Raw genomic sequence first — 46,524 nt, forward strand, 5'->3', positions numbered from 1 at the left:
TCCGCTTTTCCCCTTACTGGCTTCGGCTGGCGTTCGCGGCCCCCCCCCCCCCCCCACCCCCCCCCCCCCCCCCCCGACTCTACAACAGCCGGTTATTCCGGCTTCGTTTCCAGGAAATACACCTCGACCTTGCCCTTGACCTTGATGGTCATCGGGTTGCCGCGGCGGTCGCGGGCCTTGCCGGCCTGCACGCGGATCCAGCCTTCGCTGACCGAGTATTCCTCGACGTTGTCGCGCTCGACGTCGTTGAAACGCACGCCAACGCCGCGCTCCAGCGCCTGCGCATCATGGAAGGGGCTGGCCGGGTTGATCGCCAGGTGGTCGGGAGGGGTATCGCTCATCGCTTCATTCACAGTGACGGCCACCAAGGCCGGCTTCAGCGGCACAGGATAAACCGTAGAATGCCGGCCTGCCCCAGAGGAAGTTCCGCCATGCCCGACAACAGCGACTATTTCGACTTCGAGGAAGACATCCACGACTTCGACGAGGAGGGCTTCGAGGCGCGGGTCTGGAACCTGCTGGTGCTGATCAACCCGGGCGACGAGGAACTGGCCCTGCAGCAGTTCAACCGCTGGCGCGAGCACCTGGCCGAGGACGGGCAGCCGCTGGAAGCGGACAGCGACTGGCTGCCGGCGCTGTTCACGGCCATTGCCTGGCAGTCAGGCTTCGAGGTGGAGCGTGATGACCTGGAATCGCTGCAGTCGGCGGTGAACGAGCTGTCGGCGCGCTTCAACCTGCAGCTGGACTGGGGCGGCGACCTGGATGACGAGGACTTCGCCGAAGACCTGGACGGCGTGCAGCTGATGTCCACCGCCTTCGACCGCCTGCGCGAGCACAACTACACGCTGTGGAGCGTGGATGCCGGCAGCGACGGTTTCACCGGCGTGATGGCGCTGACCCGCGACGACGACGCGATGCTGGCGCTGTGCTCGCTGCTGAACGTGGAAATCCGGCTGGGCAGCGACCCGTTCTGAGATTGATCGGTAGCGCCGGGCCATGCCCGGCGCTCCCATCTACGGCCGGTATTGCGCCCTGGCGTTGGCGATCACCGCTTTGACCAGCGCGCGGTCGGTGTGCCTTGAGATCGCTTGCGCGCCGAGCGCGATTGCCTGCGTACGCAGCTCGGCGGTGACGTCGTAGTGGGCGCCGCTGGCCTTGTTCTGGAAGGCCCGCGGGGGAATGCCGAGCTGCGCCGCCATCGCGTGCAGCTCGGCCAGGGTGTCGGCCATCAGGTGCGCCCAGCGCTGTCCGCGCCAGGGATGCACCGCGTCATCGACGTAGACCGTCACCGCCGCGGCCGGTTCAGGCCTGCGGCTTGCTGTCGCTGTCAGCGGCCGGAGCGGCCTCGGCAGCGGCGTCTTCGGCCACCTCGCCCTCGGCGGCTTCGCCTTCCTCGCCCTCAGCAGCGTCGACGCCTTCGAACTCGGCGACCAGCTTGTCCAGGTACTCGTCAGCGGTCTGCTCGGATTCGGCGGCCAGGGTGTCCAGCAGCTTCTGCAGCAGTTCGGAGTACTCCAGGTTGACCTTTCGGCCTTCCTTCTCCTGCACGTTGGCCAGGTGCTTGAGCATGGCCAGCATCGGCACCGGGTTCTCGGCGTTGCCCATGGTCTGGCCGCCGATGGCCAGCAGCCACTCACGGCCCTGCAGGCCGATGGCCGCAACCACCTGGCCGTCTTCGTTGGTCAGCACGGCATGGTTCTGCACCTGCTGCTGGGCGTTCAGGCGGAGGAACGGGCGCTTGGCCTGCTGCTTCTTGCGCTTGTCGCGCTTGGCCTTGGAGTTCTGGGACATGGGGTGGAGTCACCTGGAAACGGAAAGACCGCCATTGTAGCGGGTGCGCCGGGTCATGCCCCTGGTGGGTGCGGACCAAGGTCCGCACCTACCGTTTAGTTTGCCGGACCCTGCGCGGCCTGCACGTCCGGGTCGGCGGCGGGGGCCGACAGCCCCACCTGCGGGCCGGCACCGGCCAGGGCGGCTGCTTCGGCGGCCTGGGTCATCACCACGATGCTGATGCGGCGGTTGATCGGATTCTGCGGGTCGGCCTTGTCGAACAGCACCGACGAAGACAGGCCGACCACGCGGGTGATCTTGCTGTCCTCCAGGCCGCCGTCCACCAGTGCGCGCCGTGCGGCGTTGGCACGATCGGCGCTCAGTTCCCAGTTGCCGTAGCCGCGCGCGGCCGAATAGGCGGTGATGTCGGTGTGGCCGGTCAGGCTGATCCGGTTCGGCACGTGGTTCAGGTAATTGGCCAGCTCGTGCAGGATCTGCTGCGTGTACGGCTTCAGCGTGGCGCTGCCGAGGTCGAACATCGGCCGGTTCTGCTTGTCCACGATCTGGATGCGCAGGCCTTCCGGGGTCAGGTCCAGCAGCAGCTGGTCCTTGAACGGCTCCAGTGCCTGGCTCTTGCTGATCGCTTCCTGCAGTTCCTTCATCAGCGCTTCCAGCTGCTGCTTGTCGCGCTGCTGCTGGTCCACCGGCTGCGGCACGGCTTCCTTCTGGTTCTGGAAGGGATCGTTGCTGCTGCCCCGCGAGATGTCGGTGGCACCACCCAGCTTGATCATCGAGGTGCTGGCGCCACCCGGGCCGGCCATGCCGGGCGCCGGCGTGGCGTTCTGCCCGCTCAGCGGGCTGGGGTTGCGGAAGTACTCGGAAATGGCCGCACGGTCGTTCTTGTTGGTGGTGGCCATCAGCCACAGCACCAGGAAGAACGCCATCATCGCGGTCACGAAGTCGGCATAGGCCACCTTCCACGAACCGCCATGATGGGCGGCGTGGCCGGCCTTCCTGACCCGGCGGACGATGACGGTGGGCTTGGTCTCGGCCATGGCTTACTTGACCGTCTTCAGGTGCTGCTCGAAATCGGAGAAGGCCGGCCGCACGTTCGACGGCAGCGTCTTGCGGGCGAATTCCAGCGCGATCTTCGGGTTGTAGCCACGCAGGCAGGCCAGCAGGGCGGTCTTCACCGATTCGTAGATGCGGCTGTCCTGCTCGGCGCGGGCCTCCATCGCTGCCGCCATCGGGCCGACGAAACCGTAGCCCAGCAGGATGCCCAGGAAGGTACCGACCAGCGCGCCGGCCACATGGCCGCCGACCTCGACGATATCCCCGCCGATCGAGCCCATGGTGATGACGATGCCGAGCACCGCCGCGACGATGCCGAAACCGGGCAGTCCGTCGGCGACCTTGGTCAGCACCTGCGACGGTGCCATGGCCTCGGCGTGGTGCTTTTCCAGCTCCAGTTCCAGCAGCGGCTCCAGCTCGTGCGGCTCGATGTTGCTGCCGATCATCAGGCGCAGGCAGTCGGTGATGAAGTCGATCAGGTGGTGGTCGGCCTGCACCTTGGGGTAGTTGCCGAACAGCGCGCTCTCGGCCGGCCGCTCGACGTGGTCTTCCAGCGCCATGAAGCCTTCGCGGCGGGCCTTGTTGAGCAGTTCATAGAGCAGGCTGAGCACGTCGATGTAGTCCTGCTGCTTGTAGCGCGGGCCCTTGAACACGCCGACCATGGCCTGCAGAGTCTGCTTGACCGTCTTGGCCGGGGTGCCGACCAGGAAGGCGCCGAGCGCGGCGCCGCCGATGATGACCAGTTCGTAGGGCTGCCAGAGGGCACCCAGGCGGCCGTGGGCACCGAGGTAGCCCCCGATCACGCTGACGATGACGACCAGGAATCCAACGATGATGAGCATGGGGCGACGCAAGGAGAGGGGATATCTCCTTGTCGGCCCGTCGCCCGGTTTTCTGAAGAGGGAATTCTGTGAAATCGGTCAGCGGGGTGTTTCAGCCCGCCACGCCGCTTTCGGCGCCGCCACGCTGCAACGGGTCGGGCCAGGGCTCGCCATTGCCGGTGAACGAAAGTGAGACGGAGTTCAGGCAGTGGCGCTCGTAGGTGGGCGGCGGACCGTCCGGGAACACGTGGCCCAGGTGGCTGCCGCAGCGCGCACAGGTGATCTCGGTGCGGACCATGCCGTGGCTGGTATCGCGGATCTCGCGCACGTGCGCCGGGTCGAATGGGGCGAAGAAGCTGGGCCAACCGGTGCCGGAATCGAACTTGGTGCTGGAGCGGAACAGCGGCAGCGCGCACAGCCGGCAGCAGTAGACGCCCTCGCGCTTGTTGTCGAGGAACACGCCGCAGAACGGCGCCTCGGTGCCGTGCTGCAGCAGCACGCGGCGCTCCTCGCTGCTGAGGCCGGCAACCAGCGCCTCGGTCTGGGTGGCAGTGGGGGGCGTCAGGTCGAAGGCGGTCATGGCGGCGCTCCGTGGGGTCGATGGCCTGGGGGTGCCGATAAACGTGGGGCTGCGGTCGCAGCCTTGCAAGTGTGATGGCCGTTCATGGGCGGCACACAGGTGCGGGCGCAAGGTGAATGCGATCCACGCCGGAGCGTGACATGAAACCGACCCTTTCCCTGTTGTTGATGGCCCTGTTGCCCCTGGTCGCGCAGGCCCAGGTACCGACGTCGTCGAGCCCGACGGCCACCCGCAGTGCCACCACCGTGGCACCGCAGCCGGTGATGCCGCCGCCGCAGGCCGCTCGCCCGCAGCCGCAGGTCCTGCCGTCGCCGCAGCCGGCGCAGCCGATCAAGTCCACCGGCCCCGCCCGGATCGCGCCCACCCCGACGCCGAAGCCGGCCGACAAGGTGTACGACCGCAATGGCCGCATCGTCCCCGGTGTGCGTCCGGCCGGTCCGAACCGCGTGTTCGATTCGCGCACCGGCCGCTATTACGACAGCGTGCCGGCCGGTGACGGCCAGCAGATCAAGCGCTGATCTCGGGTGCCAGCAAAGGTTGGCAGCTAGCGCACGCTGTCCGGCCTGAACGCACGAAAACAACCCGCTGCAGATCACTGCTTTTTCGCCTGCGATTAACCGTTACGGGACCAACGTGACCGTGCGCCGGCATTGCGCCGCCGCATGTCCTTCGTCCACTGGATCGCGATCATGAAAAACCAGCAGAACCGTCATCCCGGCAAGGAACCGCAGGGCCGCAACCCGCAGCAACAGCAACAGCAGCAACAGATGGACCCGCAGCAGCCGCACAAGGGCGGCAAGCAGCAGGAACAGCGCTCGCAGAAGCATCCGCAGCAGCGCTGACGGACCCGGGGGTCAGAGCCCGCTGCACGGGATCTGGCCCCACTACCGTTCCGGACTCAATCCGGAATCGGCAGGCTCAGCGTTTCCTTCACCTCTTCCATCACGATGTAGCTCTTCGACTCTCGTACATGCGGCAGTGTCAGCAACGTGCTGCCGAGCAGCTTGCGGTAGGAGGCCATCTCGCTGATCCGCGCCTTCAGCAGGTAATCGAAGTCGCCCGAGACCAGATGGCACTCCAGCACGTTGGGCAGCTTCAGGGCCGCGCGCCGGAACTCCTCGAAGATGTCGCCGGACTTGTAGGCCAGGCTGATCTCCACGAACACCAGCAGGCTGGCTTTCACCGCCGCCGGGTCGAGGTGGGCGTGGTAGCCGGTGATCACCCCTTCGCGCTCGAGCCGGCGCACGCGTTCGGTGCACGGGGTGGTCGACAGGCCGACCCGCTCGCCCAGTTCGGTGAAGGAGATACGGCCCTCGGCCTGCAGGATGCGCAGGATCTTGCGGTCGATCTTGTCCAGTTCGCGGGTACGGGTGGCCATGGCCGTCAACCTTGGGGAATGAATTGCAGGAGAACATCCTGCCGGTTGATTACAAATCAGGCAAATCAACTGGGAATGGCTGTCTATACTTCCCCAATTATGGTCCCGGCACGCTCCAGTGCAGGGAATGATCGGGTTGGAGAAGTCCCATGCGAGTCCTAGTTCTCGGCAGCGGCGTGATCGGCACCACCAGTGCCTGGTACCTGCGACAGGCCGGGTTTGAAGTCACGGTCATCGACCGTCAGCCCGGCCCGGCGCTGGAAACCAGCTTCGCCAATGCCGGCCAGCTGTCGTTCGGTTACACCTCGCCGTGGGCCGCCCCGGGCGTGCCGAAGAAGGCCATCGGCTGGCTGTTCGAGAAACACGCACCGCTGGCGATCAAGCCGGGCATGGACCTGGCCCAGTACCGCTGGCTGTGGCAGATGCTGCGCAACTGCACCCACGAGCGCTACGCGATCAACAAGGCGCGCATGGTGCGCATGTCCGAGTACAGCCGCGACTGCCTGAACGAGCTGCGCGCACAGATCGGCATCGAGTTCGAAGGCCGCGACCTGGGCACCACCCAGCTGTTCCGTACCCAGCAGCAGCTGGATGCCTCGGCGCAGGACATCGAGATCCTGGCCCAGTACGGCGTGCCGTACGAAGTGCTGGACCGCGCCGGCATCATCCAGGCCGAACCGGCCCTGGCCCATGTCGACGGCCTGGTCGGCGCGCTGCGCCTGCCGCGTGACCAGACCGGTGACTGCCAGCTGTTCACCCGCCGCCTGGCGCAGATGTGCGTGGATGCCGGTGTCGAGTTCCGCTTCGACCAGGACATTACCGGCCTGGAGTTCGATGGCGATCGCATCACCGGCGTACGCATCGACGGCAAGCTGGAAACCGCCGACCGCTTCGTGGTTGCGCTCGGCAGCTATTCGCCGGCGCTGGTCGCATCGCTGGGCATGCGCCTGCCGGTGTATCCGCTGAAGGGCTACTCGCTGACCCTGCCGATCACCGACCCTGCGATGGCGCCGACCTCGACCATCCTCGACGAGAGCTACAAGGTGGCGGTCACCCGTTTCGACGACCGCATCCGTGTCGGTGGCATGGCCGAAGTGGCCGGCTTCGACCTGTCGCTGTCGCAGCGCCGCCGCGAGACCCTGGAGCTGGTGGTCAGCGATCTCTACCCGAAGGGCGGTGACCTGTCGCGCGCGCAGTTCTGGACCGGCCTGCGCCCGGCCACGCCGGACGGTACGCCGGTGATCGGCGCCACGCCATTCCGCAACCTGTACCTCAACACCGGCCACGGCACCCTGGGCTGGACCATGGCCTGCGGCTCGGGCCGCTACCTGGCCGACCTGATGAGCGCGCGCCAGCCGCAGATCAGCACCGAAGGCCTGGATATTTTCCGCTACGGCCAGTACGGTCACGCGCCGCAACAAGAGAACCGCACATGCGTCCTGCCCGCGCGCTGATCGATCTGGGCGCCCTGCGCAGCAACTACCGGCTCGCCCGTGAACTGGGTGGTGGCAAGGCCCTGGCGATCATCAAGGCCGATGCCTATGGCCATGGCGCGGTGCGCTGTGCACAGGCGCTGGAAGGCGAGGCCGATGGTTTCGGCGTGGCCACCATCGAAGAGGCGCTGGAACTGCGCCAGGCCGGCATCCGTGCGCCGATCCTGCTGCTGGAAGGCATCTTCGAGCCCAGCGACATGGCGCTGGTGGCCGAGCATGATTTCTGGTTCGCCGTCGGTTCGCCGTGGCAACTGGAGGCCGTGGTTGCCTTCGACAGCCCGCGCCCGCTGACGGTTTGGCTGAAGCTGGACAGCGGCATGCATCGCCTCGGCCTGGACGTGGAAAGCTTCCGTGCCGCGCACGCACGCCTGTCGGCGCTGCCGCAGGTCGAGCGCATCGTGCTGATGACCCACCTTGCGCGCGCCGATGAGCTGGACAGCGAACGCACCCACAAACAGGCGGCGACCTTCGCTCGCGCCATCGACGGCCTGGAAGGCGAGACCAGTGTATGCAACTCGCCGGCGCTGCTGGGCTGGCCGGACGTGCGCAGTGACTGGGTGCGCCCGGGCCTGATGCTGTACGGTGCCAACCCGCTTCCGGACAACACCGCGCTGACCGAGCGCCTGCGCCCGGTGATGACGATGCAGTCGAAGGTGATCGCCGAACGCTGGATCGAGGCGGGTGAGCCGGTGGGTTATGGCGCACGCTTCGTGGCCAAGACGCGCACGCATGTGGGCGTGGTCGCGCTGGGCTATGCGGACGGGTATCCGCAGTTCGCGCCCAATGGCACGCCGGTGCTGATCGATGGGCAGCCCGGCGCGCTGATCGGCCGGGTGTCGATGGACATGCTGACCGTGGACCTGACCGCGCATGCGCAGGCTGGCATCGGCAGCGTGGTGGAACTGTGGGGCAGTGCACCGACGCTGTCCGAACTGGCGCCGCGCTGCGGCGTGAGTGCGTACCAGCTGCCCTGCGCGGTCAAGCGCGTGGCGAAGGTCTATCAGGACTGACCGAACGCTGGCCGTGCGCGGCGCTGGTAGCGGCCGACCTTGGTCGACGCTTTGAATGCGTGTCGACCAAGGTCGACACCTACCGATGGGCCTAACACGCAGCGGTCGCCGCACGCGGCTCTGGTAGCGGCCGACCTTGGTCGGCGCCGTGAATGCGTGTCGACCAAGGTCGACACCTACCGATGGGTCTAACGCGCAGTGGCCGCTCGGTACGGGTCGCCGCACGCGGCTCTGGTAGCGGCCGACCTTGGTCGGCGCTTTGAATGCGTGTCGACCAAGGTCGACACCTACCGGTGGGTCGCGCCGCCCGGGATCATCGCGCGGCGGTGGCCTGGCTGGCCAGCTGCCGCTTCACCCAGTCATCGATCAGACGCTTCTCGTAGCGCAGCGGGTCACTGTCGCTCTTCAGCCCCAGGTTGTGCAGGTAGCCGGTATCGCTGAGGCGCGCATCGCCCTCGCTGACGATACGGCCGCTGGCGTCCTTCAACGTGTACTGCAGGCTGATCCGCGGCGGGTAGATGTCGCGCATGATCCGGATGTCGCGGCCGCGCGGGCCGTGCCACGGCTCGTAGTCACCGGCGCGCTTGATGTCGACCAGGGTCACATCGAGGGTCTGCCCAGGCTGCAGCGGCTTGGCGGCAGTGGTCTGCAGGTAGCGTGCCAGCTGCTGTACCCAGTCGCCACGCTCGGCCTCGAAGCGGTTGGTGCTCTGGCGGATTTCGGTGAATTTGGCCGGGTCCTCCCATTTCACACTGACCGGGCCATCGGCCTGCAACGCACGTGGCGCGTGCGCATCGGTCACGGTGCGCGGTGCAGCGTTGGCGCCGCCCGCCACCAGGGCGCCTGCCAGCAGGGCAATCGCGAGTGAGCGTTTCATGACGGTCTCCTGCGTCCCCGCGCTGGGGACGATGTTGATCACAGATCGAGTGTGATCCTGCGGCCGGGCCGCCGCAATGGCCGATTGCGTCATTCGCAAGGGTGGTTGCCGCCAATTCATTGACGTCAACCATGACTGACGGCGCTTGACGCTGTGAATACGCGCTTTGGAAGATGCTGTGCTTCCAATCCGGCCTGCACAGACGCCCTTGTCCACACTGCCGCCCCTCGTGGAGCGCCCACCGATGATGGTGCCGGCGCCCGAACCCGACCTGCATCATGGCGTGCTTGAGCGCATCAACGCCGGTTTCTGCGTGATCCAGGTGCTGTTCGAGGGCGATCGCGCCGTGGACTACCGTTTCATCGAGGTCAACGATGCGTTCGAGCGCCACACCGGCCTGAAGGACGCGCGTGGCCAGCGCATGACGGCGCTGGAGCCGGGCCACGAGCAGGACTGGTTCCGCATCTACGGCGAGGTCGCACGTAGTGGCCGCCCCGCCCAGTTCGAGATGGAAGCGCGTGCGCTGGGCCGCTCGTTCGCGGTTGACGCGGTGCGCGTGGGCCGTCCAGGCGAAGACAAGGTCGGCATCCTGTTCTTCGACATCACCGCACGCAAGCAGATGGAAGTGGAACTGGGCGAAAGCGAAGCCCGCTTCAGCGCGCTGGCCGACGGCCTGCCGATGCCGGTGTGGGTGCTCGACGAGCGCGGCCATGCCCGTTTCGTCAACAGCGCTTTCAGTGAATTCTTCGGCGGTGACGAAACACGCGTGCCGGAAGATGTCTGGCGCGGTCTGGTGCATCCGGATGATGCATCGGTGTTCGAGTACGAGCTGCAGGAAGCACTGAAGGCGCAGCGCTCGATGCATGCGCTGGTGCGGGCCCGACGCGCCGATGGCGAGTGGCGTTGGCTGGAGATGAACGCACGCCCGCGTTTCTCGCGGATGGGCCGCTTCATCGGCCTGGCCGGCAGCAGTCCGGACGTGACCGAACGACGTGAGATCGAGCTGGCGCGCGAGGAACTGCTGCAGTCCGAGCGTGCCGCGCGCAGCGCTGCGGAAAACATGGCGCGGCTCAAGGATGAATTCCTGGCCACGCTGTCGCACGAACTGCGCACGCCGCTGACCACCATCCTCGGCTGGAGCGAACTGCTGCTGCAGCGCGTGGACAACACCAGTCCGCTGTACAAGGGCCTGAACGTAATCGCCAACAGCGCCGGTGCGCAGAAGCGGCTGATCTCGGACATGCTCGACCTCAGCAGCATGCTGCTGGGCAAGGTGCAGCTGGAGGTGGAGATACTGGACCTGCGCGACCTGCTGGGCGAAGCCATCGGTGCGCAGGAGCTGGTGGCCGAAGGCAAGGCGCTGGACGTGAGCCTGCTGCTGCCGGAGCAGCCCAGCCTGGTGCTGGGCGATGCCACCCGCCTGCAGCAGGTGTTGTGGAACCTGCTGTCGAATGCGATCAAGTTCACCCCGGCCGAAGGCCGCATCGATCTGCAGCTGCAGGCCGACGGCAACCACTGGGTGATCACCGTGCGTGACACCGGCGACGGTATCGCGCCCGAATTCCTCAATCACCTGTTCAGCCGCTTCCGCCAGGCCGATGGCACCACCACCCGACGCCATGGCGGCCTTGGCCTGGGACTGGCGATCGTGCAGCAGCTGGTCGAACTGCATGGCGGTACCGTCACCGCTGCCAGCGAGGGCCATGGCCACGGCGCCACCTTCACCGTGCGCCTGCCGCAGCACATTCCCGATGCCGAACGGCGGCCGCTGCGCGAAGTGATCAGCGGACCGATCCTGGAGCCGGTGATCGTCGAGCCGTATCCGCTGCGTGGCATGCACGTGCTGGCGGTGGAAGACCAGCCGGAAGTGCTGGAGTACCTGCGGCGCATGCTGGAAGAGCAGGGCGCCAGCGTGTCGGCAGCCAGCTCGGCCGGTGAAGCGCTGGCGCTGCTGGCCGATACCGGGCACCTGCAGTACCACGTGATGCTGACCGACATCGGCATGCCGGGCATGGATGGCTATGGCCTGGTGCGCACCCTGCGCGAGGACATGGGCGTGGATGCGATGACCCTGCCGGCGGTTGCCGTGACCGCGCTGGCACGTGCTGATGACCGGCGCCGAGCGCTGGCGTCGGGCTTCCAGGAACACGTGGCCAAGCCGTACTCGGTGGCGCAGCTGGTGGCTGCGGTGCGCAAAGTGCAGGTGCCACGCGCGGACAGCGCGCTGCACTGAGCATTCACGGCCGATCGGCGACCCTGCATGCAGGAGGTCGCCGATGTCCCGTACAGCTCCCCGCATCCATACCGATCCGGCGCAGATCGCGCGCCTGGAAGCCCTGCTGCCGCAGCTGGAAGGCGAAACGCAGGTGGAACTGACCCTGCAGGATGGTCGCCGACTGCTCGGCACTGTCGCCGTGAAACCGACGGTGCAGCAGTACCGCAACGAAGCTGGCGACGAAGGCAGCAACGGCCAGTTGCGGCTGGATGACTACGACACGCCGGTGCAGCAGCACCATGTGTGGCTGGATGAAATCGCCAGCATCCGCAGGTTGCCGCCGAGGGTTTGACGGCAACCTGCCGCGCCCATCCACGCATGGCGTGGATCTACCACAGGTTGCAGTAGAGCCACGCCATGCGTGGCTGCCGCGCTCAGTGCTCGAACAAGGTCGGCGTCGCCTCGAACCGGCGTGCATAGGCGCGTTCTTCCGCGACCCTCGCCACCTCGTCATCGGCCAGGTCCGGTGCGCCGTACACTGCATAGGCCACGCTGCCGTCGGCGCCATGACCGACCTGGTGCAGCCGGTAGCGCGAGTGGCCGCCGCCGGTGTCCTCGGGGTAATGCACGGGCGGATGGCTGCCTTCCAGGTCCATTTCACTGTTGTCGACCACGCCACCGACGAACAAGGCTCGCATGCAGGTTCTCCTGGGTTTCCGGGGGAGCCTCTACCCTGAACGTTTCAATGTTGCTGGCAGATCAAGGCCCCGTTCGGGTTTCGCAAAGCGGCCTGCCGGGGCCTGCCCGGCCAAGCCGGTACAATGGACGGCCCTCACGCTTGAAGTACCCGCGCCGATGGCCTCCAGCGACGACGCCCCCCTGCAGACCCTGTTCCTGCCGTTCTCCCAAGGCGCCCTGCGCTGGCCGGAGGGCCCGGTGGCCTTCCTGCGTGCCCGCGACGGCTGGCCGCTGCGCGAAGCGGCCGGCAACCGCGAGGTGCACTGCGAGCAGAGCTTCGCCCCGTTCGCGCAGCCGCTGCAGCAGGCCGCCGGCTGGACCGTCAGCGGCCAGCTGGATGATGTGGCCGGCAAGGGCCGCTACCCGCTGGTGCTGGTGCTGCCGCCGCGCCAGCGTGAAGAAGCCCGTGCGCTGTTCGCCCGCGCGCTGGCGCTGGTCGCCGACGGCGGCCGCATCGTTGCCTGCCAGTCCAACAACGAAGGAGCGCGCTCGGGTGAGGGCGATCTGAAGCAGCTGACCGGCCTGGGTGGCAGCCTGACCAAGAACCATTGCCGCGTGTACTGGACCGCCCCGATGCAGGGCCAGCACGACGCCGACCTGGCCAAGCGCTGGTCGGCACTGGATGCGGTGCGGCCGATCGTCGGCGGCCGTTTCCTCAGCCGCCCGGGCGTGTTCGCCTGGGATCGCATCGACCCGGCGTCGGCGCTGTTGGCCGAGCACCTGCCGGCCGACCTGGCCGGGCGTGCCGCCGATCTCGGTGCCGGATATGGCTACCTGTCGCGCGAGCTGCTGGAGCGTTGCCCGAAGATCACCGCGCTGGACCTGTACGAAGCCGAGCAGCGCGCGCTGGCACTGGCCGAGCTGAACCTGGCACCACCGCCGCGCCCGCTGCCGCTGCGCTTCCTGTGGCAGGACGTCACCGCCGGCATCGAGCCGGGCTACGACGTGATCATCAGCAACCCGCCGTTCCACACGCCCTCGCGCGCCGATCGCCCGGACATCGGCCAGCGCTTCATCGCCGTGGCCGCGCAGGCGCTGCGCCCGGGTGGACGCCTGTACGTAGTGGCCAACCGCCACCTGCCGTACGAGTACACGCTCAACGAGAGCTTTGGCGCAGTGCGCGTGATCGCCGAGCGTGATGGCTTCAAGCTGGTGGAAGCGGTGAAGGGGAAGGGCAAGTGAAGCTGGTCAAGCTCATCGCCAACCTGGGCTACGGCAGCCGCAAGCAGGTGCAGTGGATGTTCCGCGAAGGCCGCGTGACCGACGCCGACGGCGAGGTGCTGTACGCCGACGACCAGGTGCCGCACGAGGCGATCCGGGTTGATGGCGAGCCGCTGGACCCGCCGGTGGGCCTGTCGATCGCGCTGCACAAGCCGGCCGGCTACACCTGCTCGACCAAGGACACCGGCCGCCTGATCTACGACCTGCTGCCACCGCGCTTCCGCGACCGCGACCCGGTGCTGTCCACGGTGGGCCGCCTCGACCGCGAGACCAGTGGCCTGCTGCTGCTGACCGACGATGGCAGCCTGCTGCACCGGATCATCTCGCCGAAGTCGAAGCTGCCCAAGGTCTACGAAGTGGAACTGAGCGACGACCTGCGCGGCGACGAGGTAGCGCTGTTCGCCAGTGGCACGCTGATGCTGGAGTCCGAGAAGACGCCCTTGCTGCCGGCTGAACTTGAAGTCCTGGATGCGCGCCGCGCACGCCTGGTGCTGCATGAAGGCCGCTACCATCAGGTGCGCCGCATGTTCGCCGCCACCGGCAACCATGTGCAGGCCCTGCACCGCAGCCGAGTCGGCGGGCTGGACCTGCAGGGACTGGACGAGGGGCAATGGCGGCAGCTCACCTCCACCGATCTGGATACGCTGTTCGCTCCATGACCACCATCGCTGCGCTGCCGTTCCTCCCCGACGCCGTCATCTTCGATATGGACGGCCTGATGATCGACAGCGAGCGCGTCTCGCTGGCCTGCTGGAGCGAGGCCGCCGACGAGTTCGGGCTGGGCCTGGACGAGGCGGTGTTCCTGCGCATGGTCGGCCTTGGCGACCGCGATACGCATGCGTTGCTGCGCGCGCAGGGCATCGAGGACAGCGTGATCGACGCGGTGGCGGCACGTTGCCATGAGCTGTACGAAGCACGCACGCAGACTGGCCTGCCGCTGCGTCCGGGCATTCTGGAGTTGCTGGAGCTGCTGAAAGCGCACGCGGTACCGCGGGCGGTGGCAACCACCACGCGGCAGCCGCGGGCCAACCGCAAGCTGGCCGCTGCCGGCCTGCTGCCGTATTTCGATGCCGTGATCACCAGTGGTGATGTGGCGCGGCCGAAGCCGGCGCCGGATATCTACCTGCTGGCCGCGCAGCGGCTGGGCCAGGCCCCGGAACGCTGCCTGGCGCTGGAAGACTCACCGGCCGGTACGCGTGCGGCATTGGCGGCCGGCATGACCGTGATCCAGGTACCGGACCTGGTGCATCCGGATGAAGAGCTGCGCGCACTGGGCCACCGCATCGTCGGCTCGCTGGTGGATGCGCACGCACTGCTGCTGCCGTTGCTGCCGAGGTAACGGTGGGCGCCTCGGTTGGCGCGCATTTTCAATGCAGTCGAGCAAGCTCGACTCTACGGGTGCCGACCGTGGGTCGGCACACCCTGCCCATCACACCCGCCCGAACACCAGCGCCGCGTTGGTGCCACCGAAGCCAAAGCTGTTGGACATCACCGTATCCAGCTTCTGCTCGCGGCTCTCACGCAGGATCGGGAAGCTTTCCACCTTCGGGTCCAGTTCGCCGATGTTGGCCGAACCGGCGACGAAGCCGTCGCGCATCATCAGCAGGCAGTAGATCGCCTCATGCACGCTGGCCGCCCCCAGCGAATGGCCGGACAGCGCCTTGGTCGAGGACAGCGGCGGTACCGCATCGCCGAACACTTCGCGGATCGCATTGAGCTCGGTGACGTCGCCGAGCGGCGTGGAAGTGCCATGGGTGTTGAGGTAGTCCAGCGGGCGGTCGACGCCCTGCAGCGCCATCTTCATGCAGCGCACCGCGCCTTCGCCGGACGGCGCGACCATGTCGGCACCATCGGAGGTCACGCCATAGCCGATCAGCTCGGCATGGATGTGCGCGCCGCGCGCAACCGCGTGGTCGTAGTCCTCCAGCACCAGCATGCCGCCGCCACCGGCGATGACGAAGCCGTCGCGGTCCTTGTCGTACGGACGCGAGGCGCTGGCCGGGGTCTCGTTGAAGCTGGTCGACAGCGCACCCATCGCATCGAACATCACGCTCATCGACCAGTGCAGGTCTTCACCGCCACCGGCGAACATGATGTCCTGCGCGCCATGGCGGATCATGTCCGCGGCGGCGCCGATGCAGTGCGCCGAGGTCGCGCAGGCGGCCGACAGCGAGTAGCTGACGCCCTTGATCTGGTAGGCCGTGGCCAGGCAGGCCGAGACCGTCGAGCACATCGTGCGCGGCACCATGTACGGGCCGACCTTGCGCACGCCACGTTCGCGCAGCAGGTCGACCGCGCCGATCTGCCATTCGCTGGAGCCGCCGCCGGAACCGGCGATCAGGCCGGTGCGCAGGTTGCTGACCTGCTCGGGGCTGAGCCCGGCGTCGGCGATGGCATCGCGCATGGACAGGTAGGCGAAGGCCGCCGCATCGCTCATGAAGCGCTTCTGCTTGCGGTCGATCAGCGCCTCCAGATCGAGGTCGACACGACCGCCGACCTGGCTGCGCAGGCCCGCTTCGGCGTGGTCGGCCAGGGCGGTGATGCCCGAGCGCCCTTCGCGCAGCGCAGCCGAAACGGTATCCAGATCATTGCCGAGGCAGGACGTGATGCCCATGCCGGTGATGACGACGCGACGCATCAGAAGCTCCCGGTTTCAGTGAACAGGCCGACGCGCAGGTCGCGCGCGCTGTAGATTTCGCGGTCATCCACGTACATGCGGGCGTCCGACTGCGCCATCACCAGCTTGCGGTTGATGACACGGCTGATGTCGATCTCGTAGCGCACCAGCTTGGCCTCCGGCAGTACCTGGCCGGTGAACTTCACCTCGCCGCAGCCCAGTGCGCGGCCCTTGCCGGGGGCGCCCAGCCAGGTCAGGAAGAAGCCGGTCAGCTGCCACATGGCGTCCAGGCCGAGGCAGCCGGGCATCACCGGGTCGCCGATGAAGTGGCAGCCGAAGAACCACAGGTCCGGGCGGATATCCAGTTCGGCGCGTACCATGCCCTTGCCATGCGGTCCGCCGTCCTCGCGGATGTCGGTGATGCGGTCGAACATCAGCATCGGATCGTTGGGCAAACGGCCGGCGGCGGTGCCGAACAGTTCACCGCGTGCGCTGGCCAGCAGCTGTTCGCGGTTGAACGCGTGGAGACGGGTCATGAAGCACAATCCTGGAAGCGGGGAAACAGGGAAACAAGCGCTCGAGGATGCCCGTGGAAACTGCGCCGATCAAACATTTCAACCGTACGCAACCGTAGTGTTTTCAATGGAATACGCGCATCCTGTTGATGTGCAACGACCATACTTCGGCGTGTGGCCCGTTCGGCACGCCCCCGCCCTTTCCGCCTGACATGACCCGACTGCGCAAGATCATCCACGTCGACATGGACGCGTTCTACGCGTCGGTGGAGCAGCGCGACGATCCGTCACTGCGCGGCAAGCCGGTGGTTGTGGCATGGCGCGGCGCGCGCTCGGTGGTGTGCGCGGCCTCGTACGAGGCACGCGTGTTCGGCGTGCGTTCGGCGATGCCGGCGCTGCGTGCCGAACGCCTGTGTCCGGATGCGATCTTCGTGCCGCCGGACTTCGCACGTTACAAGGCGGTGTCACGCCACGTGCGCGAGATCTTCCTGCGCCACACCGACCTGGTCGAGCCGTTGTCGCTGGACGAGGCCTACCTGGACGTGACCGAGCCGAAGAGCGGCATCGAACTGGCCACCGACATCGCCCGCACCATTCGTGCGCAGATCCGCGAGGAGACGAACCTGACCGCTTCAGCCGGGATCGCGCCGAACAAGTTCCTGGCCAAGATCGCTTCGGACTGGCGCAAGCCCGATGGCCAGTTCGTGATTCCGCCGCAGCGGGTGGACGCGTTCCTGCTGCCGCTGCCGGTGAACCGCGTGCCCGGCGTCGGCAAGGTAATGGAAGGCAAGCTGGCCGCGCGCGGCATCGTCACCTGCGGCGACCTGCGGCAGTGGGCACTGATCGACCTGGAAGAGGCGTTTGGCAGCTTCGGCCGCAGCCTGTACAACCGCGCACGCGGCATCGACGAGCGCCCGGTGGAGCCGGACCAGCAGGTGCAGTCGATCTCCTCGGAGGACACCTTCGCCGAGGACCTGCCGCTGGAAGACCTGGGCGAGGCGATCGTGCAGCTGGCGGAGAAGACCTGGAATGCCACGCGCAAGACCGAGCGTGTCGGTCACACCGTGGTGCTGAAACTGAAGACCGCGCAGTTCCGCATCCTCACCCGCAGCTTCACACCGGAGCGCCCGCCGGAATCGATGGAAGAACTGCGCGACATCGCCCTGGCCCTGCGCGCGCGGGTGGATCTGCCCGCAGAGACCCGCTATCGCCTGGTCGGCGTCGGGCTGGGCGGCTTCCGCGAAAAGGAACCGGTGGTGCAGGGGGAGTTGTTCGAGCACACCCAGACCGATCGTTCCTGATCTTTCATCCACGCACGGCGTGGATCTACGTGTCGACCAAGGTCGACACCCACCAAAAGCAGGCCATGCCATCCGGACAGGTTGCGGAGACATGTCATCCAGACAGATCGCAGAGAACTGTCGAAGGCGGGGTGGGTCCGGTTGCGGGGGCGTGAGCGCCATGGATGGCGCGACCGAGCTTACATGGACGTACTTGCAGCGTCCCCCGCAACCGGACCTACCCCGCCATCCCACGGATAGCCAGCTGTTGCTGTTGCTTCGGCTGTTGCCGTTGCATTGAGCAGGTGCAGGGCGCAGCCCTGCAAAAGAAGCCCCACCTACCTTATGGCCACTGCATCTCGCCCTTGGCCACCTTCGCACTCAACTCCAGCGACTCCACGCCCGCCAGCTTCGGGTAGCGCGCCTGCATCGCCTTCACCAGCGCCGCACTGTCCTTGGCCTTTGCCGTCTCGGCGTCGAACGCGCGGATGTAGTCCGCAGTGAAGCGCAGCGCACTGGCATCCAGTGCCGCACCCGGCGCGTAATGCCCCGGCACCACAACCTGCGGCTTCAGCGCCTGCAGCCGCTGCAGGGTCTGCAGCCAGTCGGTGTGCGACTTCGTCGTCTGCGTGTCGGCCATCCACACATGTTCGCCCGCCACCACCGGAATGCCACCGACGATCGCGCGCAGCGACGGCACCCACAGCACCGTGCGGTCCGGCGTCGGGCCATCAAGGCCGATCAGCGGCAGGCGTTGGTCTTCCAGTTGCAGGGCATCGCCGTCCAGCACCTGCGGCACCACGATGCGCGCCGGCACGTCGGCGCCCATCTTCGGTCCCCAGTAGGCCAGCTTGCCGGCCTGGGTCTGCTGGATGTGGGCGACGGTCTGCGCAGTGGCGACGATGCGCGCATGGGGGAACGCGTCCTGCAGCGTGGCCAGGCCGAAGTAGTAGTCCGGATCGCCGTGGCTGATGTAGATGGTGGTCAGCTGCTTGCCGCTGGCGCGGATCAGTTCGACCAGCTTTTGTGCGTCGCTGGCACCAAACTGCGCATTGACCAGGATCGCGTCGTGGCGGCCTTCGATCAGCACCGAGGACACCGAGAACATCGCCTGCGGGCCGGGATGGAAGGTCTGCAGGTGCAGCTGGGACTTCGTTGCCATGGCCGGCGCCGCGGTGGCCGGTGCGGCCAGCAGCGGCGCACTGGTGAAGGTGGCGGCCAGGGCGAGGGGAAGCAGCAGGGCAGCGGTACGCATCGGAATTCCTTGTGTAGCGCCGAGCCAATGCTCGGCTGCGGGTTCGCGTAGGGCCGAGCATGGGCTCGGCACTACAGGGGACGCACGTGGATCAATACGCCGCAGTGATGATCTGCCTCGGGTACTGGTGCGCTTCCAGCTCGGCGACGAACGCAGCGCCGTAGTCGGCGTAGCTGATGCGGCTGTGGCCGCTGGCATCAGCGAGGAAGGCCCTGGGCTGCACGCGGTACTGGCCGCGCTCTTCACCCGGACCGATTTCGGCGGCCGGCGAGAAGAAGGTCCAGTCCAGGTCATCCACCGCCTGCAGGCGGTTGAACGCCTCACGGTGGGCCAGTGCGTACGGCTTGTAGGCGTCCGGGAAGGTGGGGGTATCGACCAGCTGCACTCCGGGTGCGACTTCGAGGCTGCCGGCACCACCGACCACCACCAGGCGCGGCACACCGGCCTTGCGTGCGGCGGCGGCCAGCTGTGCGGCGACCTCGCCGACGCGGCCGATGTCATCGCCCGGGCGCGGGCCGTAGGCGCTGGCCAGCACGTCGTGGCCGGTGATGGCGGCAACCAGCGCGTCCTGGTCATCCAGCGAGGCGATCACCGGATGGGCACCGGCCAGCTCGGCCGGGAGGTCCTGCGCGCTGCGCACGATGACGGTGAGTTCGTGGCCGCGGGCCAGCGCGTGGCGGGCGATCTGGCGGCCGATGTTGCCGGTGGAACCAACGAGCGCGATTTTCATGGCAGGACTCCGTGGGGCGGTGTGGGGGGAACGGGGCCACTCTAGGCTGCTGCAGTTGCTCGAAAAACAGCGTATAACGCGCTTGTTTGTTGCATGGATCGAGCATATGGACCGAATGACCGCCATGACCGTGTTCGTCGAGGTCGCCGAGCGCGGCAGCCTCACCGCCGCCGCCGAGGTGCTGGACATGTCGCGGGCGATGGTCAGCCGCTACCTGGCCGAGGTCGAGGGCTGGCTGGGCGCACGCCTGCTGCACCGGACCACGCGCCGGGTCAGCCTGACCGGCCCCGGTGAGGCGGCGCTGGCGCGCTTCCGGCAGATGCTGGCGATCGGCGAAGAACTGCAGGGCGAGTTGGCCAGTGATGATCCCGAGCCGCACGGCACGCTGCGGGTGACCGCCAGCGTCTCGTTCGGGCAGAGTCACCTGGCACGGGCCGTGGCCGGCTTCGTTGCGCGCCATCCGGCGGCACGCATCGAGCTGCTGCTGGTCGACCGCACCGTGAACCTGGTGGAGGAGCGGGTGGACCTGGCCGTGCGCATCGCGCGCCAGATCGACCCCAGCCTGATCGCACGGCGGCTGGCCACCTGCCGCTCGGTGCTGTGCGCGACGCCGTCCTACCTGCAGGCGCGTGGCACACCGACCGCCCCCGAGCACCTGGCCGCGCACAACTGCCTGACCCACCACTACGTCGGCAAGAGCCTGTGGCAGCTGCACCGCGACGGGCGTTCGCTGTCGGTGGCGGTGGGCGGCAACATCAGTGCCAACGAGGCCTCGCTGCTGCTGGAGGCGGTGCGCGCCGGTGCCGGCATCGCCATGCTGCCGACGTACCAGGTGGCGCCGTTGCTGCGCAGTGGCGAGCTGATCGAACTGCTGCCCGAATTCAGCCTGGACGAACTCGGCATTCATGCCGTGTACGCATCACGGCGCCAGCAGCCCGCTATCATGCGGCGATTCCTGGATTTCCTGGGCGAGTGTTTCGCCAGCCCGGCCTTCCAGGATCTGGATTGGCGCCCACCGGGCAAGGAGAACACATGAACCATGGACAGGCCTTGATCGACCACAACCGTGCTGCCTGGGACCGCCAGGCCAGCGAAGTGCGCGAATGGTCGCGCCCGGTGGAAAGCTCAACGATTGCCGCCGCGCGCGAAGGCCGCTGGCAGGTGCACCTGACGCCCCGCGCGTTGCCACTGGACTGGATGGGTGATGTGCGTGGCCGTCGCATCCTGTGCCTGGCCTCGGGCGGTGGCCAGCAGGCACCGGTGCTGGCCGCTGCGGGCGCTGACGTCACCGTGTTCGATCTCTCCGATGGGCAGCTGGAACAGGACCGCAGGGTCGCCGCGCGCGATGGCCTGCAGCTGCGCACCGTGCAGGGCGACATGCGCGATCTGCACGTGTTTGCCAACGACAGTTTCGATGTGGTGTTCCACCCGATCTCGAACCTGTACGTGCCTGATGTGCGCCCGGTGTGGACCGAATGCCGCCGCGTGCTGGCACGCGATGGCATGCTGATGGCCAGCTTCTACAACCCGGTGCTGTTCGTTGGCGCGCGCGATCCGCAGCTGGATGCACAGGGCCTGATCCGGCCGCAGTACGCCATTCCCTATTCGGACCTGGAAGACCTGGCGCCGGCCGAGCGCGAGGCGAAGCTGGCACGGGGTGACGCGCTGACCTTCGGCCACAGCCTGACCGAACTGATCGGTGGTCAGCTCGATGCCGGCTTCATCATCGATCGCTTCATGGAAGACTGGCAGCCGCAGCCGCGCTTCCTGATCGATCGCTATCTGCCCACCTTCCTGGCGACCCGCGCGCGCCGGATCGGCTGAGGCGGATCGGCGCAAAAACCAGCGGCGTACAATGGACGGCCCCACGTCATGCAGGTGCCGTCCCTTGTCGTATCCCTATCCGCTGGTCGTGTTCGACCTTGATGGCACGCTGGTCGACAGCGCAGCTGATATCGCCGAAGCGCTGAACCGCACGCTGGAGGACATCGGTGTGGCACGCGTGCCGGAAACCACGGTGCTCGGTTGGATCGGCGACGGTGTGCGCCGCCTGGTCGAACAGGCCGTGCATGCGGCCGGCCGCGAGGTGGACCTGGCCGAAGTGATGCCAGTGTTCATGGTGCACTACCGCGAGTGCCTGCTGCGCAGCCCGCGCCTGTTCGATGGCGTGGCAGAAGCACTGGCGCGACTGCGTGCGCGCAACGTGCCGCTGGCGATCTGCACCAACAAGCCCGAAGCGCTGGTGCCGCCGCTGCTGCAGCATCTGGGTATTGGTGATGCGTTCGCGCTGGTGCTGGGCGGCGACTCCCTGCCGCAGCGCAAGCCCAGTGGTGAACCGCTGCGGCATATCGCCGCGCACTTCGGGCTGCCTGTAGAGGCGTGCCTGATGGTCGGTGATTCGTTGACCGACTACCGCGCTGCCGAAGATGCAGGCATGCCGATCGCGCTGGTGCGTTACGGCTATCCGCGCGGCCTGGACCTGGCCACCGCGCATGCGGTGGCGGTGATCGACGACCTGCGTGAGTTGCCGGGGTTGCAGGGCTGATGCAACGGATAACGCCGGTCGCCGGGCGGTAACCCGGGCCGACGCAATGGGTAGTGGCGGGGGGGGGGGGGGGCCCGCGGGGGGGGGGGGCGGGGGGGGTGGGGGGGGGGGGGGCCCGCCGCCCCCCCCGCCCCCCCCCGCGGGGCCCCCCCCCCCCCCCGGCGGGGCCCCCCCCCCCCCCCCCCCACTACCATGACCGTCGCGGTCACTTCGGCTGGTAACGCACGCTCAGCTGGTACTCGCGGCCGGGCTGGTTGAACCACGCCACGGTCTCGTAGCGGCGGTCGAACACGTTGGCGGCACGTGCCAGCAGCGACCACGACGGCGTCAGCGCGTACTCGGCACGCAGGTCCAGCGTGCCATAGCCGCCCACCTTCACCGTGTTGGCGGCATCGTCGTAACGCTTGCCCGCACCCTGCACGGTCAGGCCGGCGCGGAAGTCGCCGAAGCGGCGGTCGATGTCCAGGCGTGCGGTCTGCTGCGCGCGGCGCGGCAGCCAGTTGTCGAACTGGGTGCTGCCGTGGGTGCGGTTGCGTGGATCGGTGTAGCTCAGCTGCGCATTGATGTCGAAACCGGCCAGCAGCACGCCACCGGTCAGCTCGGCGCCACGGATGCGTGCCTTCTCCACCTGCTGCATTTTCATGGTGGACGCATCGTAGGTGATCAGGTCATCAATGCGGGTCTCGTACACGTCCAGGCCCCAGTGCCAACCCTTGCCGTGCTGCGAAACGCCGAGGTTTGCGCTCTTGGACTTTTCCGGGTTCAACGTCGGCACGCCGCTCCACGGGTCATACAGGTCACTGAAGGTCGGTGCCTTGAACGCGGTGCCGTAGCTGGCATTGACGCGCAGGCCGTGGCCCAGCTCCATCGCCCAGCCAACGCTGCCGGTGGCGTGATTGCCGAACTGCTGGTTGTCGTCATTGCGTGCGCTGGCCTGCAGCTGATGGCGGCCGAAGCGACCCTGGTACTGCACGAACACGCCGGTGTTGCGGCGGCTGTCGACGAGATACCCGGCGCTGCTGCCGTCCAGGTTGTCTTCGCTCCAATCCACGCCTGCACTCAGCAGTTGGCCCTCGGCCACGCCGAAGTCGCCCTGCAGCGAGGCGCTGTCACGATGGGTCTGGGCGCTGCCGAATACTCCCGGTGCGCCGAAGTTGTCCGACTCGTTGTCACTGCGGCCGACGTTGGCAGTGAATGCCAGGCGTTCGGACGGGGTGTAGCGCACTTTGCCGGCGAGCACCTGCTGGCGGGTTTCCGAATAGTTGTAGTAACCGTCGTAGTGGTTCTTGCCGTCGGCGCGCAGTGCGCTGCCTTCCACGGTCCACTGGTCGTTGAAGCTGTAGCCGCCGCGCAGGCTCTTGGACAGGTTGCGGTAGCCGTCGCGGTCGTGCTCGTCGGCAAAGCAGCCCGCGGTGAACACCGAGGCGGAGCCGCGGCAGGCATCGATGCCGTCGGAATGCTGGTAGGCGATGTCGGCGCCGAACCAGCCGCGTTCGGTGCCACCGCCGATGCCGCCGCTGGCTTCGCGCAGGCCGTTGCTGCCGCCACCGAGCTGGAAGTGCGGGGCGAAGTCGCCTTGGTTGCGGCGGGTGAAGATCTGGATCACGCCACCGATGGCGTCGGCGCCGTACAGGCTGGACTGCGGGCCGCGTACGATTTCCACGCGTTCGATCTGCGCCAGCGGCAGGTCCTGGTACATGGCCAGGCCGAGGTCAGCGCTGTTGATGCGCACGCCATCGACCAGCACCACGGTGTGGCTGGAGTTGGTACCGCGCAGGAACAGCGAGCTCTGCTTGCCGAGCCCGCCGGCATTGGTGAGGTTGATGCCGGCGCGGCCACGCAGCAGTTCCTGCAGCGAGGTCGCCTGGCTGGATTCGATCTGCGCGCGGTCGATCACCTGTGCCGGCGCGATGCTGTCCTGCAGGGCGATCGGGGTGCGGGTGGCGGTGACCAGGATCTGGTCGAGCGCAGTGGTGTCCTCGTTGGCCTGGGCCAGCGCGGGCAGGGCGGCCAGCACGGCCAGGGACAGCATTCGGGACTGCAGCTTCATGGGGGACTCCAGGTGCCACGCACGCCCGCGTGGCGAAGGGGAGGAGCCGCGAAGGCAGGCATGCGCCGACGCCGCAGCGCAGGCTGCGGTCATCCAGCGCCATGCCCACCGCATCGCGACCTGAGGCTTCCGGGCCGGTCTCCGGGCTCGCCGCCGGGTGGCGCGAGGCCACCGTCCAGGCGCCTTCCCATGCCTGCGGCACAGTGGCGGTGTTGCCTGGAACTGACGTGCTTACCGTTGCGGGGGCAGCGCCGGCCTGGCGTGGAACCACGCGTCACCGGCTTCCCGTTTCAACCTGCCGGCCGTGGCCGCAGGTCACCTGGAAGTGCGCGCAGTCTACGGCATCGCCAGCTGGTAGAGTGAGGAGCGTCGCATGCGCATCTGGTTGGAACCTGGAACATGATTGCAAAGGATCGCCTGCAGTTCCTCGATTCTCTTCGGGGTTTGGCTGCCGTCTACGTTGTGTTGTTTCACGTCCAGTCGATGCCGGCGCCGACGCTGACTGTCGCTGGTTGGTTGATGCCCGTTCTGCAGCTGGGGGCCACGGGTGTCGCACTGTTTTTTGTGATCAGCGCGTTCTCCCTGTGTTATACCCAGCCTCGTCACAGAGCCAGCGGCCGGCCGTTGCTGAGTTTCTACCTGCACCGCTTCCTGCGCATCGCACCGCTGTTCTATCTGCTGCTGGCGTTCTCGATCTTCCGCGATGGCCGGGGCAGCCATGCCGGCCACCCGTGGGCCGAAATCGTTGCGAACGCCACATTCACATTCAACCTGTTCCCCGGCTGGGAGCAGGGCATTGTATGGGCCAGCTGGGCGGTTGGCGTGGAGATGTTGTTCTATGCGATCTTCCCTGTGCTGTACCTGTTGGTGGATAACGGCCGTCGGGCCTGGATGCTCCTCCTGGCGCTGCTGGGGCTGGCGGCGTTGGCCGGGACAGGTACGCTGGGTGCACGCGCGGAGGCTTCGCTGGGCGGCTATGGCTGGCTGACGCACGCGCCGGTGTTCGCTATGGGGTTGGTGGCGTTCCACGCGTACAACGCAATCTCGCAGCTGCCACCGGCGCGGGCGCGGTTGTGGGGAATGGCACTGAACATGGCCGGTGTCCTGCTGCTGTTGCTGGTCATGGCTGGAATCGCAGCTGGCTGGAGCGGGGCAGGACAATGGCAGCTGGCCGGGCTGGGCTATCTGGCGTTGCTGTTGGGTTGCTCGCAATGCCCGCCGCGGTTGCTCGTCAACCGGGCGACGGCCTGGTTGGGTACGGTGAGCTACTCGCTCTACCTGGGGCATCCCATTGTGATCGCTGTGCTGGGGCCGGTGCTTCGCCGGCTGTTGGCGGTCGTTGGAGATGGGACAGCCGGCTATCTGCTGTGCGCTGCGCTGGTACTGGCAGTCGCAATGCCGTTGGCTGCGCTGGGGCATCGCTGCATCGAAGCACCGATGATCCGGCTGGGCAAACGCGTGATGGCATCGCTGTCCGAATCACGTGCAGAGCCCTCTCCCAGGCAGGCTGAGGGCGGCCCACGCTAGAATGGCGTGCCCCGCTACGGGGACGCTGTCCGGAAGTGGTGTTCATGATGTTGCTTCAATCGTCCATTTTTTCTGCGCTGTGCGCGATGCAGTCGCGGGCTAGCGCCTCGTGCATGGTTGCACTGCTGTGATCCTCGACCTGGTCCGCCATGCCGGCAACGGTCGCGATGAGTTCCTCGATGGCCGCAGCGATCCACCGCAGCTGGCCCGCCTGCCGCAGGAAGTGGTCGACGCCTACGCTGCGCAGCCCTGGGAGCGGGTGATCAGTTCGCCGCGGCTGCGCTCGCTGCACACGGCGATGGCCCTGGCCACTCCGCGTGGGCTGGACGTGGAAGCGGACGAGGAATGGGAAGAGCTGGATTTCGGTGATTGGGACGGGCAGTCGCTGTTCGACCTGCCGGAGGACGCACTGGCGGCCTTCCATGCCGACCCGCACGCGTTCCCGCCGCCGAACGGCGAAAGCTGGGGCCACTTTGAGCGGCGCATCGCGCGCGCGCTGGATCGCCTGCTTGATGATGACGATCCGGTGCCGACGCTGGTGGTCAGCCACGGCGGCCCGCTGCGCATGGTGCTGTCGCAGGTCTGCGGCCTGCCGATGTCGCTGTGCTGGGCCCTGCGTATTGACCACGGCACGCGCCTGCGGGTGTGGCTGGAGCGCGGCGAGGTAGGTCTGGTGGGCGAGCTGCTGGAGCTGCAGCAGCCCTGACTGCACTCGCAGGGCATGACCTGGCGCTACCGATCCCGCATCACAGTGGTAGTGCCGGCCGCTGGCCGGCATCCCCAGCAACGCGGAGGCCTCAATCCTCGTCCGCGCGCTCGGCCACGCTGTCTTCCGCGTCATCGTCGGCATCGAAGCGCTGCTCATGCACCGGGCCCGAAGCGGGGCCGGCCGCCTTCAGCGGATGCGCGGCGATGCGCGCTTCGTAATCCTGCACCAGCGCCTCACGCTGCGGCTCGCTCAGTTCCTGCCAATGGCAGTCCAGCAGCGCGCCTTCCAGTGAATAGAGCAGGTTCAAGCTGGGCTTGAAGCCGGCGCGCTTGACCTTGACGAAGGCACCGACCGCGCCGATCGCAACCAGATCCTCGCGGCTGCGCAGGCCGACCTGACGCAGCCACGCCGCACTCTTCGGGCCGATGTTGCGCAGCTTCGGTGCGCTCATCCCAGCGCCTCGACGAACACGCGGGCGATGGCTTCCAGGCCGGCCTGGTCGTCGGCATCGAAGCGGCCGACTTTCGGGCTGTCGATGTCGAACACGCCGATCAGTTCATCGCCGCGCAGCAACGGCACCACCAGCTCCGAGCGCGAGGCCGAATCGCAGGCGATGTGGCCGGGGAAGGCATCGACATCATCCACGCGCTGGGTCACGCGCTGGCTGGCGGCGGCACCGCACACGCCCTTGTCCAGCGGGATGCGCACGCAGGCCGGCAGGCCCTGGAACGGGCCGACCACCAGTTCCTTGCCGTCGTACAGGTAGAAGCCCACCCAGTTCAGGTCGGGCAGAGCGTGATAGACCAGTGCGGAGAGGTTGGCCGCGTTGGCGATGCGGTCGGACTCGGCGTAGACCAGGCCGCGGGCCTGTTCCAGCAGCTGGGCGTATTGTTCCGGCTTGCTGCCGGTGAGCGAGGCATTGGCGAACATGCCCGCAGTCTAGCAAGCGCGCCGGGCCGGCGATAATGCAGGCTCTGTTGCCCCGCTGGAGCTTTTCGATGCCGTTGCCCGCCACGCTGCCGCCTGCCCTGTTCGTCACCGGCACCGATACCGAGATCGGCAAGACCGCAGCCAGCACTGCGCTGCTGCATGCGCTGCGTCGGCGCGGCCTGCGCGCGGTCGGAATGAAGCCGGTGGCCAGTGGCAGTGAGGATCTGGGGCAGGGCCTGCGCAACGAGGACGCGCTGGCGCTGCAGGCAGCCAGTTGGCCGGTGCCGGACTATGCCGACCTGAACCCGTACGCGCTGCGGCAACCGCTGGCGCCGGAGCTGGCCGCTGCCGAGGATGGCGTGCAGGTGGAGCTGGCGCCGATCGTGGCTGCCTTCGAGCGTCTGCGGGCGCAGGCCGATGTCGTGGTGGTGGAGGGTGTTGGCGGTTGGCTGGCGCCGGTCTCGGCCACGCTCGACCAGCTCGACCTGGTGCGCGCATTGCATCTGCCGGTAGTACTTGTGGTCGGCATGCGGCTGGGCTGCGTCAATCACGCACGGCTGACCGCGCAGTCGCTGCAGGCCAGCGGCGTGGAGTGCCTGGGCTGGATAGGCAACCACATCGACCCGGCGATGCAGCGCCAGGATGAGAACATCGCGACGTTGCAGCAGCGCCTGCCGATGCCGTGCTGGGGGCGGCTGCCATATCTGCCGGGAGCGGATGGCGAAGCACTGGCGGCGCATCTGCTCGAATGATCCTGGGTAGTGCCGGCCGCTGGCCGGCACCTGCATCCACCCGGCGATCCGGAGGTTGCCGCCCAGCGACCGGCGTTACCGTGCTGCAGCCGCCAGCTCCTTCGCGATCGTACCCAGCCGCTCCACCGCACCGATGAAGTGCGCATCCAAGGTCTGGCAGCACGACAGCCGCAGGCAGTGGCGATATCGCGCACCACGCGAATACACCTGGCCGGGCATGAACACGATGTCCTCTGCCAGTGCACGTTCGAACAGTTCACGCGTATCCACGCCCGGCAGTTCCAGCCACAGCAGGAAGCCGCCCTGCGGCTCGGTGGCACGGGTGCCGGCCGGGAAGTGTTCGGCCACCAGCTGGCGCAGCCGTCCCACCTGTTCGCGGTATAGCCGGCGCATGCGGTGCAGGTGGTGCTCGTAGCTGCCGGCTTCCAGATACGCCGCCACCGCATCGCCGAGCAGCTGCGGCTCGCCACCGGTGGACTGGAATTTCAGCAGCGCGATGCGCTCGGCGAAGCGGCCGCCATCCAGCCAGCCGATACGGTAATCCGGCGCCAGTGTCTTGGAGAACCCACCGACCACCATCACCCAGCCATCGCGATCGAAGGCCTTCAGCAAGGGCGCCGGCGGTTCGCAGAACTGCAGCTCGGCGTACACCGCATCCTCGATCAGCGGCAGTTGCCGTGCGTTGACCAGCTCGGCCAGGCGCTGTTTGGCGGCGGTTGGCATGGTGCAGCCCAGTGGGTTGTGCACGGTGGGCATCACCACCAGTGCGGCCAGCGGCGTGTGCTCCAGCAGTGCATCCAATGCGTCGACATCCAGCCCGTGCTGCGGGTGGGTGGGCAGCTCGATGGCCTGCAGGCCGAGGTTGGCCAGCAACGGGTACAGGTTGAAGTAGGACGGCGCCTCGATGCCCACCGCATCACCGGGCTGGGTGACCGCGCGCAGCGCCAGCTGCAGGGCCTCCATCGCGCCGTGGGTCAGCAGCAGCCGCTCGCTATGGGTGTGCAGGCCCATGCGTGGCCCACGCCGCACGATCTGGGCCAGCAGCCGCGGTGAACCGTTCGGGCGCGCGTAGGTTTCCACTGTCTGCTGGCCGTGGCGCAGCACCTGCGCGGTATGCCGGGCCAGCTGCGCGCCCGGATAGAACTGGCGACCGCGCGGACCGGCAAAGGCGAGGTCGATCACACCGGGGCGGCGCTGTGCTTCCAGCACGCGCGCCATCAGCACCTGCTGCAGTGGTGCGGTGGGTGCGGACGGGGTATCACGCAGCGAACGCTCTGGCACCGACAATCGCGGTGCCACCTCGAAGCCGGCTTTGGGCCGCGGAATGACCAGGCCGGCGTCCTCCAGCTGGCGATAGGCCGCGATCACCGTGTTCAGGCTGAGCCTTCGCTGCAGGGCCATCTGCCGCAGTGAAGGCAGGCGGCTGCCGACCGGGAGACGTCCGCCGTGGATGGCTTCGGCCAGTTCATCGGACAGCCGTTGGTAGCGGGGTGGTATCATCGCGCTCTGGTCATCTGTATCCATCGAATTTCCCGCCAGCTGGTGCTGTATCCATGATGATGGCGAGCCTAGCATGTCGTTGTCGGCCGGGCCTGATCGGGGCACGGCCGATACTTCCCAAGCGCACGGCTGGATGGCCGTGCGTCTTTTTTTGTGTGTAGAGCCGAGCCCATGCTCGGCTGCTCTTCCGCCAACAGCAGCCGAGCGTGGGCTCGGCTCTACAGAAGAGTGCCGCCGAGCGCCGGTCAGGCCCCGGGAAGATGCCGTCAGCGCATCGGCACCAGCACCGCCTCGCGCCGGTACAGTGCCGGGAACTGCTTGCCCAGTGCGGCCAGCTTCGGTGCGTCGTAGTAGCGGATGTAGGCCGCCTGCGGGTAGTTGGTCATGTAGTTCTGGTGGTAGCTCTCGGCCGGGTAGAAGCGCTGGCCGCTGACCAGCTGGGTGACGATCGGCGCGCGGTAGCTGCCGGCCTGGCCGAGCTGGGCGATGTAGGCGCGGCTGGCAGCCTGCTGGCGTGCGTCGTCACTGAAGATCGCCGATCGATACTGGCTGCCTTGGTCCGGTCCCTGCCGATTGAGTTGGGTAGGGTCGTGCACCACCGAGAAGAACACCTGCATCAGCTGGCCGTAGCTGACCTGGCGCGGGTCGTAGTCGATCTTCACCGCCTCGGCATGACCGGTCTGGCCGCTGCTGACCCGCTCATAGCGGGCATTGGCAGCGCTGCCACCGATGTAGCCGGACACTGCATTGCTCACGCCCTTGACGTGCTGGAACACGCCCTGCACGCCCCAGAAGCAACCACCGGCGAACACCACGCTGGCATGGGTGGCGTCATCGCGGAATGCGGCATCGCCGCTGGGCGCCGGTAGCGCCTTGACCTGCGCGCTGGCTTCCAGCGGTGCCGCGACTGCGCCATGGTCGACCAGCAGCACGCCAGCGATCAATGCAGTAGCCACCAGGCCGGCGACACCGGCGGCGATACCTTGTTCAAAAGAGAGTTTCATCGTGTGCTCCCGTTTCAACCGAAGGTGAAGGCATAGGCCTGCACGCCCGCATCGAGGAATTCGATCTCGAAGCGATGCGAGCCGACCGTGCCGCGCTGGCGCACCAGCTGGTACAAGCGGTGTTCGTTGACCACGCCGCTGCCATCGGCGCCGACATCGCTGCCGGCATCGGCGGCGGGCAGCGGCTTGCCATCCAGCCAGACGCGGAAGCGCACTGGCTTGCCGTCCTCGTTCGGTGCCAGCACCAGGTGCAGGTCACGTGCGTGGAACTGGAAGGCGATGCGGCCACCGGCCTGCTGCAGTTGTGCGGCCTCGTCGGTGACGGTCCAGCACCCGGACAGTCCCCATTGGTTCAACGCCAGAGTGGTGGGCAGCGTGTAGTCGAACGCGGTGTCGCTGCGCTGCCCGCCGGGCGAAGCGAACTGCTCGGCGCGGGCGTGGCCCAGGTAGGTTTCCGGCGAACGCAGGTTGCCCATGTCGGCCTGCACGGCCACGCCCTTCAGGTCGGCGGCAGCGGGATCGGCCGGTGGCGGCAGATTCGTCTGCCCGGCTTCGGTCAGCAGGCGACGGATCATCTGTTCCGAGCGCGCATAGTTGCCTTCGCCGAACTGGTGCCCACGGATGTTGCCCTGCGCATCGACGAAGTACTGTGCCGGCCAGTAGCGGTTGTTGAACGCGCGCCAGATCGTGTACTGGTTGTCGAGTGCCACCGGGTACTCGACCTTGAGTTGCTGCACGGCCTTCATCACGTTGCGTGGGTCACGCTCGAAGGCGAACTCCGGCGTGTGCACGCCGACCACCACCAGGCCGTGGTCGCGGTAGCGTCGCTCCCATTCGTGCACGAACGGCATCGCGCGCAGGCAGTTGATGCAGGAATAGGTCCAGAAATCGACCAGCACCACCTTGCCGCGCAGCTGCTGTGCACTCAGCGGCGGGCTGTTGAGCCAGCCCGTGGCACCGTCCAGCGCGGGCAGGGTGCCCTCCACCGGTAGTGGTGCATCGGCACCGGCATTGGCGCCGGCCATCATCATCATCGGCGGTGCCGCCGGCTGCGCGCCGGGTACTGCGTCCAGCAGGCCTTGCTCGATGCGCGCGGTGCTGACCGTCGAAAGACGGGTCAGCAGGCCGGTATCCCAGCCCAGGCCGATCGCCACCACCGCCAGCAGCGCGGCCACACCCAGCACCTTGCGCAGGACGTCGCCGAGGCCGAGCCGCGCCTGCATGGCGCGGAACACCCGGCCGCCGATCCACACCGCCAGCGCCAGTGCGGTGATCGCGCCCAGCGCATAGGCCAGCAGCAGCGCAGTGGTGCCGACGCTGGCGCCATGCAGGGCGGCGCCGGTCAGCACCAGGCCGAGGATCGGCCCGGCGCAGGGTGCCCACAGCAGGCCGGTGGCGATGCCGATCAGCAGCGAGGTCCATGCACCGCCGTGCCCTGCGGCATCCGCCGCATCGGCACGTGCGCTCAAGCGGGCACCCACGCGCTGGAACGGCGCCAGCAGGTGGTCGGCCAGTCGTGGCCAGAGCAGGGCGACCGCGAACAGCGCCATCAGCAGCAGGGCGATCCAGCGTCCGACCTGGTTGGCCTGCGCCACCCATTGGCTACCCACCGCGGCGAGGCTGGCGACCACGGTGAAGGTCAGCGCCATGCCCAGCAGCAGCGGCAGCGTGCTGCGCAGGAACGGGCGATCGGCGCGCGCGAACACGAACGGCAGCACCGGCAGGATGCAGGGGCTGAGCAGGGTCAGCGCACCCCCGAGGTAGGCAAGCAGCAACAGCAGCATCGTCAGGCTCCGGAAACAGTGGAGGAACCGACCGGTACCCGCCAGCCGTCGGCAGTGCCATCAGTGGCACCGGGAACGAACACCATCGCCGCACCGTTCATGCAGTAGCGCAGCCCGGTCGGGCGCGGGCCGTCGTTGAACACATGGCCGAGATGGCCGCCGCAGCGGCGGCAATGCACCTCCACCCGCAGCATCCCGAAGGTGACGTCGCGGTCTTCGCCGATGGCGTTGTGCAGCGGTGCCCAGAAGCTGGGCCAGCCGGTGCCGCTCTCGAACTTGGTGGACGAGGAGAACAGTGGCAGTGCACAGCCGGCGCAGGCGAAGGTGCCCTGCCGGTGTTCCTTGTTGAGCGGGCTGCTGTACGGGCGTTCGGTGGCCTGCTGGCGCAGTACCGCGTACTGCGCCGGGGTCAGGCGCTGGCGCCACTCGGCATCACTGTGCATGACCTCGAACTGTCGCGACGGGCGCGCTTGGGCGGCGGCGGGGGCGGCGCGGCTGCAGGCCCCCAGGCCGAGCAGGCCGGCGGCGGTGGCAACACCGCCCAGGCCCAGCAGATGGCGGCGGGTGAGGGACATGGCGGACTCCGGGAAGGGGCGACGGGGCCATGCTGCGCCCGCCCGGGTCAACGAATCCTCACGCAGGATTCAATTTTTCGTGAGGTATCGGCGGCCGTCCCGCGCCACAATGCAGCCAGCCTCCCCACTGGCCCCGAGCTGCCGATGTCCACCAAACGCGTGCTGATCGTTGAAGACGATGCCCACATCGCCGACCTGCTGCGCATGCATCTGGGCGATGAGGGCTACGACGTCGCCCATGCCGCCAGTGGCGACGCCGGCCTGCGCCTGCTTGAGCAGGACGGTCCGTGGGATGCGTTGGTGCTGGACGTGATGCTGCCCGGCGTGGATGGGCTGCAGGTGTGCCAGCGCGCACGCGCGATGACGCGTTACGTGCCGATCATCATCATCAGTGCGCGTGGCAGCGAAACGCAGCGCATCGTCGGCCTGGAACTGGGCGCGGACGATTACCTGGCAAAACCCTTTTCGATGCCGGAACTGGTGGCACGGGTGCGGGCGTTGCTGCGCCGCGCCGAGGCGATGGCGCAGAGCGCGCGCATCGATGCCGGCGCGATCGAGCTGGGTGGGCTGCAGCTCGATCCGGTCGCGCGCACCGCCTCGGTGGATGGCAGCGCGCTGGAGCTGACCCCGCGTGAGTTCGATCTGCTGTTGTTCTTTGCCCGTCATCCAGACCAGGTGTTCGCGCGCATGGAACTGCTCAACCAGGTCTGGGGCTACCAGCACGATGGCTACGAGCATACGGTCAACACCCACATCAACCGCCTGCGCAGCAAGATCGAGCCGGACCCGGCCAACCCGCGGCGGCTGCTGACGGTGTGGGGCCGCGGCTACAAGCTGGTCGACCCGGCCGGGGCGGCGGCATGATCAAGCCGAACCTGTGGCAGAAGCTGGCGGTGGTGACCGCCGCGCTGATGCTGATGTGCTGCATGGCACTGCTGGCACTACAGATGCGTGCCAACACCCGCCACGAGCAGGAGGTGGTGCAGCGGCTGTCGCTGGGCCTGGCCGAGCACATCGCCCAGCGCAGCGAACTGATGGACACCAGCGGCATGCGCGATGCTGCGGTGCGCGCACTGTTCGGCCAGTTGATGGCGGTCAACCCCAGCGTCGAGGTCTACCTGCTGGACGACCAGGGCCGCATCCTCGGCCACGATGCGCCCAGTGGCCATCTGGTGCGCAACAAGGTGGACGTAGCACCGCTGCGCCGCCTGCTGTCGGGTGCGCCACTGCCGATCCTCGGCGATGACCCGCGTAGCGCGGACGGCCGCAAGGTATTCAGCGCTGCACCGTTGATCGTGCAGGGCCGCCAGGCCGGCTACGTGTACGTGGTGCTGGTCGGCGAACACCGGCAGATGCTGGCCGACGATCTCGCCGCCGGCAGCCAATGGAACACCACGCTTTGGTCAGTCGTGCTGGTGGGGGGGCTCGGCCTGTTTGCCGGACTGGTGGCGTTCTACTGGGTGACGCGTCCGCTGCGGCGGCTGACCCGACGCATCCAGGCCTTCGACATCGATGCGCCCACGCCGTTGCCGCCGCCGGAGCCGCTGCGCCCCGGTGAGCGCGATGAACTGGTGATCCTGGAACACGCGCACGCGCAGATGGCACAGCGCTTGGGGGAGCAATGGCAGCAGTTGCGCCAGCAGGACCTGCAGCGGCGCGAACTGGTGGCCAACATCTCGCATGACCTGCGCACGCCGCTGTCGTCGCTGCACGGGTACCTGGAAACGCTGGCATTGAAAGACGCCACGCTGTCGCCGGATGAGCGCCGGCGTTATCTCGGCATTGCGCTGGCGCAGAGTGCCAAGGTTGGACGGCTGGCGCGCGCGCTGTTCGAGCTGGCGCGGCTGGAGCACGGCGAAGTGCGCCTGGAGTGGGAAGTGTTCGCGCTGCCGGAACTGCTGCAGGACGTACTGCAGAAATTCGAGCTGTCGGCGCAGGCACGCAACCAGCGCCTGCACGCCGAGTTCCCGCCCGGCCTGCCGCTGGTGCGTGCCGACCTGGGCCTGGTCGAGCGGGTGCTGACCAATCTGCTCGACAACGCGTTGCGGCATGCGCCGGAAGGTGGCCGGATCGAGGTGTGCCTGCGTGCGATGCAGGACAGCGTTGAGGTGAGCGTTGCCGACGATGGCCCCGGAGTAGCTCCCGCGTTGCGTGCGCAGCTGTTCCAGGCGCCGGCCGCACTGGGCGCGCGGCGCGGCGATAACGGCGGGCTGGGCCTGCTGATCGTGCAGCGCATCGTGCAGCTGCACGGGCGCCGGATCGAGCTGCGCGACAGCGAACAGGGCGCGCTGTTCGTGTTTGCCTTGCCGCGCGCGGAACCGGCGGTCTAGCAGGTCGTCTCGCTCTCCACGGCACCGCCGCTTTCCAGCGGCAGGTGCAGGCGGATGCAGGCGCCGCCCAGCTCCGAATCGGTCACTTCAACGTGGCCGCCATGCTTGTCGGCCATCACCTGCACCAGCGCCAGGCCGAGGCCGAAACCGGGGCTGCCCGGATCCAGCCGCACATAGGGTTGCAGTACCTGGCCGCGCAGTTCGGGCGCGATGCCGGGGCCGTCGTCCTCCACCTGCAGGCACAGCCAGCCGTCGTTGACCGTGCTGGCGATACGGATCTGCCGCCGTGCGTAACGCAGGGCATTGCCGAGCAGGTTGCGCAGCGCCAGTTCCAGCATATGCCGGTTGACGTTGACCAGGCCTGTCGGCGACAGCACCTGCTGTACCGGCATCGGCAGCGGTGCGAACTGGGCCACCACGCCACGGACCAGTGCCGCCAGCTGCAGGCGCTGGCGGGTCAGCTGATGGCAACGACCGAGTGCGGCGTATTCGACGCCGGCATCGGTGAGGTGCTGCAGCCGATCAACATCGGTGCGCAGCCCGCCCAGCGCATCGCGCTGTATCTCATCCAGCCCGGTGTCCTCCAGGTCGGCCAGGCCGAAGCGCATCCGCGCCAACGGCGTGCGGACTTCGTGCGCCACCGCCTGCGCCAGCACGCGCTGGCTCTCCAGCAGCTGCTGCAGCTGCTCGGCCATGTGGTTGAAGGCATTGGCCAGCGGCCGCACCAGCGCGGTGCCGGCGCGTGGCGCACGCGTGTCCAGCTGGCCGTCGCGCATCTGCCGCGCGGCCTGCGCCAGCTGCGACACATCGCGCCACAGGCGGTAGACCATTACGTACATCGGCAGGGCTACGGCCACCATCAGGATCAGCAGCAGGATCGCCACGCCGGACACTTCGCTGTCCTGCCAGCCCTCGTCGGGCAGCGCTTCGTCCAACGGCCCCAGCATCACCGCGTAGTCGCTGTCGCCGATCCGCTGCAGGCTGCGCATGTGCTCCAGGTCGATCTGCGCCCGGCCGTTGTTGAACGGCGGTCGCTGGCTGGCCGACAGCGCCTTCTCCGCCTCGGCCAGCGGCACCATCCGCAGGGCATAGGCGAAGTCGGCGTCGAGCCCTCGTGCCAGCGCCGGCCACTGGTCGCGTGGTGTTTCCGCGAAGCGTTGCTGCAGCAGCGCATGGGTGCCACGCATCTCGGCCAGCAGGCTGGCTTCGGTGCGGTCTTCCAGCAGCGCATCCCAGGCCCACAGGCCCAGCACGATCAGCAGCAGGTGGGCGACCAGGAAGCCGATGCCGTAGCGCAGGAAGTGGAAGGCGTGGCCGCGCATCGCCGAGTGCGTGCGCTTCATCCCCATGCCGAGCGGCTGAACAGGTAGCCGCGTCCACGGACGGTCTTGATCCGCTCCGGTTGTTCAGGGTTGTCGCCCAGCTTGCGGCGCAGGCGCGAGATGCGCGCATCGATCGAACGGTCCAGGCCGTCAAAGGCGATGCCACGCAGGCCGCGCAGCAGCGCATCGCGGTCCAGGATCTGGCCGGCGTTGCTGGCCAGCAGGAACAGCAGGTCGAACTCGGCCGTGGTCAGCTCCAGCAGGCCGCCCTGCAGGTGCACATTGCGGGTGGAGGGGTCGATGTTCAGCTCACCGAAGCGCAGGCTGCCGTCGCGCGGTTCGACCCGGCGATGGCGGCGCAGGTGGGCCCGCAGGCGGGCCAGCAGCACCCGCGGTTCGATCGGTTTACCGATGTAATCGTCGGCCCCCAGCTCCAGTCCCAGCACCTGGTCGATGTTGTCGGTGCGGGCGGTCAGCACACAGATGATGCCGTCATAGTGGGGCCGGATCTGCCGACACACTTCGAAACCATCCTGATCGGGCAGGCCGACATCGAGCAGGACCAGGGCCGGCTTCTCGGCCAGGATCCGGGCCACCGCGCGCTCGCCACTGCGCTCGTGGGCCACCTGGTAGCCATGCCGCTGCAGATAGTCGCTGACCATCGTACCCAGGCGGGCATCGTCTTCAACCAGTACGATATCCAGCATTTTCAAGGCCTCCGTGGGCGCAAACGTACCGCCACGGCACGAGCGCGGCGATGCTATCCCAGCCTGCGGGCCGCCCGGGTCCCGGGGGCGGGCGCCATTCAGCCGGGGTTGCTGGCGCTCGGGCCGGGCCTCAGGCCTGGCAACAACTTGGCGTCCAGCATAGCTTGGTGCCGTTACAAAACGTTACCTTCGTGATACGTCTGGTGACCATCGCTGACAGCAAAGCGACTGACGCGGGGCAGGTGGGGCGCCGAGCATGGAGTCTCCTCCGCTCCGCGTGCCGTTCCCATGTCGCTCGCCGCCCCCTGCCTGCTGAACCCGTCCCGCCGCTGCCGCTGCGGAGGTGCCCGATGAGCGGCGTGGTCGGGGCCTGGCTGCCGCCCGCCGAGGACGAACACCTGCTGCAGCAGCTGGCGCCGATGCTGCGCGCCCTGCAGCAGCGTGGCCGGGGCCGCATCGGTTACTGGACCGACGCCGAGGCCGGCCTCGCGCTGGGCCATTGCCGGGCGCCGACCGATACCCCGCTGCAGCCGCTGAGCTCGGACTGTGGCCGTTACGTGCTGTGCCTGGACGGGCGTCTGTACAACCGCGCCGACCTGCAGTCGCAGCTGCGTGATCTGCCGCGCAGCTGCAGCGATGCCCGGTTGCTGCTGCAGGCGATCATCGAGTGGGGTGTGGAGCGGACCCTGTCGCGCATCGAGGGAGCTTTTGGCTTCAGTGTCTGGGACCGTGAGTCGCGTACGTTGTGGTTGGCGCGTGATCCGGTGGGCGAGCGGCCGCTGTATTACGGCTGGTTCCAGGGCCAGTTCCTGTTCGCCTCGGAAATGAAGGCGCTGCAGGCCTTCGCCGGCTTCGCGCCGAGCATCGACCAGGATGCGCTGAGCCTGTTGCTGCGGCACGACTATGTGCCGGCGCCGCACACCATCTACCGGGGCATCCACAAGCTGGTGGCCGGCGCGGTGCTGCGCGTCGATCTGGATGACCACGCTGCCGGCGGTTCCAACCAAGCGGCGGAAGGGGGCGCACGCTACTGGTGCGCACGCGACGCGATGCAGAGCGCATTGCAGGAACCCCTGCAGCCAGCGCCGAGCCTGGCGCAGGCCACCGACCAGCTGGAAGCCGTACTGCAGAGAGCCATCGCTTCACGCATGCACTCGCCACTGGCCTGTGGCGCGTTCCTGTCCGGCGGCACCGACTCGTCGCTGGTGACGGCGATGATGCAGGCCCAATCGACCTTGCCGATCGAGGCGTGGACGGTCGGCTTCGATGATCCCGGGCATGATGAGAGCGACTGGGCCTCGCAGGTCGCGCGTCATCTGGGCGTGCAGCACCACTTGCACCGGATGGACGCGCGGCAGGGCCTGGATCTGCTGCAGCGGCTGCCACAGGTCTGGTGCGAGCCGTTTGCCGATGCCTCGCAGCTGCCGACCCTGCTGGCGAGTGAACTGCTGGGCGCGCGCAAGCCGGTGGCGCTGACCGGCGACGGTGGCGATGAGCTGTTCTTCGGTCATCCCAGCTATGGCCGCGCGCTGCGCAATGCACGCCTCTGCGGTGGCCTGCCGGACTGGGTGCGTGATCTGGCGCGGCGCAGTGGCAACCGCATGAACGTCGAGCGTGGCCGCCTCGGTGGCTGGCGCGCACTGGTGGCCGAGGTTGCCGCCAACGATGTGGAAGGGCATTACCTGCAACGTGTCACCCGCTGGCGGCAGCCGGCGCAGGTGGTGCTGGGGGCACGTGAGCCGATGACGATCTTCCAGCAGCAGGACACCGCGCTGCCGGCCGAGGCGCGCATCCAGCTGTTGGATTTCCGCATGGACCTGGCCGAGGGCATTCTCGCCAAGGTCGACCGTGCCGGCATGGCGGCGGGCGTGGAGACGCGTGCGCCGTTGCTGGACATGGAAGTGGTTCGCCTGGCCTGGCGCCTGCCGCAGCACCTGAAGTACCACGACGGTGAGCACAAGCGGATCCTCAAGCACCTGTTGGCCCGCTACCTGCCGGAACCGCTGGTGTATCGCCCCAAGCGCGGCTTCGGTCCGCCGATGGCGCGTTGGCTGGCCGGTCCATTGCGCGACTGGGCGGAGGCATTGCTGGACCCGCAGCTGCTGCGCAACCAGGGCTGCTTCGATGTGGCACGCGTGCGCGGTATCTGGGAGGCGTTCCTGCGCGGCGAGCGCAAGTGGCACACGCACCTGTGGAACGTGCTGATGTTCCAGGCGTGGCACCAGCATTGGCACGGTAGCCGGGGGCGCTGAGGTTCCTGCGCGGTGTGTTCTGCGTGGCGCAGGGCGGAGGCCCTTGCGTACGAATGTCCTCCGGCGCCGGCCGTTGGCCGTCACCTCCCCCTTTACTTCGTACGCAAGGGCCTCCGCCCCGCGTTCGGAGTTCGTCGGCGCCTCATTGAAAGGCTGCCGCGATCGCTGTGCTCTACTCACCGCAAGCCGAGCCTCGTCGGGGAGGGCAGGGGTCTGGGCAAAGTAAAGGAGGAGGTGACGGCCAACGGCCGGCGCCGGGGGACATTTGCCCAGGCCCCTGCCCACCCCGGCGGGGCCCCTCAGCTCGCAGAGAGTCCAGGCGAAGTAGCGCTTTGGAATCCGAACGCCAGGCAAAAAAAAGACCCGGCAGAGGGAGGGATCTGCCGGGTCCGGATTGCGTGGGGGGAGGGACCCACGCAATGAGCGTTGCGTCGCGTCAGTGGTTGCTCGCGTCCGCCGTTGATTCGTTGTAGCCCTGCACCAGTTCGGACCATGCCTTGCTGGCCTGCAGGCCGAGACCGACCACGTCCTGTTGGGCCTGGCCCAGCCGCTGCAGGTTGTCCTGCCACAGCTGCGCACCCTTGGAGAGCGTCCCGGCCGCATCCTCGCCGCGGGCCAGTTCACCCAGCCAGCCGCCGGTCGCGGTCAGGTTGCGCTCCATCACCTTCAGCTGCACGCCGAACATGCTTTCCGCGTTCTCCAACGCCAACCGGTTCGCACGCGTTGCTGCGGCAGCGAGCTGGCGGGTGGCATCACTGAAGCGATCGCTGAAGGCGGTGGCCATGGGGGCGTCAGGGAGTGGCTTGATGCAATGCAGCATACGCCCTTGATGCGGCAATGCAACAAAAATAACAAAGGCGCCCTGGGCGCCTTTGGAAATCCTTTCAGATCAATGGGTTGATCAGGTGGCCGGGCCGCGATAGCGGCAGCCGGAGGTGCAGGTTTCGTGCACGGTGATCTCGCTCAGCGCCGGGAGGCTGGGCTTGAGCTCGTTCCAGATCCACACCGCCAGGTTCTCGCTGGTCGGGTTCTCCAGGCCTGGGATGTCATTGAGATAGTGATGGTCCAGGCGGTCGTAGATCGGCTGGAAGGCCGCCTTCACGTCGCCGAAATCCATGATCCAGCCGGTCTGCGCGCCGGGCTCGCCCTCGACCTTCAGTTCCACCCGGAACGAGTGGCCATGCAGGCGCGCGCACTTGTGCCCCGGCGGCACGTTGGGGAGGCGGTGCGCCGCCTCGAGCATGAAGACTTTGAAGATTTCCATGGCGCGATTGTACGCCGCAGGTGGCCGGCCAGCCTGAGCGGATGTTGGACTTTCGTGAAGTAAGTCTTTCCATCCGGATGAAGAGATGATAGTTTCTCTTATATCCGTATGAAGAGATGTTATTGGCTGGACCCCGGCCAGGCATGGACTACTGCGGAACTTCGTCGCCCTTACCACCTCCCCCACATCGTCATGCCCAAGCACACCCTGCTCGTGGCGGCCCTGGCCGTCGCTTTGGCCGCGCCTTTGTCCGCCGCCGCCGAAACCTCCGCCGACGCCAGTGGCGAAGCCAGCACCCTGGCTGCCGTGCGCGTCACCGGTTCCAACATCAAGCGCACCGATACCGAGGCCTCCAACCCGGTGCAGGTGATCGGCCGCCAGCAGCTGGAACAGACCGGCAAGGCCACCGTGGCCGACGTGCTGCGTTCGATCTCGGCCAACACCGGCAACGCCAGCAACGAAACCACCAACAACGGCTGGGCCTCCGGCTCGGCCGGCATCGGCCTGCGTGGCCTGTCGCAGAAGAACACGCTGGTGCTGCTCAACGGCCGTCGCCTGGCCAACTACGGCTTCCCGGCCGGCGGCCTGTCCGACACCTTCGTCGATCTCAACGCGCTGCCGCTGGTCGCGGTCGAGCGCATCGAAGTGCTCAAGGACGGCGCCTCGGCGGTGTATGGCTCTGATGCCGTGGCCGGCGTGGTCAACATCATCACCCGGCAGAACTTCGAAGGCGCCGAGATCGGCGGCAGCTTCGGCGGTGCCGACCAGGGCGGCCTGCACGAGCAGAACCTGAAGTTCGTCGGCGGCCTCGGTGATCTCGATACCGACGGCTACAACATCCTCTTCAGCCTGCAGGGCTACAACCGCGAACGCCTGGATCAGGACGAACGCAACCTGACAAAGAGCGGCATCTACACCGACAAGCCCGGCGGCCGCTGGAACGGCTGGTCGGCCAAGGGTGCGCGCTACCTGGTCAACGGCGTGTCGGTACCGATGCTCGATGCCAACGGCAACTGCCCGACCGGTACCACCCGCGTTGCCAGCGCGCCGATCGACGGCCTGGCCGGTGATACCTGCGGTTTCAACCAGGCGCCGTTCACCACGCTGATTCCTTCGACCAAGCGCTACCAGGCCTATGCCAACGGCACCTTCCGCCTGAACGACAACGTCGAAGCCTTCGGCGAAGTGCTGTACAGCCAGATCAAGAGCACCGCGTGGTTTGGCAGCAGCCCGTTCTTCACCCTGGAGAGCGGCCGCTTCGCATTGAACGCGGACAGTGGCCTGGCCGAGCCGGTGCCGTCGCTGCTGCCGGCCAGCAATCCGTACAACCCGTACGGCCGTGCGATCCCGATCGAATACACCTTCTTCGACCTGGGCGGCACGCTCAAGACCAACCGCTCCACCGCCTACCGCGGCGTGTTCGGCCTGCGTGGCACCACCGCGAAGTGGGACTGGGAAATGGCCGCGTTCGGCGCGCGCAGCAGCGAGCGCGAGAGCGTCTCCGGTGGTTTCGCCAACCGCTGGGCGCTGGCCGATGCGCTGGCCTCGGGCAGCTACAACCTGCTGAATCCGGCGGCGACGCCGCAGTCGGTGCGCGACTCGATCAACATCGCCACGCTGCGTCCGGCCGAGTCCAAGCTGCAGGGCATCGATGCGAAGATTTCCGGCAGCCTGGGCCATACCTGGGCCGGCGAGATCGGCTTCGCCGCCGGTGCCGAGTGGCGCCGCGAGAAGCTCGATTCCAACAACCCGTGGCAGATCGACGCCGGTCTGCAGGTGCGCCCGGCCATCGCCGAAGTGCACGGCAAGCGCCAGGTCAGTGCGGCCTACGCCGAAGTGAACGTGCCGCTGGCATCGACGCTGGAGCTGTCCGCTGCCGCGCGCGCCGATCACTACGATGATTTCGGCGATGCGTTCTCGCCGAAGATCGGCCTGCGCTGGCAGCCGCTCGACTTCCTGCTGGTGCGTGCCTCCGCCTCGAAGGGCTTCCGTGCACCGTCGCTGTCGGAAAACTCCAACAGCACCAGCATCGCCTACGGCAGCGTGGTCGATCCGCGTGATCCGGACGTGCCGGGCTCGCGCCAGAACCCGACCTTCTTCACCGTCGGCAACAACGAACTGAAGCCCGAGCACACCAAGAGCGTGAACTTCGGCGTGGTGCTGTCGCCGTGGGCCAACACCAACCTGAGCGTGGACTACTACCGCATCCAGCTGGACAACCTGGTCGGCACCAACAACACCCAGACCCTGGTCAACGACAATGTGGCCGGTGCGGTGCAGCGCGATGAGCGCGGCAAGCTGCAGGCGGTCTACAACCGCTACCAGAACCTGAGCGAGCTGAAGACCTCGGGCATCGACGTCGAGCTGCGCCAGCGCATCCTGACCGCTGCGCTGGGTGACTTCACCGTGTCCTCGGCCTACACCCACGTGCGCGACTACCGTCGCCCGACCGTGGTCGGCGGCCCACTGGTGGACTACGCCGGCAGCAACCTGGGCGCGACCCTGCCCAAGGACAAGGCCACCACCACGCTGGACTGGAAGTACGGCGACTTCAACGCAGCCGTGACCTGGTACTACACCAGCAGCTACCGCCAGGAAGCCAGTACCGCCGCCAAGGCCGTGCAGCAGCGTGTCGGCAGCTACAGCCAGTACGACCTGTACCTGGCCTACACCGGCATCGACAAGCTGACCGTGTACGCCAAGGTGCAGAACCTGGCCGACAAGACGCCGCCGTACGACGCCTCGTTCCCGGGCATCCGCGCGCCGTACGACTTCAGCCAGTACGACCTGCGTGGCCGCTACTTCACGCTGGGCTTCGACTACCGCTTCTGATCCATCCGCCGCAGCCGGTCACCTGAAGGGACCGGCCGCGCGACTGTCTGCCGTTGTGTTCCAGGGGAGTCATCGTGTCCTTGCATCGTCGTGCCGTTCTTCCGTTGCTGCTTGCCGCCGCCACCGCACTGTCCTCGCTGCAGCCGGTGCAGGCACAGAGCGCGTACTTCTTTCCGCAGGTCACCGACGCAGCGGCGTTCGATGCAGCGGTGCCCACGCCGGAGCAGTTCCTCGGCTACCCGATCGGCAGCCGTTACACCCGGCACGACCAGTTGGTGGCGTACTTCCAGGAACTTGCGAAACGCTCGGACAAGATCAGCGTGCGCGAGATCGGTCGCAGCTATGAGGGCCGCCCGCTGCTGATCGCCACCGTCACTGCCGCAGGCAATCACGCGCGGTTGGAACAGATCCGCCAGCAGCACGCGACCCTGGCCGATCCGGCGCAGCCGCGCAGCGCCGCCGGTGACAGCCCGGTGGTGGTGTGGCTGGGCTACAGCGTGCATGGCAACGAGACCTCCAGTGCCGAGGCGGCGATGCTGACGGCCTACTACCTGGTGGCCAACCGCAGCGCCGAAACCCAGCAGTGGCTGCAGCAGGCAGTGGTGCTGTTCGATCCGGCGCAGAACCCGGATGGCCGCGATCGTGCCGCCAACTGGCACAACGCGTGGGCCTCCGATCCGGCTTCGGCCGACCCGGCCGACAAGGAACACGTCGAGCCGTTCCCGCAGGGCCGCACCAACCACTACTTCACCGATCTCAACCGCGACTGGCTGGCCCTGACGCAGCAGGACTCGCGGCCGAAGGTAGAGGTGTTTCATCAGTGGTATCCCAACGTGCAGATCGACTTCCACGAGATGGGCAAGGACAGCACTTATTACTTCGAACCGTCGCCGAAGAGCATGCACAGCCCGCTGATTCCGGCGGCGTCATACGAGTTCAACAAGACCCTGGCGAAATACCACGCGCAGGCGCTGGATGCGCTGGGGTCGCTGTACTACACCGGCGAGAATTTCGACAACTTCTCGCCGGTGTACGGTTCCACCTATCCGGACTTCCACGGCGCCGTCGGCGTTACCGTCGAGCAGGCCAGCTCGCGTGGCCGCGTACAGGAATCGGTGAATGGCCTGCTGACCTTCCCGTTCACCATCCGCAACCAGGTCGCTACCGGGCTGGGCACGGTGCGCGGCGCGGTAGCCGAGCGCAGTGGCCTGTTCGACCTGCAGAAGCAGTTCTTCCAGAGCGCGTTGAAGCAGGCCGCACAGCAGCCGGTGAAGAGCTTCGTATTCGGCGATGCGCATGACCCCGCATTGACCCGTCGTTTGCTGGAACTGTTGCTGCTGCATCGCATCGAGGTGCGCGCGCTGGATCGTGACGTCACTGTCGATGGGCAACGCTTCGATGCCGGCAACGCTTACGTGGTGCCGGTGCAGCAGGCGCAGTTCCGTCTGGTGCATTCGATCTTTGCCGAGACGCCGCCGATCAAGGGCGATGTGTTCTACGGCAGCACCAGTTATGCCATCGCACCGGCCTACGGTGTGGCCTTCGCCGGTAGCCGCAGCCGTATCGACGGCGGTGCACGCGTGACAGCGCCGGCGGCAGAGCCGGGCGCGGTACTGGGTGGCCAGGCAGGATTCGCCTACGCGATCGACTGGCGCGACTACAACGCCGGGCGCGCGTTGGCTGCGCTACAGGGCAAGGGCGTGAATGCACGCGCGGCATTCCAGCCGTTCACCACCGTGACGACGCAGGGCGAGGCCAGCTTCGCCGCCGGCAGCCTGGTGATTCCCGTGGCCGGGCAACCACTGCAGGGCACGGCGTTGCTTGAGGCAGTGACGTCTGCCGCACGCGAGGCAGGTGTGCAGGTGCACGCGCTGTCCAGTGGCCGCAGCCGCGAAGGCATCGACCTCGGCAGTGACGGCGTCAAAGCGCTGCGCAAGCCGTCGGTGGCACTGGTGATGGGCGAGGGCGTGGCCGCCACCGAAATTGGATCGGCGTGGTTCCTGTTGGACCAGCAGCTGCGGTTGCCGGCCAGCAAGCTGGATCCGCAGCAGCTGGGCAAAGTGCCGCTGGACCGTTACACCACCATCGTTTTGTCCGGCGGAACCTATACCGGCGTTGACGTGACGGCAGTGGCGGCGCTGAAGCGCTGGGTACAGGCCGGTGGTTCGTTGGTGACGTACGGCGGTGCCTCGAAGTGGGCGATTGAACAGAAGCTGGCCGACGGCGAGAAGCTTGGCAAGGAAGAAGAAACCGCTGACGAGAGCCGCCGTGCGTTCGGCGACCAGCGTGACATCGCTGCGATCGAGCGGGTCAGCGGCAACATCCTCAGTGCAGACGTGGATACCAGCCATCCGCTGGCGTTCGGCGTGCCACGCCGGCAGCTGGCAATCAACAAGGAAAACACGGTGACGTTGCAGCCGAGCGCGAACCCGTTCTCGACGGTGGTGCGCATCGACACGCCGCCGCGGGTGAATGGTTACCTGTCCGAGCGCAACCGCGCGCGGGTGGCCGGCAGCGCGTGGCTGCTGGTGTCGGCGCAAGGGCAGGGCAACGTGGTGCTGTTTGCCGATGATCCGGCACATCGCAAGTACTGGCACGGCACGGATCGATTGCTGATCAACGCGATCTTCTTCGGCAATCTGGTGAATCCGGGTAAGGCGCGGGGTTGAGGCGTTTGGCGCCGAGTTGTTGCTGGGTTTGGGAGGCAGGGGGCCTCAGCCAGCACACGCCGTAAACCCATCCCTGAAGTGACCCCCGGGAGTTGGACACCAGATCCAACCCCGAGGGATACATGAACAGATACGACGCGCGTTTCAAACTGCTGGTCGCCAAGGAGGCCTGCAAGACCTCCACATCGGTCAAAGCCATTG

General features: G+C 67.5%; 46 protein-coding genes and 1 riboswitch. Of the genes, 22 read left to right on the plus strand and 24 right to left on the minus strand.

Features of this window, described 5'->3' with window-relative positions:
- Positions 1-92: 92 nt before the first annotated feature.
- The gene (locus V3B46_RS19850; RefSeq protein ID WP_049456360.1) at positions 93-341 is read right to left on the minus strand and encodes a DUF3297 family protein; all 249 of its coding nucleotides are present in this window, start codon (positions 339-341) and stop codon (positions 93-95) included.
- Between the two features lie 90 nt (positions 342-431).
- Here V3B46_RS19850 and V3B46_RS19855 point away from each other — a divergent pair, with 90 nt between their 5' ends.
- Complete coding sequence (locus tag V3B46_RS19855) at positions 432-974, plus strand: DUF6630 family protein (RefSeq protein ID WP_094000536.1); 543 nt, start codon at positions 432-434, stop codon at positions 972-974.
- Positions 975-1,013: 39 nt separating this feature from the next.
- Here the strand turns inward: V3B46_RS19855 and V3B46_RS19860 are convergent, their stop codons facing one another.
- The 5 genes from V3B46_RS19860 to msrB (V3B46_RS19880) all read right to left on the minus strand — a co-directional run bounded on the left by V3B46_RS19860 (position 1,014) and on the right by msrB (V3B46_RS19880) (position 4,242).
- On the minus strand, positions 1,014-1,289 hold the full coding sequence (locus tag V3B46_RS19860; protein ID WP_049398338.1) for a DUF4031 domain-containing protein: 276 nt from the start codon (positions 1,287-1,289) through the stop codon (positions 1,014-1,016).
- Positions 1,290-1,302: 13 nt separating this feature from the next.
- Entirely contained in the window at positions 1,303-1,791 is a 489-nt protein-coding gene (locus V3B46_RS19865) for a hypothetical protein (RefSeq protein ID WP_154262166.1), read from the minus strand.
- 95 nt (positions 1,792-1,886) lie between these two features.
- Entirely contained in the window at positions 1,887-2,825 is a 939-nt protein-coding gene (gene motB, locus V3B46_RS19870) for a flagellar motor protein MotB (RefSeq protein WP_329892709.1), read from the minus strand.
- A 3-nt stretch (positions 2,826-2,828) separates the two neighbouring features.
- The gene (motA, locus tag V3B46_RS19875; RefSeq protein ID WP_032128746.1) at positions 2,829-3,683 is read right to left on the minus strand and encodes a flagellar motor stator protein MotA; all 855 of its coding nucleotides are present in this window, start codon (positions 3,681-3,683) and stop codon (positions 2,829-2,831) included.
- 91 nt (positions 3,684-3,774) lie between these two features.
- The gene (msrB, locus tag V3B46_RS19880) at positions 3,775-4,242 is read right to left on the minus strand and encodes a peptide-methionine (R)-S-oxide reductase MsrB (protein WP_005412124.1); all 468 of its coding nucleotides are present in this window, start codon (positions 4,240-4,242) and stop codon (positions 3,775-3,777) included.
- Between the two features lie 140 nt (positions 4,243-4,382).
- Between msrB (V3B46_RS19880) and V3B46_RS19885 the strand changes: the two genes are divergently transcribed.
- Both V3B46_RS19885 and V3B46_RS19890 read left to right on the plus strand, forming a co-directional pair.
- Positions 4,383-4,760, plus strand: a complete 378-nt coding sequence (locus V3B46_RS19885) for a classical arabinogalactan protein 4 (protein ID WP_329892710.1) — start codon at positions 4,383-4,385, stop codon at positions 4,758-4,760.
- Positions 4,761-4,904: 144 nt separating this feature from the next.
- Positions 4,905-5,084 (plus strand): hypothetical protein, encoded by a 180-nt coding sequence (locus V3B46_RS19890; RefSeq protein ID WP_004140556.1) that lies wholly within the window; start codon positions 4,905-4,907, stop codon positions 5,082-5,084.
- 56 nt (positions 5,085-5,140) lie between these two features.
- Here V3B46_RS19890 and V3B46_RS19895 read toward each other — a convergent pair whose 3' ends face one another.
- On the minus strand, positions 5,141-5,620 hold the full coding sequence (locus V3B46_RS19895) for an Lrp/AsnC ligand binding domain-containing protein (RefSeq protein ID WP_005407919.1): 480 nt from the start codon (positions 5,618-5,620) through the stop codon (positions 5,141-5,143).
- Between the two features lie 149 nt (positions 5,621-5,769).
- Here V3B46_RS19895 and V3B46_RS19900 point away from each other — a divergent pair, with 149 nt between their 5' ends.
- Together V3B46_RS19900 and alr are read left to right on the plus strand one after the other, a co-directional pair.
- Positions 5,770-7,074: a D-amino acid dehydrogenase gene (locus V3B46_RS19900; protein WP_032128742.1), complete on the plus strand. Its 1,305-nt coding sequence runs from the start codon at positions 5,770-5,772 to the stop codon at positions 7,072-7,074.
- A complete protein-coding gene (alr, locus tag V3B46_RS19905) occupies positions 7,053-8,123 on the plus strand; it encodes an alanine racemase (RefSeq protein WP_329892711.1) in 1,071 nt (356 codons plus the stop codon). The genes V3B46_RS19900 and alr overlap by 22 nt, the downstream gene beginning before the upstream one ends.
- 313 nt (positions 8,124-8,436) lie before the next feature.
- On the opposite strand, the gene V3B46_RS19910 is transcribed toward alr, so the two are convergent.
- Positions 8,437-9,000 (minus strand): DUF3016 domain-containing protein, encoded by a 564-nt coding sequence (locus tag V3B46_RS19910; protein WP_329892712.1) that lies wholly within the window; start codon positions 8,998-9,000, stop codon positions 8,437-8,439.
- A gap of 244 nt (positions 9,001-9,244) precedes the next feature.
- On the opposite strand from V3B46_RS19910, the gene V3B46_RS19915 reads away from it, so the two are divergent.
- Both V3B46_RS19915 and V3B46_RS19920 read left to right on the plus strand, forming a co-directional pair.
- Entirely contained in the window at positions 9,245-11,233 is a 1,989-nt protein-coding gene (locus tag V3B46_RS19915; RefSeq protein ID WP_094000531.1) for a hybrid sensor histidine kinase/response regulator, read from the plus strand.
- Between the two features lie 43 nt (positions 11,234-11,276).
- Positions 11,277-11,567 (plus strand): DUF3247 family protein, encoded by a 291-nt coding sequence (locus tag V3B46_RS19920; RefSeq protein ID WP_032128738.1) that lies wholly within the window; start codon positions 11,277-11,279, stop codon positions 11,565-11,567.
- Positions 11,568-11,649: 82 nt separating this feature from the next.
- Here V3B46_RS19920 and V3B46_RS19925 read toward each other — a convergent pair whose 3' ends face one another.
- Positions 11,650-11,913: a hypothetical protein gene (locus V3B46_RS19925; protein WP_005407925.1), complete on the minus strand. Its 264-nt coding sequence runs from the start codon at positions 11,911-11,913 to the stop codon at positions 11,650-11,652.
- 157 nt (positions 11,914-12,070) lie between these two features.
- Between V3B46_RS19925 and V3B46_RS19930 the strand changes: the two genes are divergently transcribed.
- From V3B46_RS19930 to V3B46_RS19940, 3 genes are read left to right on the plus strand one after another with little or no spacing between them, the layout of a single operon-like run.
- Entirely contained in the window at positions 12,071-13,135 is a 1,065-nt protein-coding gene (locus V3B46_RS19930; RefSeq protein ID WP_043398893.1) for a class I SAM-dependent methyltransferase, read from the plus strand.
- A complete protein-coding gene (locus V3B46_RS19935; RefSeq protein ID WP_126928779.1) occupies positions 13,132-13,833 on the plus strand; it encodes a pseudouridine synthase in 702 nt (233 codons plus the stop codon). Before V3B46_RS19930 ends, V3B46_RS19935 begins: the two co-directional genes overlap by 4 nt.
- The gene (locus tag V3B46_RS19940; RefSeq protein ID WP_049445923.1) at positions 13,830-14,513 is read left to right on the plus strand and encodes an HAD family hydrolase; all 684 of its coding nucleotides are present in this window, start codon (positions 13,830-13,832) and stop codon (positions 14,511-14,513) included. The genes V3B46_RS19935 and V3B46_RS19940 overlap by 4 nt, the downstream gene beginning before the upstream one ends.
- Positions 14,514-14,603: 90 nt before the next feature.
- Here the strand turns inward: V3B46_RS19940 and fabB are convergent, their stop codons facing one another.
- Together fabB and fabA are read right to left on the minus strand one after the other, a co-directional pair.
- Positions 14,604-15,812: a beta-ketoacyl-ACP synthase I gene (gene fabB, locus V3B46_RS19945; RefSeq protein WP_014645811.1), complete on the minus strand. Its 1,209-nt coding sequence runs from the start codon at positions 15,810-15,812 to the stop codon at positions 14,604-14,606.
- Positions 15,812-16,327, minus strand: a complete 516-nt coding sequence (gene fabA / locus V3B46_RS19950; RefSeq protein ID WP_005407930.1) for a 3-hydroxyacyl-[acyl-carrier-protein] dehydratase FabA — start codon at positions 16,325-16,327, stop codon at positions 15,812-15,814. The genes fabB and fabA overlap by 1 nt, the downstream gene beginning before the upstream one ends.
- Before the next feature lie 191 nt (positions 16,328-16,518).
- Between fabA and dinB the strand changes: the two genes are divergently transcribed.
- The gene (dinB, locus tag V3B46_RS19955) at positions 16,519-17,607 is read left to right on the plus strand and encodes a DNA polymerase IV (RefSeq protein WP_106466954.1); all 1,089 of its coding nucleotides are present in this window, start codon (positions 16,519-16,521) and stop codon (positions 17,605-17,607) included.
- A gap of 322 nt (positions 17,608-17,929) precedes the next feature.
- Here the strand turns inward: dinB and V3B46_RS19960 are convergent, their stop codons facing one another.
- Both V3B46_RS19960 and V3B46_RS19965 read right to left on the minus strand, forming a co-directional pair.
- On the minus strand, positions 17,930-18,841 hold the full coding sequence (locus V3B46_RS19960; protein WP_329892713.1) for an MBL fold metallo-hydrolase: 912 nt from the start codon (positions 18,839-18,841) through the stop codon (positions 17,930-17,932).
- 91 nt (positions 18,842-18,932) lie between these two features.
- The gene (locus V3B46_RS19965; RefSeq protein ID WP_154262176.1) at positions 18,933-19,571 is read right to left on the minus strand and encodes an NAD(P)-dependent oxidoreductase; all 639 of its coding nucleotides are present in this window, start codon (positions 19,569-19,571) and stop codon (positions 18,933-18,935) included.
- Between the two features lie 106 nt (positions 19,572-19,677).
- Between V3B46_RS19965 and V3B46_RS19970 the strand changes: the two genes are divergently transcribed.
- From V3B46_RS19970 to gph, 3 genes are all read left to right on the plus strand, one after another.
- Entirely contained in the window at positions 19,678-20,607 is a 930-nt protein-coding gene (locus V3B46_RS19970; protein ID WP_154262177.1) for a LysR family transcriptional regulator, read from the plus strand.
- The gene (locus tag V3B46_RS19975; RefSeq protein WP_032128731.1) at positions 20,604-21,395 is read left to right on the plus strand and encodes a class I SAM-dependent methyltransferase; all 792 of its coding nucleotides are present in this window, start codon (positions 20,604-20,606) and stop codon (positions 21,393-21,395) included. The genes V3B46_RS19970 and V3B46_RS19975 overlap by 4 nt, the downstream gene beginning before the upstream one ends.
- Before the next feature lie 64 nt (positions 21,396-21,459).
- The gene (gene gph / locus V3B46_RS19980; RefSeq protein ID WP_329892714.1) at positions 21,460-22,116 is read left to right on the plus strand and encodes a phosphoglycolate phosphatase; all 657 of its coding nucleotides are present in this window, start codon (positions 21,460-21,462) and stop codon (positions 22,114-22,116) included.
- A gap of 205 nt (positions 22,117-22,321) precedes the next feature.
- On the opposite strand, the gene btuB is transcribed toward gph, so the two are convergent.
- Complete coding sequence (gene btuB / locus V3B46_RS19985) at positions 22,322-24,166, minus strand: TonB-dependent vitamin B12 receptor (RefSeq protein WP_329892715.1); 1,845 nt, start codon at positions 24,164-24,166, stop codon at positions 22,322-22,324.
- 115 nt (positions 24,167-24,281) lie between these two features.
- Positions 24,282-24,504, minus strand: a riboswitch (cobalamin riboswitch).
- A 61-nt stretch (positions 24,505-24,565) separates the two neighbouring features.
- On the opposite strand from btuB, the gene V3B46_RS19990 reads away from it, so the two are divergent.
- Positions 24,566-25,693 (plus strand): acyltransferase family protein, encoded by a 1,128-nt coding sequence (locus tag V3B46_RS19990; RefSeq protein ID WP_329892716.1) that lies wholly within the window; start codon positions 24,566-24,568, stop codon positions 25,691-25,693.
- A gap of 127 nt (positions 25,694-25,820) precedes the next feature.
- Positions 25,821-26,399 carry a histidine phosphatase family protein gene (locus tag V3B46_RS19995; RefSeq protein ID WP_154262183.1) on the plus strand — a complete coding sequence of 193 codons (579 nt, stop codon included), beginning with the start codon at positions 25,821-25,823 and terminating at the stop codon, positions 26,397-26,399.
- Positions 26,400-26,490: 91 nt separating this feature from the next.
- On the opposite strand, the gene V3B46_RS20000 is transcribed toward V3B46_RS19995, so the two are convergent.
- A complete protein-coding gene (locus V3B46_RS20000; protein WP_032128727.1) occupies positions 26,491-26,853 on the minus strand; it encodes a TfoX/Sxy family protein in 363 nt (120 codons plus the stop codon).
- Entirely contained in the window at positions 26,850-27,332 is a 483-nt protein-coding gene (locus tag V3B46_RS20005) for a GAF domain-containing protein (protein ID WP_004140850.1), read from the minus strand. Before V3B46_RS20005 ends, V3B46_RS20000 begins: the two co-directional genes overlap by 4 nt.
- A gap of 68 nt (positions 27,333-27,400) precedes the next feature.
- Between V3B46_RS20005 and bioD the strand changes: the two genes are divergently transcribed.
- Positions 27,401-28,084 (plus strand): dethiobiotin synthase, encoded by a 684-nt coding sequence (bioD, locus tag V3B46_RS20010; protein WP_329892717.1) that lies wholly within the window; start codon positions 27,401-27,403, stop codon positions 28,082-28,084.
- A 75-nt stretch (positions 28,085-28,159) separates the two neighbouring features.
- On the opposite strand, the gene V3B46_RS20015 is transcribed toward bioD, so the two are convergent.
- The 4 genes from V3B46_RS20015 to msrB (V3B46_RS20030) form a co-directional block, all read right to left on the minus strand.
- Positions 28,160-29,608, minus strand: coding sequence for an aminotransferase-like domain-containing protein (locus V3B46_RS20015; protein ID WP_154262187.1), 1,449 nt, complete (start codon positions 29,606-29,608; stop codon positions 28,160-28,162).
- A 242-nt stretch (positions 29,609-29,850) separates the two neighbouring features.
- Positions 29,851-30,588, minus strand: a complete 738-nt coding sequence (msrA, locus tag V3B46_RS20020) for a peptide-methionine (S)-S-oxide reductase MsrA (RefSeq protein ID WP_329892718.1) — start codon at positions 30,586-30,588, stop codon at positions 29,851-29,853.
- A gap of 14 nt (positions 30,589-30,602) precedes the next feature.
- On the minus strand, positions 30,603-32,372 hold the full coding sequence (locus tag V3B46_RS20025) for a cytochrome c biogenesis protein DipZ (RefSeq protein WP_329892719.1): 1,770 nt from the start codon (positions 32,370-32,372) through the stop codon (positions 30,603-30,605).
- A 2-nt stretch (positions 32,373-32,374) separates the two neighbouring features.
- Positions 32,375-32,947, minus strand: a complete 573-nt coding sequence (gene msrB, locus V3B46_RS20030) for a peptide-methionine (R)-S-oxide reductase MsrB (RefSeq protein WP_329892720.1) — start codon at positions 32,945-32,947, stop codon at positions 32,375-32,377.
- Positions 32,948-33,091: 144 nt separating this feature from the next.
- Between msrB (V3B46_RS20030) and V3B46_RS20035 the strand changes: the two genes are divergently transcribed.
- Positions 33,092-33,811: a response regulator transcription factor gene (locus V3B46_RS20035; RefSeq protein ID WP_329892721.1), complete on the plus strand. Its 720-nt coding sequence runs from the start codon at positions 33,092-33,094 to the stop codon at positions 33,809-33,811.
- Complete coding sequence (locus tag V3B46_RS20040) at positions 33,808-35,277, plus strand: sensor histidine kinase (protein WP_329892722.1); 1,470 nt, start codon at positions 33,808-33,810, stop codon at positions 35,275-35,277. The genes V3B46_RS20035 and V3B46_RS20040 overlap by 4 nt, the downstream gene beginning before the upstream one ends.
- Here the strand turns inward: V3B46_RS20040 and V3B46_RS20045 are convergent.
- Positions 35,274-36,620 (minus strand): ATP-binding protein, encoded by a 1,347-nt coding sequence (locus tag V3B46_RS20045; RefSeq protein WP_329892723.1) that lies wholly within the window; start codon positions 36,618-36,620, stop codon positions 35,274-35,276. The two genes, V3B46_RS20040 and V3B46_RS20045, sit on opposite strands and share 4 nt — an antisense overlap.
- Positions 36,617-37,306 carry a winged helix-turn-helix domain-containing protein gene (locus V3B46_RS20050; RefSeq protein ID WP_010484092.1) on the minus strand — a complete coding sequence of 230 codons (690 nt, stop codon included), beginning with the start codon at positions 37,304-37,306 and terminating at the stop codon, positions 36,617-36,619. The genes V3B46_RS20045 and V3B46_RS20050 overlap by 4 nt, the downstream gene beginning before the upstream one ends.
- Before the next feature lie 350 nt (positions 37,307-37,656).
- Here V3B46_RS20050 and asnB point away from each other — a divergent pair, with 350 nt between their 5' ends.
- Positions 37,657-39,558, plus strand: a complete 1,902-nt coding sequence (gene asnB / locus V3B46_RS20055) for an asparagine synthase (glutamine-hydrolyzing) (protein ID WP_329892724.1) — start codon at positions 37,657-37,659, stop codon at positions 39,556-39,558.
- A 436-nt stretch (positions 39,559-39,994) separates the two neighbouring features.
- Here asnB and V3B46_RS20060 read toward each other — a convergent pair whose 3' ends face one another.
- Together V3B46_RS20060 and queD are read right to left on the minus strand one after the other, a co-directional pair.
- Positions 39,995-40,342 carry a phasin family protein gene (locus V3B46_RS20060; RefSeq protein ID WP_154262196.1) on the minus strand — a complete coding sequence of 116 codons (348 nt, stop codon included), beginning with the start codon at positions 40,340-40,342 and terminating at the stop codon, positions 39,995-39,997.
- Between the two features lie 117 nt (positions 40,343-40,459).
- The gene (queD, locus tag V3B46_RS20065) at positions 40,460-40,822 is read right to left on the minus strand and encodes a 6-carboxytetrahydropterin synthase QueD (RefSeq protein ID WP_014035871.1); all 363 of its coding nucleotides are present in this window, start codon (positions 40,820-40,822) and stop codon (positions 40,460-40,462) included.
- A 192-nt stretch (positions 40,823-41,014) separates the two neighbouring features.
- Here queD and V3B46_RS20070 point away from each other — a divergent pair, with 192 nt between their 5' ends.
- Both V3B46_RS20070 and V3B46_RS20075 read left to right on the plus strand, forming a co-directional pair.
- Complete coding sequence (locus tag V3B46_RS20070; RefSeq protein WP_329892725.1) at positions 41,015-43,654, plus strand: TonB-dependent receptor plug domain-containing protein; 2,640 nt, start codon at positions 41,015-41,017, stop codon at positions 43,652-43,654.
- 74 nt (positions 43,655-43,728) lie between these two features.
- A complete protein-coding gene (locus V3B46_RS20075) occupies positions 43,729-46,323 on the plus strand; it encodes a M14 family zinc carboxypeptidase (RefSeq protein WP_329892726.1) in 2,595 nt (864 codons plus the stop codon).
- Positions 46,324-46,524 lie beyond the last annotated feature (201 nt).

The organism is Stenotrophomonas sp. SMYL11 (genome assembly GCF_036320005.1).
Taxonomy (GTDB): Bacteria; Pseudomonadota; Gammaproteobacteria; order Xanthomonadales; family Xanthomonadaceae; genus Stenotrophomonas; species Stenotrophomonas maltophilia_A.

Excerpts from the sequence above, each read along its gene's own strand:
- V3B46_RS19850 (WP_049456360.1), bottom strand. The coding sequence starts at position 341 with ATGAGCGATACCCCTCCCGACCACCTGGCGATCAACCCGGCCAGCCCC.
- V3B46_RS19855 (WP_094000536.1), top strand. The coding sequence starts at position 432 with ATGCCCGACAACAGCGACTATTTCGACTTCGAGGAAGACATCCACGAC.
- V3B46_RS19865 (WP_154262166.1), bottom strand. The coding sequence starts at position 1,791 with ATGTCCCAGAACTCCAAGGCCAAGCGCGACAAGCGCAAGAAGCAGCAG.
- motB (WP_329892709.1), bottom strand. The coding sequence starts at position 2,825 with ATGGCCGAGACCAAGCCCACCGTCATCGTCCGCCGGGTCAGGAAGGCC.
- motA (WP_032128746.1), bottom strand. The coding sequence starts at position 3,683 with ATGCTCATCATCGTTGGATTCCTGGTCGTCATCGTCAGCGTGATCGGG.
- msrB (WP_005412124.1), bottom strand. The coding sequence starts at position 4,242 with ATGACCGCCTTCGACCTGACGCCCCCCACTGCCACCCAGACCGAGGCG.
- V3B46_RS19885 (WP_329892710.1), top strand. The coding sequence starts at position 4,383 with ATGAAACCGACCCTTTCCCTGTTGTTGATGGCCCTGTTGCCCCTGGTC.
- V3B46_RS19890 (WP_004140556.1), top strand. The coding sequence starts at position 4,905 with ATGTCCTTCGTCCACTGGATCGCGATCATGAAAAACCAGCAGAACCGT.
- V3B46_RS19895 (WP_005407919.1), bottom strand. The coding sequence starts at position 5,620 with ATGGCCACCCGTACCCGCGAACTGGACAAGATCGACCGCAAGATCCTG.
- V3B46_RS19900 (WP_032128742.1), top strand. The coding sequence starts at position 5,770 with ATGCGAGTCCTAGTTCTCGGCAGCGGCGTGATCGGCACCACCAGTGCC.
- alr (WP_329892711.1), top strand. The coding sequence starts at position 7,053 with ATGCGTCCTGCCCGCGCGCTGATCGATCTGGGCGCCCTGCGCAGCAAC.
- V3B46_RS19910 (WP_329892712.1), bottom strand. The coding sequence starts at position 9,000 with ATGAAACGCTCACTCGCGATTGCCCTGCTGGCAGGCGCCCTGGTGGCG.
- V3B46_RS19915 (WP_094000531.1), top strand. The coding sequence starts at position 9,245 with ATGATGGTGCCGGCGCCCGAACCCGACCTGCATCATGGCGTGCTTGAG.
- V3B46_RS19920 (WP_032128738.1), top strand. The coding sequence starts at position 11,277 with ATGTCCCGTACAGCTCCCCGCATCCATACCGATCCGGCGCAGATCGCG.
- V3B46_RS19925 (WP_005407925.1), bottom strand. The coding sequence starts at position 11,913 with ATGCGAGCCTTGTTCGTCGGTGGCGTGGTCGACAACAGTGAAATGGAC.
- V3B46_RS19930 (WP_043398893.1), top strand. The coding sequence starts at position 12,071 with ATGGCCTCCAGCGACGACGCCCCCCTGCAGACCCTGTTCCTGCCGTTC.
- V3B46_RS19940 (WP_049445923.1), top strand. The coding sequence starts at position 13,830 with ATGACCACCATCGCTGCGCTGCCGTTCCTCCCCGACGCCGTCATCTTC.
- fabB (WP_014645811.1), bottom strand. The coding sequence starts at position 15,812 with ATGCGTCGCGTCGTCATCACCGGCATGGGCATCACGTCCTGCCTCGGC.
- fabA (WP_005407930.1), bottom strand. The coding sequence starts at position 16,327 with ATGACCCGTCTCCACGCGTTCAACCGCGAACAGCTGCTGGCCAGCGCA.
- dinB (WP_106466954.1), top strand. The coding sequence starts at position 16,519 with ATGACCCGACTGCGCAAGATCATCCACGTCGACATGGACGCGTTCTAC.
- V3B46_RS19960 (WP_329892713.1), bottom strand. The coding sequence starts at position 18,841 with ATGCGTACCGCTGCCCTGCTGCTTCCCCTCGCCCTGGCCGCCACCTTC.
- V3B46_RS19965 (WP_154262176.1), bottom strand. The coding sequence starts at position 19,571 with ATGAAAATCGCGCTCGTTGGTTCCACCGGCAACATCGGCCGCCAGATC.
- V3B46_RS19970 (WP_154262177.1), top strand. The coding sequence starts at position 19,678 with ATGGACCGAATGACCGCCATGACCGTGTTCGTCGAGGTCGCCGAGCGC.
- V3B46_RS19975 (WP_032128731.1), top strand. The coding sequence starts at position 20,604 with ATGAACCATGGACAGGCCTTGATCGACCACAACCGTGCTGCCTGGGAC.
- btuB (WP_329892715.1), bottom strand. The coding sequence starts at position 24,166 with ATGAAGCTGCAGTCCCGAATGCTGTCCCTGGCCGTGCTGGCCGCCCTG.
- V3B46_RS19990 (WP_329892716.1), top strand. The coding sequence starts at position 24,566 with ATGATTGCAAAGGATCGCCTGCAGTTCCTCGATTCTCTTCGGGGTTTG.
- V3B46_RS20000 (WP_032128727.1), bottom strand. The coding sequence starts at position 26,853 with ATGAGCGCACCGAAGCTGCGCAACATCGGCCCGAAGAGTGCGGCGTGG.
- V3B46_RS20005 (WP_004140850.1), bottom strand. The coding sequence starts at position 27,332 with ATGTTCGCCAATGCCTCGCTCACCGGCAGCAAGCCGGAACAATACGCC.
- bioD (WP_329892717.1), top strand. The coding sequence starts at position 27,401 with ATGCCGTTGCCCGCCACGCTGCCGCCTGCCCTGTTCGTCACCGGCACC.
- V3B46_RS20015 (WP_154262187.1), bottom strand. The coding sequence starts at position 29,608 with ATGGATACAGATGACCAGAGCGCGATGATACCACCCCGCTACCAACGG.
- msrA (WP_329892718.1), bottom strand. The coding sequence starts at position 30,588 with ATGAAACTCTCTTTTGAACAAGGTATCGCCGCCGGTGTCGCCGGCCTG.
- V3B46_RS20025 (WP_329892719.1), bottom strand. The coding sequence starts at position 32,372 with ATGCTGCTGTTGCTGCTTGCCTACCTCGGGGGTGCGCTGACCCTGCTC.
- msrB (WP_329892720.1), bottom strand. The coding sequence starts at position 32,947 with ATGTCCCTCACCCGCCGCCATCTGCTGGGCCTGGGCGGTGTTGCCACC.
- V3B46_RS20035 (WP_329892721.1), top strand. The coding sequence starts at position 33,092 with ATGTCCACCAAACGCGTGCTGATCGTTGAAGACGATGCCCACATCGCC.
- V3B46_RS20040 (WP_329892722.1), top strand. The coding sequence starts at position 33,808 with ATGATCAAGCCGAACCTGTGGCAGAAGCTGGCGGTGGTGACCGCCGCG.
- V3B46_RS20045 (WP_329892723.1), bottom strand. The coding sequence starts at position 36,620 with ATGAAGCGCACGCACTCGGCGATGCGCGGCCACGCCTTCCACTTCCTG.
- V3B46_RS20050 (WP_010484092.1), bottom strand. The coding sequence starts at position 37,306 with ATGCTGGATATCGTACTGGTTGAAGACGATGCCCGCCTGGGTACGATG.
- asnB (WP_329892724.1), top strand. The coding sequence starts at position 37,657 with ATGAGCGGCGTGGTCGGGGCCTGGCTGCCGCCCGCCGAGGACGAACAC.
- V3B46_RS20060 (WP_154262196.1), bottom strand. The coding sequence starts at position 40,342 with ATGGCCACCGCCTTCAGCGATCGCTTCAGTGATGCCACCCGCCAGCTC.
- queD (WP_014035871.1), bottom strand. The coding sequence starts at position 40,822 with ATGGAAATCTTCAAAGTCTTCATGCTCGAGGCGGCGCACCGCCTCCCC.
- V3B46_RS20070 (WP_329892725.1), top strand. The coding sequence starts at position 41,015 with ATGCCCAAGCACACCCTGCTCGTGGCGGCCCTGGCCGTCGCTTTGGCC.